Below are 53,031 nucleotides of genomic sequence, written 5' to 3'. Positions count from 1 at the left end.
CTGATTGGTCCCCGCGCGCTGCCAACCTGCGTTACCAGTTCTGCGTCACCCGTTCCCCTTCGTGCCACCGCCCCTCGCGCACGTGCTGTTTTGAAAGCCCCGATGATGACAGCCCTTTTATTCGTGATCGTCACCGCCTGCTGGGGATTTACCTGGTATGCGATCAAACTTCAGATCGGACCGATCCCGGTCGAAATTTCAATCTTTTATCGCTTTGCGCTGGCCGCGGTCGTTTTGTGCGGCTTCCTGTTCCTATCGCGCAAATGGCGCCCTGTGCCATGGCAAGCACATCCGTGGATCGTGCTTTTGGGCTGCGGGCTGTTTGGCATCAACTTTATCCTGATGTATTCGGCAACCGGATATATCGCCAGCGGCATTGTCGCGGTGATCTTCACCACCTCGACCATTTTCAACGCGCTGGGCAACTGGGCCTTTTACGGCAACCGTCCGGGTTTGCGCTTTGTGTTTGGCGCAGCATTCGGGCTTGCTGGCATCGCCTGTCTGTTTGCCAATCAGATCTATGCCCTGTCGCACAACGCCAATGCCATCACCGGCATGCTGCTTGCGCTTGGCGGTACGGCGGTGTTTAGCTGTGGCAACATGGTGTCGGTCAAACTCAATCGTATGGGCATACCCAACCGCGATGCGGTCGCGCGTGGCATGATCTATGGCACGGTGTTGCTGTTCATCTTTGCCATGTTCCGCGGCCAGACGCCGGTCATGCCGACCGACCCGATCTATATCGGTGGCTTGCTGTATCTCGCCATTCCGGGCTCGGTCGTGGCGTTTATCGCCTATCTCGCACTGGTTAACCGTGTCGGTGCCGGACGTGCAGCCTATGTCACCGTGCTGTTCCCGGTCGTGGCGCTGACGGTCTCGACCTTCCTTGAAGGCTATGTCTGGACCCCGATTGGCGCGACCGGCCTTGCGATGGTGTTGCTTGGCAACATCACGATCTTTGCGCGGCTTCCGAAATTCATATAACGTGGCGACATTTTTGGAAACCAACAAAACGGAGTGCCATGCGCACTCTGTTTTTCTTTCTATCGAGTGTTTTCAAACCCTTGACCATCAAATGACGTCAGGTGCCATTCACTCGTTCAGTAGTCTCCGGCTCCTCATTTTCTGCATGATCAAGCTTGTCGAGCACGATGCACGCGACCAAATCTCCGCAAACATTGACGACCGTCCGGCTCATATCCAAAAGGCGATCAACGCCCATGATCAGCGCGATACCTGATGCCGGAACACCAACGGACACGAGAATGGTCGACAGGATCACGATACCAACACCCGGCGTTGCCGGGGACCCAATCGATGCACCAACCGACGTCAGGACAATAAGGATCAGACCGGCTGCGCCGATCTCAACACCGAAAACCTGAGCGATGAAGATCGCCGCAACCCCTTGATAAAGCGCTGTGCCGTTCATGTTGATGGTTGCGCCAAGCGGAATGACAAACTGACTGATGTGTTTTCGCACCCCCAAGGGGCCTTCTGCCGTCTTGATCGACAACGGCATCACGGCAGCAGAACTTGATGTCGAGAAGGCAAGCAACATGACATCCTTTGCTGCGCCAAAGAACACCTTGGGCGACACGCCCGCGTAAACCCGACCGACAACAAGCAACACACCGAGCATCAACAAAAGACCGAGAAGCACAGTGCCGACATAAACAAGCACGCCCAACAATGCTTGCGGCCCCGTTTCCGCGGTTAATCGCGCCATCAGGCCGAACACGGCAAGCGGCGCAAGCCACATGGCCCACTTCACGATCGTCAGACAGACTTCTTGCAAGCTTGCCAGCAAATCAAGCACCGGCCGCGCCTTGTCACGTTGCATAACCACAAGGGCAACGCCGAAAATGCTGGCAAAGATCACCACCTGTAGCATGTTGCTCTCGACCATTGACGACAAGGGGTTGGACGGCAGGAGGGTTAGGACACGATCAGGTAAATCCAGAATGCGCACACCGCCCGCTTCCGGTGCCCCAGTTGACGCGTCAACAACACTGGCAAGGCCAAGATTGGTCGCATCGACATAATCACCGGGACGAATAAGCAGCGCCAACGCAATACCGATGGTCACAGCCACAGCCGTTGTCGCTACGAAGAACAGGATTGCCCGTCCGCCCAACCGGCGCAACTGGTCGATATCATCTGACGAACACAAGCCGCGAATGATAGATGAGAAAACAAGCGGAATGACGATCATTTGAATTAGGGCAAGGAACAGATGCCCGGGAAACGCAAGCCAGTTCCCGACAACCGACGCCGTTTCCCTTGATAGTAACCCGGTGGTCGGCCCCATGATCAGCCCGGTACATACGCCGATTACCATGCCAACCAGCACCTGTAACCACAAGCGACCGCGTACCAGTGACTGTAACGAATAGGCGAAAGGTAATAATGATCGACGACGCGGGTTGTCACTGTGAACTGTCATTTTCCATCCCGTGTTTACCGACCCCGAACCAAAACCACCCTACCTTATTATCCAAACACCGGTCCAGTTGATCGAAATTTCGAAAAATCGCCTGTTAGACCCAATCTTGCATTGAAGTCCGAAAGTGGCGAGCAGCAAAAAACCAATCCGCCTAGTCTTCGTTGGTCACCAACAGATCGACGGAGCCCGCGATGCTGCCCCATGAAAACACCACACGTTTGATATCGCTTGATATGGAACTGTCTTCCCGCCCGAAACATCGCGGCATTGATGGCCCAAGAAACCTCTCTACCGCAGGTGGCTTACAGCCCAAACAACCGCCCACCCAACCAATGGACCGCATCAGCTGGATGATGCTGATCTCGCTATCAGTCCTGTGGGGTGGATCGTTTTTCTTTACCGAGATCGCGCTTGTCGATCTGCCGCCCCTGACGCTTGTGCTATGCCGGGTGTCGATTGCGACCATGGTTCTGTGGTGGGTGGTATTGTTGCGCGATATCGCCATCCCGTGTGATCCGAAATTCTGGGCGGGCGTTGCCGTGATGGGCGGGCTTAACAATCTGATACCCTTTTGCCTGATTGTCTGGAGCCAGACACAAATCACCAGCAGTCTTGCCGCGATCCTGAATGCCACCACCCCGCTTTTCACCCTGCTGATTGCCCATATCGCAACAGACAGCGAAAAGCTCACCTTGCGCAAAACCATCGGTGTCCTGATCGGGTTTGGCGGCGTGATCGTGATTTTCGGCCTTCCGACATCTGCCAACACGATGGGCCTGCTTGCGCCGGGTGCCGTTTTGCTTGCCGCCTTCAGTTATGGCTGCGCCGGCGTATTTGGCAGACGTTTTGCCACCACCCCGCCGATCCTGACCGCAGCCGGCATGACCAGCGCGTCGAGCCTGATGCTCCTGCCCCTTTCGATCCTGATTGATCAGCCCTGGCACCTGCCCGTTCCCACCACCAGCACCATCCTTGCCGTGCTGGGCTTTGCCACACTCAGCACGGCGCTGGCTTATATCCTTTACTTCGCCATCCTCAAACGCGCCGGCGCAAGTAACCTTCTGCTTGTCACCTTCCTGATTCCGGTCAGTGCGATTTTGCTGGGGGTCGGGTTCCTCGGGGAAACGTTGATGATCCAGCACATCATTGGCATGGGCGTGATTGGCATTGGGTTGGCAGTCATTGACGGGCGACTTACCCGGAAACACTAAATATCAGCACGACCAATACTTAGCCATTGACCTAACTTTTCAACGAAACTATAGTTAGCCGCATGGATAAGTATCAAGAACCACTCGACACCATCTTCCATGCGCTCGCCGATCCGACCCGCAGAGCCGTCGTTCAGCGTTTGGTAGAGGGCCCGGCACCGGTTAAGGAGCTGGCCGCGCCATATGACATGGCGTTGCCTTCTTTCATGAAACATATCGGCGTTTTGGAAAGTGCCGGGTTGATTGCTTCTCAAAAGCAGGGCCGCGTGCGCACCTGTACGCTCAATCCCGGTAAATTGGCAGCGGCGGAAAAATGGTTCGAAGAACAGCGTGCCAGCTGGGCAAGCCGCTTTGACAATCTCGACAATCTGCTCACATCTTTGCAGGGAGAAACTGATGAAACCTGATCTGCGTTTTAACTTTATCGCCGACATGCAAAAAAGCATTCTGACCGTCCGGCGCGAGTTTGCCGCCAACCGGCAACTGGTGTGGGATTGCTACACCAAGAGCGAACTTCTTGATCAGTGGTACGCGCCCAAACCACTGACCACTAAAACCAAGTCTTTTGACTTCCGCGAAGGCGGGCATTGGCATTTTGCCATGATCGATCCGAATGGCACCCATTATTGGAGCCGCACAGATTACGAAACCATCACCCCGATTGACGGTTATACCGGCTACGACAGCTTTACCGACGAGACAGGTGTTGTGAATCCCGACCTGCCGCGCTCTCACATCGAAATGACCTTTACCGAGCAGGGGGCGCATACACTCACTGAGACAGTGGTTACCTATAACTCGCCCAAAGACCTGCAAACCGTGATTGATATGGGTATGGAGGAAGGCTTGACCTCGACACTAGAGCGACTGGATGAGTTGCTTTTGAAGCTGACCACGTAAACGCGTAAAAACGTTTTCTACCTTCGGGAGAGCGCAACCTTTCTACGCGTCCTGCTTTTTCTGTTACTGGGCGGAGCGCTCACAAATCGGCTCCGCCCAGCGAAACATTAGAGGCGCCTTTGGGCCGGCATCCGATCAAGATGATTGTTACCGGAGTTGGCTTGCTTGCCATCGACGAGTGGATTTTGTGCCGATTTAACTCCATTCAGACTACGTCCGCGATCAAAGGAAACGCGGGAATTTTCCGGCCTTTCCTTTTAAAATCAACCGCTAAAATATTCGGCAGTCTGCATATCCTCGATCAAGCCGATTTCACGCGGCACCCAACCGAGCGTTTGCTGGGTCCGCCCACTTGAGGCGCAGCAATCAATGGCTGCAAAATGGCTGAACCAGCCGAAATAGTCCTTGGCCTGATCAGTCGTCAGCGACTTGAACGGAACACCAAGCCCGACACTGATGTTATGGGCAATATCGGCAAAGGCAACGCCTTCCTCGGCCACAGCATGATAGGCTGGTTGGTTGGCGTGGTCTTCGATGGCAAGGCGATAGGCACGTGCAGCATCAAAGCGATGCACCGCAGGCCACAGGTTCTCGCCATCCTCGATACAGGCGGCAAATCCCTTTTCGCGCGCCAGATTGATCAGAAGCGGTACAAAGCCATGATCGCCCGCCCCGTGCACTGACGGCGGCAACCGCATAACCGAGACATTCACGCCATCTGCTGCTATTTCGGCTGCTGCCTCTTCTGAGGCCTTACGCGGGATATCTCCGCTGACCGTATCGCTTTCAACCAAAGGCCGATCAGCACGCAGAAGCGCGATACCCGATGTCACAATCATCGGACGATCCGATCCGGCCAGAACCGATCCCATTGCCTTGATCACGCGGCGGTCCTTTTCGCAATTTTCGACATAGCGGGAAAAATCATGATCAAAGGCAGTATGGATCACGGCATCACAGGAGGCCGCCCCGCTTTGAAGTTTGCCCACGTCCTCAAGATCACCGTGAAAGGCGTTCGCCCCGAGTGCGGCAAGCTTTTCGGCCCCCGCTTCAGAACGCGTCAGGCCTAAGACCGAATGCCCGTGATCAATAAGTTCCTGCACCACAGCTGATCCGACAAATCCCGTCGCACCTGTTACAAACACACGCATCGTCACTCCGTCCTTACATCACATCTGGAAAAACTGGAACACATCATGCTCCGGTCCCAAGCACGATATCGCTTGCGATCTGGACGATCTATGCGTATGAGTCCAATATATATTCTCATTCGTCCACAAACAGGCCAACCATGGATCCGCTTTCCGATATCCTCGCCCTGCTCCGCCCGGAAAACTACCTTTCGGCCGGGTTCGATATCGGCGCGCCCTGGGCGATCCAGTTTCCCGATCAGGGGCAAAACATCAAAACCGCCGCAGTGGTAAAAGGGGACTGTTGGATTTCGGTTGAGGGGGTGGCCGACCCGGTGCACCTGCAACCCGGGGATTGCGTCCTGCTGCCACATGGCAAGGCTTTCTTGATGGCAAGCGACCTTGATGTCGCGCCAATGCAAGCTGGCACAACCTTTAAACCTTCCGGATTTGGCACCATCAAAACACTGAATGGCGGCGGGGATTGCGTTGTGGCGAGCAGCCGGTTTGGTCTGCAAGGACCGCAGGCCGACTTGCTGCTGGCGATGTTGCCGCCGCTTGTGGTCATTCGTAATCGCGATGAAAGCGAAGCACTTCGCCATTGCATTGAACGCACCATGACGGAGATGCGCAAAAACGATCCGGGCAGCAAACTGGTATTGCAACATCTGGCCCACATGATGCTGATCCAGGTGTTGCGCATGTACATGAATGACGACGCCAAGGGGGTTGGCTGGTTCTTTGCCCTTGCCGACCCGCAAGTCAGCAAGGCCATATCGGCCATCCATGCCGATCCGGCGCAGAACTGGACTGTGGAAAGCCTTGCAAAATGCTCCGGCATGTCCCGGTCCGCCTTCGCCGCCAAGTTCAAGGAACGCGTTGGCGAAAGCCCGATGGGCTATTTGACCCGTTGGCGGATGATGCTGGCCGGCGAAAGACTGACCTCATCGCGCGAACCGATATCCCAAATCTCGCTCAGTCTGGGATATGAGTCCGAGAGTGCCTTTAGCACAGCGTTTAAGCGCGTGATGGGCTGCCCACCAAGAAGCTATTGCAAGCAAGGCTTGCCCCGGCCAGACGTCAAAATGACTTGAACACCCCAAGCACAAAGCACTGAGACCAAACGAGCCCCGCATCGCAGAATTTTGTTAGTGGGAGAAATATGCGTCACGCCCTAATGACAGGAGCAGCACGGATCGTACAGCGTTCAACATCACTGGCAGTCGCTATTTTCTGGCAGTTGAATGATAAAATACACTTCACCTGAGCGCAAAAAACACCATCTAAACAAATGCCGTAATATTCCGAGCAACCTTTAGCCGACTGCACGATTTCAGGTAAGTTATTGAGATCATTTAATAAGAAAAGGGGCAAAGTTGGATATTCATCAAGAGTTTTTCGGAACAGAAAGCAGCATTGCTCTGATGAAGAGGAGTGCGGCTCTTTGGTCACTGATAAATGACAATCCGAGATTTGCCTATTACGGCCGGACGGTCGCCCTGTCCGATATACAGACCGACACCGCCGACATACTTGCATCTGTCACCTCTTTGCTTGGCGCATCGGTTGCCTATTATTTCCCCAAATTCAAGGCAGATAAACTGTTCGCAGAACTGAAGGCTCGCGGATTTTCGTGCGACCGCCATGAACATTATTGGGGTGGTGAAGCCGCCTACGAGGCCAGCCGTCAAGCCCTTGATAAGTATGACCTGCCAAGCGACCTGTCGATTATAGCACTCGACAAAATGTCGCCGAATGAACTGGTCGCTGATGTTGCTGCACTTTGCCAATCCTGTGACGTCATGCCTGTGCCGGGCGCCATCATGCGGGGTCAAGGCAGGCGCGGCATAAACTTGGTTGCCATTGACGCTTCTGGCGCACCGGTTGCGAGTGCATCTTCATTCGTGATGCATCATGCGTCCGGAGCGCGACCAAACGATGTCTTTTGGGGCATGCTTGCCACGCGTGAGGACAGACGCGGCGAGAAGATCGGCTTGATTCTTGGTGCCAAGGCAATCATTCATATGTGGGAAAAAGAGGCTGCACGAGGTTTCATGACCGGCGTTCGCCTTGATAACCCGTCCTCGCAGGCGCTGTGCACCAAGCTGGGCGTAACGGACTCTGATTGGATCTATGCCTCTTGCATCAACAATGAAGTTCTCGGCCGAGCCAGTGTAACCAAGTAACCCATTTCGGTTGTCGCTGATCCAGGTTCACGCTTAAAAAGGGGACTGTCCCCTTTTTCCCGCAAACTAAATAGCGACTTGGAGCTTACCGTTGAGCAAAGTGAAACGGCAACACTACGTCCCTCAATTTCTACTCAAGAAGTTCTCAAATCAAGATGAGAAAATTCATGTTTTTGAGCGAAACAAAGGTTTTTCTCATATTGCTTCTTCCCAAAATGTTGCGTGTCAACGTTATTACAACGCAGAAACATTAGAATCTGGCGATATAGACACACAGAGCATTGAAAAAAGACTAAGTGAGATTGAAGGTGCAGGCTCCGTCGTCATGGAACTGCTTCTATCTGGCTCCCCCCTAACATCTGAGCAACGTGAGGATTTCGCAATTTTCTTAACCTCTCAGGACTTCCGATCTCCAAGGAAGAGGCAAGATTATGCTGATCTATTACTAGCAATAGCGCACAAGAAATTTCCAAAACATACCATTAGTTCGGTGGAAAATTATATCGAAGAAGTAAAAAAGGCTTCTTCAGAAAGAGGTCAGCTCGACCTAAAAAATATAGCTGAGAGCAAGCTAGAAATAGACGACGACGGAGCCATACTTGTCGATTTTAAAGAGACCGTTAGCACGTTGTCGGCGGCGCAACATTTCGCTCCAATAGTTTCTAAGATGAACTGGGAAATAATCTTTGCACCAGCAGAGTTGCAGTACGTAATTTCAGATTCGCCAGTACAACTTTTTGAAGACCGAGGTACATTGGGAGAGTTCACAGGCCCCGGATATTGGCGACCAGAAAGCTGTATTTCATTTCCTCTAAGTCCGAACGCCTGTTTCTTGGCTTATCACCCAAAAGAAACATCTGGAATTGGTTGGCCACCTAAACTTACGTCTAGAGATGCGAAGGGTTGCGAAGTACGTTTCTTGAATCAACTCCAGTTGGTTGGTTGCTTAAAGCAAGTTTATGCATCATCAAACCAATCTTGGCTCGGTAAGAAATGCGCATTACTTCCAGAGGCAAAGCCACGGTTAAGTTTCTTGCCTGTAGATCAGGAAGGAGAAATCGTATCCGTTAAAACCACGCGCTAGCTAGTAGCCAACGTTCCAATTTCTCGCGAACCAGGGGGCTCAAGCCCTCTCCTGCCGCGTAAAAATGAAATAAGCCCTGCATCAGGGATGCAGGGCTTATTTAATTGGTAGCCGAGGAGGGACTAGCAGAGTTCCGAAAAACCCTTTGTTTTCAATGCACAGGTGCCCCACGAAACACCATAATGCGCCCATTATATATCAATGGGTTACAAACAGGGTGCCCCACGAATTGCAGTGCATATTGATTGAATTCTGGCCCGATGATAAAAGAACATACCGGGAACAATTCAGGCAAAAAATATATGGGTCATGATTGGGATGGCTACATCAGCATCCTTGAGGCCGCACGGATGAATGATCATTGCCGGATCTATTGCGCGAACCATCGTTGCGACCATGACGGGCGGCTTGAATTTGCTCCGCTGATCGATCGGCATGGACCGCATATCGGGCTGGGCACGATCCTGCGCAAGCTGCGCTGCGCCAGGTGCGGGTCGCTGGGCGCGTTCCCGATCATGGAACCGGGCACCAAAGTCACGCCGGCCAATCCGATCTATTGTGCCATCCACACCGACCAGCCCCACCCTTGCGACCGCGAAGGGGCCTGCAAGGATGGGTGCCGGTTGATGGGCTAGGAACGAGGCCGCGATATAGCGGCGTGCATCGCAGCGTCTTTGCTTTTACTGCCGGAGCTTGAACCGAAATAGTATGCAATCACCCCGGCAAAGGCAGTGCCGAGTGACCCAAGCATCACCAGCAATGCATCACGCCCGGTTTCCGGCAAAGCATGGGTCACCATGAAAGACAGGATACCAAAGAACCCGACAGTGATGGCGATGGCAAGCAGCCGCGGCGTCCAGGTATCACCGGTTTTGACTTCACGGTTTCGCGCGCTGTCACGGTCCTGTTGGTGAATGCGCTCGATATCGATATCAAGCTTTCTCATCTGGACCTTGAAGTCCTGTTCCGCCTTTTTCAGGGCAAGCAACTGATCAGGCGATGCCGACTGCACAGCAGCGGCGATCTGATCTTCGGTGGCGTCTTCATCACCCAGCAGGGCACCGGCAATCGTGCGGGTGGCAAGACCGCCAAGCGGCCCACCGATGGCGGTGCCCAGCACCGGCGCAACCGTCTTGACGATCGATTTCCAATCGAAGTCCATCACGCACCCCCGATATAGCGTTCATAGTTCTCGACAAATTCCTGCCGCGTGCCTTTGCCATGAACGGTGTTGTAGTACCGCTTCCAATAGGCCGCCATGCCATGCACGTCATCGGCCTTGGGCAGTGGTTCGGCGCGGCGCAGGTAATGCACCCGGCACATCAGCGCCGCATAGGCGAGATTGACGGTCAGGTTTTCGGCCTTGTCGATTGCCCCGATCAACCAGGCATCAATCGAGCCGCGCAGGTCATCACGATATGACAGGTAATTGTCATAGATATCGTCAAGCGTGTCCGGCTCCATCTGAAAGATGCCGCGCGCCGGGCCGCCCTTGAGCTGGACAACAAACTTGCCGCAGGCACTTTCCTGCGCGGCAGTACCAAGCACAAGGTTTTCCGCCGCCTGCGACCAGAGGCCGGTGGCGGTCAGCACGGGCCGTATGACATCAAGGCGCAACTGTGATGCATCAATCATCGGATCCACCCCATAACCAGCGCCACCCAAACCATGACATAGCCAACGATGGCCCCGATGATGGTCAGCGCGATGACAAGCCACATGGCCGGACCGGCCAGCATGGCGATGCCGCCAAACAGCGCCCCGCCGATCGCCATGGCGATGATGTGAAGGATGATCATCATTTCACCGTCTCCCTCACCACATCTGTGATGCGCTTTTCCATTTGCGTCGCGTCATCTTTGGTGAACATTTTCTCAAGCATCCGGCGCTCAAGCCCATGGTGGTCCCGGCGCAATTCGTTATGCGCATCCCACTGCTTGGCCCGGCTTTGCGTTGAATCGGCCCGATCATCCGCCTGTCGCTTAAGCACCCAACCGACAATCAAAAGAAAGGTTCCGCCCATTCCGCCGATCACCCAGTAAAACGTCGCTGCGTCCATCTGATCACCCCTATCGGCTGGACATTTCGGAAATTTATGGTCAGGCCGCCGGCCCCTTGAGTTTATCTTCAAGGTCTTCCCAAGCCTCGCCAGAGGCAACAAGGCAACTTGGCCCGCCCGGATAGGTAAACAGGATGGTCCATGTTTGCCCGTCGGGCGCTTTAAGCACCTCGATCACGCCGCCATTGCGGGTCACCCCGACCGCAACCGGTTCCTCGGCATATTTGGCCGACAGGCTATCGATCACCTTGGACCGGTCGCCGCACACCGGGCTTGCGCGCGCGGAGATGAGGGGCGACAGCGATAAAAAAAAGGACCGCTGCCAGTGCGATCCCGTAACAAAGCTTGATTTTGCGCATGACCCTATTCCCCCTCCGGTTCCGGTGGCGGTGACCAGTATTGATCGTCCTGATAATCCGCCGGAATCGGGTCCATCGCGATCAGGGCAAAGTAATATTGCCAGATCGCCTGACGACTGGCGGCACCCGTGTTGAAGATGTCCATCCATTCAGTGGGCGACACCGACACCGGCCCGGTGTTGGTGACGATGTTGATCGCCGTGGCATCGGAAAGCGCAAGCCGCGCCTGCGCGATCGGCATCACTTCCATCATCCAGGCCGCCATGTCCTTTTCATCGGTGCCGATGGTATGGACACCGCGACCATCCCCGAAATCATAATCGAATGATGCGGCGGCAAGACGGCGGTCGCGCTCGGTTTCGACTTCCGAAACAGTGACCGTCGCACCGCCCGCAACAACCTCCCAACCTTCACCGCGCCAGAAGCAACCTTGTGTATCGCGGTTATATCCCGGCGCAGCAACGCCCGCGCTCAACATCCAAGGCGCAGGATCGTCAGAGATAATGTGCTCTCCCGTATGCGGACTATAAAGATCATTCATTTTAGCGCGCCTCTTGCCCAAGGTTCACGTGGTCACCCGCGGCCCGAACCGAAATAGACCAGATCGAGAGAGACAACGCATTGCTAAAGTCCACACAGCGGGACCCGGAAAACGAGCCACTGCCACGGTTTCCGCCGAGAAGGATTTCACCAGAACCTGCGAAGATACTACCACGCCCGACGCCGGACCAAGCTGAACCTCCGACGCTGTCGATCGGCCCGCCAATGACGTATTGATGCCCGGTTGCCTGCTCAAGCCCGATCCGACTTGTATATCCCGCTTGCCGCGCTGTCGCGGTGATTGTAGATGATGCGCCTCCAAGGCTTTGGCCTTCTGTCACACCAAAAGCGAACGACATGAATTCCTCATATCTCGGCAAACGCAGTCCGAAGGACGACACAAGCTCGTTTGCCTCAAATGTTGCAAGCCGCGAATATTTTGTTGATCCGTTACCGCCCCACGCAGACGGGATATATGGCAGAACAGTGCCGCTGGCGACATTGGTGTTGTACCCAGACGGTCCGTTGGCATCAGGATCGTCTGACATAAAATAGATCGCCACCCACATCTTCATGGTCGGGTCGAAGACCATGCCACGCTGTTCACCTGCGCACTTGAATGTGGCATCCCAGATCGAAAATGCGTTGATTCCCTTGACTTTATCGACATCTGCCTGTGTCCACCCGAACGACCCGCCCGCTGATGTCACAGCAGATGTGTTAAACCCACCACCCGCAACGGTTTCTGTTGGCCCGACAAGACCATAATGATACCCACCGACCTTCACCGCACCAGCCTGCGGCGCAGCAAGATCCCCCGTCGCCGCAGGACTTGCGAAGGAATCGGCAACAGCTTCGAGCGATCCGTCAGTTTTCAGCCAAATAGAATAGTCGGCGCCAGAAGAATGCGTCGGCATTGTAACGGCAGTATCAGTCGACCATTCATGAACCGTTCCGCCCGCCGCGATGCGCGTCCCTGCCTTGATCGAAATCGTTTGCGCAGCAGTCTTTGTGAAAGCGGGGGTGGTAATGTCCGCTTTCTGGAAAATGCTGTAACGGGCCAACCCGCCAATACCAGTCAAACCGGAACCATCACCATCAGCCCGAAGCAATCCAGCCGAACCACCTGCGGCCACATCCTCAAGTCGCAAAAGGCGGCTTGCCACCGAACCATGATCGACCCACCCGGTATTCGCCGCATTGCGCTGATAAAGGCGGCCGTCACTGGTATTGACATAGGCCATATACGCATAGGTGGTTGATGGGGCAGTTGCGCCAGAATTCATCGTTGCAACGGCAAGCAGCGCGTCATTGAAATCACCCCGGACAACCGCGCCTGATCCATTGCCCACGACATAATCATGCTGTGCCATTTATGCCCCCACCCGCGCTTTGCGCTTGTCATATTCCGCGATCCAGCTTTCCGTCGCTGCTGGCAACGTCATGCCCTCAACATCACGCAGATGGCGGAACCCTTCGATGATCGCTGTTTCGGCTTCCACCTTTTCGGACTTGACCGGCTCAAACCGGCCAGCCTGCGGGTTCCAGCGGTAACGACCCGGTTTAAGGTCGCAATCACCGCCATCGACCCATTCCGGAATGCCATCAGTGACGGTCGCAACGCTGCCATCGGCAATGTCTTCGTAGCCCATAAGCACACCGGATCGATCCAGCCGCGCAACACGGATGGTTGATGCGGCCTGCGCCGCACCTTTGGTTTTCTTTGCCATGTTGGAAATCCTGTTTAAGCCAGTTGTTCTGCGGTCACCCGCATGTCACTGACCCGGATGTTGTAGGATTGGTTTGACACCGTCAAAACCGCCTTCAAATCAGCGCCGCGACAAAACACCTCGGCACTGTCAAGACGCTGCCACTCCGACCAGGTCGGCGACACATTCGGGTCATCATCGGTGGTCCGCACCCAGATGGTGCAATCACCTTCGCCGGACGCTTCTCCATCGAAATCCGGCCTATCATCGATCAACCCCGGCCAGTCGTCGATCAGATCGACAACATTGACGACCTCGACCGTGACAGACGCAGTTAGGCGCATGCGGCGCTTGGTGCCGAAATCAAGCCCCGATCCCCAGTCATATTCACCACTGGTCAGAACGCCGCCATAGGCATCGATCGATGACACCGCATCAAAATCAATGATGTCATCGACCAGCCCGGCCCCTTGCAGGGTCAGGTGACCGTCATCATTGACAATCGTGCCATCATGGGTGCCGTCATAGGCCGCACTTTCAACAACCGTGTCATAGGTCGAATATTCAAGAACCGTCGCACCATCGGTGGTAACAACCGCAGGATCGGACACGGTGTTGACCGCATCCACGAATTGCACCAGATACGAACCAGCCTTGAGCGGCAACACAGCCATGGTATCGCCGCCAGGAACATCATCCCCGATCGATGTTGACGTTGCCAGTGTCGCACCCGAAAGCGCCTGGCAATGGCGGAACCGGACAACCCCACCCTGCGTAACATCCAGATCAGGAGACCGGTTCCAGCGAAGGAACACAAATCCACCCGATACCGAAATCGTCACGCCGGTTGGCGTGGCAGGTTTATCGCCAAGGCCCTGAATTTCCTTACGCACGGTGACGTAATCGGACCCAGGACCAACCACGCTGACCGCCTTGACGCGCCAGTCATAAATACCTGTGGCCACATCAAACAGTTCAAGGAACGGGCGACCCTTCACACGCGGATAGACCGTCCATTCGAGTTCACCGAGCAAACGGCTTTCGAACTGGTAATCGGTGACAAAGCCGTCATCGGCCTCGCCCGATTGCAAAACCACCTTGACCTTGATCCCGCCACCATCGCGGGTCGAATATTTGGTTTCGGTAACATCAAGGCCGTCTGGCGGCTCGACATCACTCGGCGATGGCAGCGTGCTTGCCGCGGATACCGCGACAATCTTTTCATCCGCCGTGGTCCAGTCATAACCCTCTGCGCTGGTTTCGCGCAGGGTCATGTCGATGCCAAGCCGGATCACATCGCCATCATCACGCGGCGCGAAACGCCAGGCGACAATTTCAAACGGCTTGTCATCAAAGCCATAAGCCGCACGGGTGAAGCCGACAACGTCACCAACCCGCACCGCCATGGCCTTGAGGTTGCATTGCAGATCAAGTTCAATCTGCTGACGATTTCGGAACAAGGCCTGCTTTTGCAACCGCTGCCCGCAGGACGCCGTTGGCGTGAACAGGTATTCCCGATCATCAACGATTTCCTTGCCCTGATCCTCGGCAATAAAGACCTCGGATTTCAGGACCGGCAGATCAGTCGGCTGAAACAGACTGCTTTCCGCCGCGTAAACACCGCGCAAGGTGTTGAACAGATCACGCTTTGACTGGCGCGTGCGCATGCGGATCGGCCCATCAAGCCAGCTTTCATCAACCGTATATTCCGGCGTGCGATAATATCCGGCATGGACAGCCCATTCCCCGCCCGTGCGCGTGGCAATGCCTGCGCCGGGATTAAGCAACTCTCGCAGGTTGTCACCAACAGGATTGCCGGTATCGACCACACCCGCCACGACATAGCGTTTTTCAGTTCCGCCGGCGGCAAGGTCGACATCCTCGTCACAGACATTGGCCGAGGCAATCAGATCATCCTCATTGATCGCGGCAAAACTCGCTCCGATGCCGTCTTCCATCGCGACATAATCGGCAACCACCAGCGCCCAGTTGTCGGTGTAGCCCGTTGTTTCGGTGCGCGGGTCATAGATATCTTTCTTGCCCTTGACCAGCGCCTTGATCTGCGGAATGCCGGACGGGTAAATATCCTGATCCCATGTCAATTCGCAATAAAGCTTGGCACAGCCTTTCTGTTTGTGATCAACCGTCCACTGGCTGTTACGTGCCCGCATGGCCGCCAAAAGATCGGCGTCCCCATCATCGGTACCATCGCCTTTCCAAAAACGCGCATAACCGGCATATTTGCCGATGGCATCGCCTGTTCCCGGTCCTTCGAACACCTTGGTATCGCCAAACCAGATATCACCGATTTCCTCGACCGGGTGCCCGGTGATGGTGATCAACCATTGCAGCTTTTTCTTGCCATCGGTGACATTCATAAACGTCACCGGGCCGGATGCCGCCGTTTGACCATAGATAATCGGGCGCGTTGCGATCGACTGGCGCACCATCTGCGTGCGATCAGAAAGCCGCGATCCGATACTGAGATCAGGTGTCTTGGGTTTGGTGCTGAAAAACGAAGCACCGGCAAAGCTGATAGCGCCTCCAACGACAGCCCCGGCAATGGACCCAAGAATTCCGCCCAAAACCGAACTTGTCGCGCTGCTGGCCACAGCCGCAACAATCGCAACAGCAGCCTGTGGCATACTTAGACCCTCCAGGCACGCAGGCCCGATTTTATCGACAGGAAGACAAGACCATGCTCGCCCTGCACCGCCCATTTCGGGCCGGTGCAGATGGCAAGCGCCTCGCCAAGTTCTGTATCCACCAGACCAACATCACCGCGCCGCGCTGTCAGGCGCGGCACTTCCAGCCACCCAAGATCACCCGTGATCTTTTCAACCGTCTCGACAAGGCCACCACCGGCAAACCGCTTAAGCGCGGCATAGGCACCGCGTTTGGCTTTGTAGTTGCCGCGAAACGATGCTGCCGGATCGATGCCGGTAATCGCCAAAAGCCCATCACATACGGTCAGGCAACAGTCAGATTCACCCCACGAAAAAGGCCGCCCGAAGGCGGCCTTTTGCCAGTCTGCAAATCTGCTCTCCCACTTCGGCAATCGCGTCATGACATCACCATCAACCGATCTGACCCCAGGTGATTTCGGCTTCCTGCAATCCGTTCACAAACTCGAACCCCTTATCATCAGGGTAGACCGACTTTTGATCTTCGTCGGTCATGCGCCGCACCTTGGCGCGTTCCAGATCGACCATGTCACTTTCAACCGTGACCGATATCGTAACAGTTTCACCGCTATCATCCACCGTTGGAACGTCTGTTCTCCCGGTGAAAACCGGGTACGGATCCCCGATCAGCACACCGTTATCGGCAAGCGCGCCAAGAAACAATTCACCCGGCAAACCTTGGCGCATCTGTGAAATGCTGGTCGCCAACAATTCGGTCGGGATGCCCGACATGGTGAAGACAAGGCCGTTTGCCTGCACATCCTCGGTTTCTTCAACCTCGGAAATGCCGATAAATTCTCCGCCGCCCAGCCATTCGAACCCGCCCCATGTGATCTGACCATAGCCCGTCCACATTCGGACATCGCCCGCCGCAGTGCCGATCCGCCCGAACAAAACCGGGCTGATCTGGCTCCCCATCATGTGATTAAGCAAATCAGGATCAATTGGGCGGCTCATGTCAGGTGTTCCATGCAATTAAGCGTGACTGTCATATGACCAAGACGATCAATGTCATGCTGCGGAATGCCATCGGGCAGCCAGAAAAGCGATGTCGGATTGGCAAGCTCGACCGGCGATCCGTTTGCGGGCGAACTGACCACACGCGGCCAGATGTCCAGCGTGGCATTGCCAGAACCGTCGCTATCGACATCTTTCAGAACCTTGTGCAACCGCATCACCGAACCACTGGTCAGGCCGATGCGATCCCCCGCCTTGAGGATGCCGGTCGTTGATGCCGTCCAACCGCTTGTCACCAGCACCCCGCCGATCTGACTGGCACCGGAAACAACCGGAGAACCGGTCGCCACACCCTGCGGCCCGAAATTGTCCGGATCGCCCATCTTGAAAAACCCCTCCGCACCGTTAAGCGACAGAAGGAACGCTATCCACTCCCCGACAACTGCACGCGACCGGATCGGCGGCAGGGTGATATCAGCCTGCCATACCTGACCCTGGTTGCGTTGCGTTTGCCGTTGCTGCGTGAACGGCGAGACAGCGACCGCAACACTCGACATCGGACGCCACCGGATCGCCTGCACGCCCGGACTGGCAGGCAATGTCAGCGGATAAGTAATCGTCATATCCGTGCATTCCCCTTGCGACGTTGCAGGCTGCGCACCTCGGCAACCGACCCATCAACCGCCGTCTTGACGATTGCCCGGAACTCCGCAGGCGACATTGTCGAATTGCGCGCATCAATGGTGATATTCGGCGCATAGGTGAACGATTCCCCGCCGCCAGCCGAAAGGCTTGAATTCGGCAGGATCGTTCCCGACACCGACGGGATGAATGGCTCTGGGCCCTTTTCCCCGACGAGGTATGCTTTGCCCGCCGTAACCGGCCCGCCATTTGCACGCGCACCCGAAAGGTTCAGAATACCGGCCCCCGACGCGCTGCTCGCATATTGCCCATATCCGGCACTGGCAGAAACACCGCCACCGAACAGCGAACCGAAAATACCGCCGAAGTCGATACCACCGAAAAGACCACCAACCGCATTCTCAAGCGGCTTGGTCACAGCCATGCGCATGATGATCCGCGCGATATCCTTTTCGAGTGATTTCAGGACATCGCCCAGCTTTTCACCCGAAAGGATCGCATCCTCAAACCCGGTCGAAATCACATTGCCAAAGTCCCGTGCAAACTGACGGGCATCGCGCGCGGCCTCTGCTGCTTGATCCTCTGCCGTTTTCAGCCGTTCGTTGGCGTCGATCAGGTCTTCGATCTGCTGGCGCTGCTGCTCTGAAAGCTCGATCCCGCCTTCGCGGGCGGTTGCCTCGGCCTCCAGGATCGCCCGCAGTTTTTCACGCTCTACCCCTTGAACCTGCAGCAACCGGTTTTCAAGCTTAAGTGCCTCGATACTCTGATCAATATCGGCACGCGCCTCTATCTGCGCGTCAGCCGCCGAAGTCATATCCTTGATCGCTTTTTTCGTATCGTAGTACGATCCGGCCAACTCACGGATAACCGCAGCCTGACTGTGATTGCCGTCAATGCCCGCTTGCTGCAATGCGTTGTAGATTGCTTGTTCGCGGGCAGTTCTGCCAAGCTGATCTTCTTGGAACTTCAGATTTTCGATGACTCGTTTGATCTGGTCCGCAGCCTTGTCGGAACCACCGCCGCCACCAGTCCCGCCAGAACCGGAACCACCGGAAACCGGAACATCACCGTTAAGCTGGGCAAGCACATCTCGCAGCTCTTCAAGGCGCTTTTTCTGCGCTTCGATTTTCCTGTCAAGGTCACTGGTCAGATCAAGTTTCGGGTCGAATGGCGACTGGATCGGCGCTTCTGCCGCCATCTGCTCAGCAACTTCATTAACCTTGCGCTGGGCCTCCAGTTGCTCAAGTGTTGCCTGTGCCGCCGAAATACGCGCCTGCGCTTCCTGCCTTGCAGCACCTGCCGCCTCTGATGACAGCTTTGTCCCATCACCAAGCGCGACGTTAAGACGCTCCATAGCAAGTTTGTGATCTTCGGCGGCTTGCTCTGCCTGACTCTGGCGTGTCGAAAGAAGGTAAACCGCACCCGACAGAACAGTGATCGCAGCACCTACCGGGCCGCCAAGGAACGCCATGGCGACACCAGCCCCGCGGGCTGCAACACCAAGTGAAAGCATACCCGCAGCCGCTACGCGTGACGCGTTTGCCACTTGCGGCAAAGCCGCCTGCATTCGCAGGAACGATATTGTCGCCATCGCAGCAGATGCACCGGCAGCACCCATGCTGGTTACAAGCGGCGCCAAGAAACGGCCAGCAGCAGCGGCACCGACCAAAGCCAGCACATCCGCCACGCCCTCAAGGTTATCCGTCAAACCAACAACAGCGCCACTTGCAATCTCAAGCGCGCCTGCCATCACATCAATGCCGCCGCTTTCGCCGATGGTCACATACAGATCATCAACCGCATCCTTGAGGTTCGAGAACCGGCCAGACAGGTTGTCCATCTTTTCGGACATCGCCCCGCCAAAGTTATTGCGGGCAAGGTCTTGCAGATAGCGTTCGATCTCTGCGGCATTCTTGCCGATGGTCGTGGTCAGGCCACGGAACGTGAACGCAACGTTTTCACCTTCGGAGCTGGCCTTGATGCCAAATTCCTTAAGGCGTTCAAACTCGCCCGTGGTCGCATCGGCAACCGCCTGGATAAAGTCATCTAGCGACTTGCCATTGAACGAACTGGCGATATCGCCATAGGCCCGAAGCGCCTCCATCGACGGGTCAAGGCCAAGGTTTTTCAGGCTGATGAATGCCTGCGTGACCTCGGATAGCTGAAACGGCGTTTCCTTGGCAAACACACGCAACCCGGCAAAAGCCTGATCGGCTGCCGTAGCAGACCCCGTCGCCACCTTGAGCGATGTCTGCAAGTCCTGAAACTGCGCATTGACCTGGGCAATCCCGGTGGCGATTTCCGCCACACCAAGGCTGACACCAAGCCCCGCCAGAATGCCGATGGTTGCCTGTGCACTGCGCCCGATGCGCGAAAGCGCACTGGAGGACGACAGCGCCGCACGGTTTACCCGTTTGTCAAAGTTGTTAACGATCCCTTCGCCCTTGCGCAGCTCATTGCGCATTTGCTGGGTGTTGGCTTCGATCCGTACCAGAAGATCCGCAACAGTCGCCATCGAAGCACCCCAACAAAAAAGGGTGCCCGAACCGACACCCTATTTACCCATTTTTCTGACCACGGCATCCTGAAACGCCTTGAACCCGTTGCGCTGGCGTTTGGCTGCTGCGGCCTCTGGATGGGCGGACTCAAACCAGCCATCAAAGGCAATCATCATTTCATGCGGGGTTGATCGCCAGAACCGGTCTTCTGACCACCCCATGCGCCCGCAAGCCAACGCCGCCATCCGCCGGAACGGGTAGCCCGTTCCGGCATCGGCTCCCCCGCGTCATCATCCTTGGCCCGGTCTTCCTCGTCGGAATCCCGCCCCCCGGTAAGGCCAAAGACAACGAACTTGCCAACCGCTTGATAATATTCAACCGCCCCGCCAGCATCGAGGATCCACTGCCCGACCTGATCACGGTCAACATCCTCACCCGCCGCCCGAAGGCCGCAGGTCAGAATGATCGCCATATCGGTCAGGCTGACAGTCAGCGACACCGCATTGGCCGTAAGCTGCTGCAACGCCTTGCCGGTTTCGGTTTCGATTTCCGAAAGCGCGGTAAAGCTGGGGCGCAACACACGCTGCGCCCCACCAATATCAATCGCGATTTCGCCGCGATATTCGTTGGCCGTCATCATGCATACCCGGTGACATATACCGGGCGGGCAGACGGCGACAGGGTGAAGTCATACGGGTTCGGATCGTCCTTGCCGCCACCACCGGACTGACCGGAAATCGAGAACGGCGCGTAGTAGCTGTCAAGGTACGAGTTGATCACCAGGCGGCAATTGACATCCGTGCCGTTGTCGATGGCATCCGAAAGCTTTTTCCAGTTGCCATGCTCACCATCGGTGGTGAATTCGATCTTGCCACCTGCCGTGACCGACATGGTGACCGTACCGGCACCCTGCGGCGACCAGTTGCCACTGTTCTTGTCTCCAAAGTCAATCTGACTGGCGGACTTCTCATAGGTCGTGTTGTCCTGCCCAAGCAGCAGGGAGTAATTCTCGACCGTGATGGTGACACTTTCGCCCGCTGCCTCGGTGACAAGGGTCACGTCCTGGCGGGTATCGGGATCAACCGGGGCCTTAAGCGTAAGCGAACCCGCCGCCGCCGTGGTGACGATTGCGGTGAAATCCGGGTTGTCGGCAAAGCCGGTCACGGTGATCTGCGACCCCTGCTTGATGCCGCCATCAATGAAACCGTCACCGGAATCCGACATGGTAATCGTGCTGCCGGAAACCGACAGGCCATAGGTGATCGCCGCCGACAGGGCCGCACCGCCGCCACCAACATAAAGCAAACAATGCTTTGCTGTTTCTTTCGTCATCACTTGGTTCCTTGTTAATGCCGCCACCAAAAAAGGCCGCTTATGCGGCCTTGTCTGCGCCTATCCGATACCGCGCAACCCCATGGGTCAGGCGGTCATCGACATCCGGTAATGTTTCCGAAAATTCAAACCGGCATGAAATCGCATCCATGCCATCAATGGTCAGATCGGCGTCATGCAAAACGCCATAAATCTCGCCAAGCAGTTGCTTGGCCTCGCGCCGCCCGTCCGATGCATCCGACCAGACATGCAAGTTAACCGTCACACCAAAGCCAAGACTGGTCTTGGTATCTTCTGGCACCTGCGTATCATCGCCGATCACCACATAGGGCATCTGTGCTTTGCTGGGCACATTGTCATGCACCTCGCATTCCAATGCCGCATCCAGCACAGAAAACAGCGCCTTTTGCACCGGCCACGAAGCATCCATAACGCCTACCTGCTTTTATAAAATGCCAACCGATCCAGCGTGTTGTTGATCGCCTTGGCGATCCGCTTGGTGATATCCGCCCGGTTCATTTCCCATGCCGGGAACAGGAACGGATGGGCGCGTTGCCGCGACGTGCCAAGTTCTTCGAACGCCGCACGCCAACCAGCTTGCCGCCAAAGCCGCTTCCATTTTGAACTGAAACCGATCTGGGCTGACATCTTGTCACGTCCCAACTTGTGACTGATCGATGCCGCCAAATCGCCGCTATCCTTATGCACCAACCGCTTGGCGTCATATTCGATCAACTCGGCAGCTTCGCGCACTTCGTCGCGAACCTCTTGCGAAACTTCATCGGGCAACCGCCGCAACAGCCGGCGGAAATTGTTCACCCCGCGCAGCCCAGATCCCCGACGGCTCATACCCAACCCCCAAAACAAAAGGGCCGCCAGAAGGCAGCCCTTTAATCCATTTAAATATGCCTGTGTGGCCTATTTATTTTTGCTTGCCACCTTGGACCAGATCAAAAACCGACTGTCCCTCTACCTGCCGGTCAAGACGGTCTTTTAGCGGGCCCCACCCGCCCTTGGCCAGCCATGCGTTGATGGCTTCGCGCGGGAACAGTTTGCGTCCATAGACATCGCGATGGATGGTGAAATGCGGGCTGCTTTCACAGAACCGCGTCAACGCGTTGCTGACCGCCTGAATGAAGCCGCGCGGACGTTTTTTCACACCATTCTCGATCGCGACTTGCAAAGCCGGAACAGAAGTAACCGCCCCGACCTGTGGATTGCGCGACAGATGATGTTCGATCATCTGCGGCATCATCTGCTTGGTGAATTCCGTCATGGCTTCTACGACCATTTCTTTCACCATATCGCGGATGGCATCCATCTGAACGCCATCCTTGCGAACCGCCGCCCCGTGCGTCCAGTAATCATGCAGCGCAATCGCTGATTCTTCCTGATACAGAACAATGCGCTGGCGCTTTTCCGAATCATTGATCTTGTTCGGATTGATAGACGCCAACCACAAGGGCAACTTTCGAACCGGCATGGCAAGCATTTGATAACACTTACCATCTCGACCAGTTGTGGCGATATGACCACAACTGAATTTCGCGGACTGATCCGCCAGCTTCTTACGCTGGCTCGACCAATCAAGGCCCATTCCCTCAACAACCGACCGCATAGCAACATACGGCTGGCCATTGTGTTCGAAGGTAACAAGACGACTTCCATGAAAATCCAGAACGACAAGATCATTGCCGCCCGGATTGTCATTGATCGGATTGAACTTACGTGCTGCTGACATAGCAAACACTCCATTGATGTTGAAACAACCCCCGTTGTGTCACATCCCCAAATCCCGAAGCGCCAGCAGATCGGCCCTCAGGCTGTTGACCTGCGTGACAAGCAGGTCAGTCCCCTTCTCGCTCATGCCGCTGATACCGGGGTTAACCCAATCCAGCAGCACATCCATTTTCGCCTTGAACTCGCCCACATCACGCGGACGCACGGTCAAAAGCTGATCCTCCAGCCATTCGATCAAATGACTGTTGTGGTCGGCGTCACCCGCCTGACTTAATTTTTGGTAAGTCCCGATATAGTCCGTGACCGTCACCGGTACTGAAATCGTGCTGTCCGACATGATTAAATTGCCTCACTACGCATCAGGTGGTATTTTAAGTATCACTTGATACGTAAATGGTCAATTAAAAATCATATGGTACAAAAATGATCACTGGATCGCAGATACGAGCAGCCCGCGCCATCATCAAAATCACCGCACAACAACTTGCCGAACTCGCAGAAGTAGGACTTATGACTGTTCGACGGGCAGAATCCTTTGACGACACCGTGCCTAACATCAACAAACCCAATCTCTCTGCCATCCAAACAGCGCTGGAAAGCAAAGGCGTAATATTCATTTCCGAGAACGGCGAAGGCGCTGGCGTCCGTCTGCGAAAATCCTGAAATATTTGACTCCCATCATATGACAGACGTAGCATTCCACCCCTGATTGCAACGGGGTGAGAAATGCCAGTAAACAAAATCTTCCACGCCAAGAACGCGCCGCCCATTCCGGGCACATGGCCGCCAATTCATGATGAACCGGAAGAAGCCATTACCTTCGCGCCCGCCAGCAACCCGGATGCCGAACTTGATATCGGCGACATCTCCTTTGCCATCGAATATTGCGACAGCCGAAACCGCATCACCATGCGCCGTATTACGGTTCACCGATGCGATACAGAGCCAACGGCCTATCGCATTCATGCTCATTGTCACGAGCGCAAGAAGTACCGATCATTCCTTAGCACCGGCATTCTGTCGGTCATTGATGTTGACGGCGTGACCTATCACCCGGTCGCGTTCTTTCGCAACGAACTCTCGACCGATGTAGACCCGAACCGCTTTCCGCCCAGCGACTTCACACCGGGCGCTGAAAAACGCGCCCCGGCTGGCCAGTTCGCCAAGCAGAAATTCCGCCATCAAATGCGGCTGCTTTCAACGCTATCGCGCAGCGACGGATTCATGCATCCAGCCGAACTTGATTTCATGCTCGATCACGTCGCCAAAGGCTGTATTGACCTTGGACGCCCGATGATGGACGCGGACACCGCAGCGATTACCGCCTACCTGAAACGCCTCCACCCTACTGAAAGCCAGATCAACGACGCCTTTGACGCCATTTGGGACCTTGACCTGCAACAGCGGCGGCAATTCCTTGATGCCTGCCACGAACTGATCAAAGCTGATGGCGTCCTGAAACCCGAAGAACTCGAACTGTTCCAAAGCTTCGAAGACGAATTCGGTTAAGGCGTCACCTTCTCGGCCATGATGGTCATGAAGGCGGCGTTTGTTTCACTCGGTGCGGATCGGATCCGCAACACATCCCCGTTGCTGCGCACGATCCGATCGGCTTCATTGACATCGGTCCGGCGATACAGCCCGATTTCATACATGGTGCTGCTGCCAACCTGTGCGGCGCGCACCTGTTCATTGCCCGACATCGGCTTGACCTTGGCCCAGCTTTTCGCACCAAGCTGCGCCCAAGCCTCCACCGACCCGCCCCCGGCATTCTGGGTATAACTGCCCCGCTCAAACGTGATCAGCTCATTCATTTCACCGGGCTGCATCAGAACCGCCAGATTTCAACTCGATATTCGCACCGGACACCCACGCACCAAGGCGAAGGATAACCAGACCGACCTTGAACCGCCAAAGACCGGTAACGCGAATCTCAAGCGTAATGTTTTCGCGTGCGACCTTGCAGACATTGATATCTGAAATCGTAGCCATCAAAACCTCCACACCCTCGAAGACCCGACCAAGGCGTCAAATGTCTTTGGGATATCATTGACGATGTTGCCGACATTAACCGGCGTGCGCGAGATATACCAATGTGACACAAGGAACAATACCGCCTGCTTGATCCGTTCTGGCACTGCCTCTGGCGCGCCATAGCCTGCGACAAAGACGACCTCGACAGCTTGGCGTTGATTACGCACCGACGGCCAGCATTTGCCGAACGCCGGGACAATAAGGCCGGGTTCCTTGTTCGAAATCACCTGATATTCACTGCTGGCAAGCGTCTGCTGATCGCCAGCGGTATCAATGTATTTAACCGAACTGACAGACTGCAAAGGCGGCAATGGGATTTCAATCTGATCTGGAAACCGCCAATCAATCGTTCCTGTCCATGTCTGCGTCACAACTGCGCGCCCAAGGATGCCCTCGCGCCCGTCCAGGTAGCTGGTCGCAGCGGAAACCAGCCCTTCGATATAATCGTCGTCATCGGTGAAGCCGTCGACAACCCGCAACTGTTTCTTGGCTTCGCCCAGCGTTACCACCGGCGATTCCGGTGCGGTCGTTAGAACGACATCCATCATGACACCCGATTATTTGTTGGTGGCGGCTTTCACAGGCTTTGCCTTGGCCGCCTTGGAACGGATGAACTCTTTCGCAAGGTCATCGCTTACGGTGTATTCCTTGCCTTTTTCGTAATCGCGTACCGTATGTCCGCGATCTGCACCCGTCGCATCTTTCAGCATGACGATGGTTTTCATCGGTCTCTCCAGACAAAGAAGCCAGGGCGCTAAGCACCCTGGCCTATTAATCAGATCAATCCAGTTTTATCAGGCGACCGGGCGCTGATGCGCGCGGGTCTTGACCACCGGAATTGACATCGGGGTCGCAGTACCGTGGGTGCCGCTAAAGTCCGGAAGCACTTTGACATAGCGCTTGCCGCCGATGTAACCGACCTTTGTGGAAGTTGCCGCCGCATGGGCAGCGGTCAGCGAGTGGACAATACCGCCACTGGCAACCGTGACACCGACAACATCGTCATCGGTTACCGCGGTATAAGTTGCGTCATCGTCCGAATGGGTCATGACGAATTCGATCTTGTTGGTGCCAGAGAAGGTGATGCCACCGACGCCAACATTGATCAGGAAGGAAGCAGAATCAAAACCGATCAGATCAACCGCAGGCGGGGTCGGGTCGGCATCAAGTGCAGCAGGCGCAATGGCAAAGTCGACGCCCATGTTGCTGATATCGTCGCGTTTCATCGCATAGAATCCTTTTGCTTATGCGGATGGGAAAACGGGCTGGCGCACCAGCCCGTCAACTGGATCAGGAACCGAAGCGAAGGAACTTGAGCGCCTCGAAATCAGAAGCCCCACCACCGACACGACGGGTCGAGTAGAACTTCACAAAACCTTTCTGCGTGAACGGATCGCGCAGTACGGTGATGCCTTTGCGATCAACGATCGTGTAGGCCTCGCGGAAATCACCAAAGGCCATCGACAGCGAATTCGCCGCAAGCACCGGCATGTCTTCGCCTTCAACAACCGGGTAGCCCAGCAGAAGACCACCCTGGCGCAGGGTAAAATCAGGCTGCCAAAGGTAATTGCCGTCGCCATCCTTGAGCTTGCGAACGTCGGCGACAGTTTTGCGGCACATCAGCCAGTTCGCGTTGTTCCGGTAGGATGCCTTGAGCGCAAACACCAGTTCGACAAGCTTGTCGCCTGGATCAGACGCCGCGAACGCACCGGACTGACCGGTATTGATATGCTCGAACTTTTCCCATGCGCGGGTAGCGTCTGCCGTGGCAACGGTATCGTAGTCAAGAATGCCGCGCGGCTTTTCCGCACCATCACCGGTGATGAAGGCCGCGTTTTCGACGCGTGCGAACTTGTCAGCAACCTTCTCGGCAAGCCAAGCCTCGATGTCGAACATACTGTCATCAAGGATTTTCTGAGTTGCCTTCGGCTCGGCATACATTTCGTTGGTCGGGATCGACCACTTGCCAAAGCCCGGCGTATCAGTTTCGGTACGAGCGCCCTTTTCAGACACCCAGCCCGCGCTTGCTTCGTCGCGGTCGGTGAAGCCTTCAAGGCTATCGGTGCCGATCGTCACGACATTGGCAAGCTGGCGCATCGGGGTCGTTTCATAGACCTTCTTGATGATGCGTCCAGACATATCAGGCGTCACGGTGTAACCGCCATCCGGATCAGACCCGACAGACAGTGCCGCCTTGACATCATTCGGCGTGCTCGAACCACGGCGCATATAGGTGTTCAAGCCGTCCTTGTAGGCGCGATAATCCTCAACCGGGATATCCTGCCCACGTTCGCGCGAGAACGCCTTGACCGCGGCGGCCTCTTCATCGGCTGCAGCAGAACCAGACATCTGCATTGCCGCCTGCGACGTTGCGATTTCATTGAGCTTCGCCTGCAGGTCGGTGATCGATGCGTTGATTTTGTCGACCTTTTCATTGGTCACGACATCGGCAGACCCTTTGGCCTCGATCTGCGCAAGGCGATCATCGTTGGCCTTTTTGAAGTCTTCGAACGCCGCTTTGATTTCGCCGACCAGTTTGGACGGGTCGGTTGCATCTGCGCGCACGGCTACAATCCCGCGCGACGGCTGGGCAATCATACGATTCATCGCTGTGATCCTTTTTCAGCGTGGTGAAATGGTATTTTTGAGATCCGCCAATGCGGCGGCCAGATCGCCAGCGCGCGGCGTGGCGGGTGGGGCAGCGTCCTGCGTACCCCGAATTTTGCTAAGAACAGAACGGCGCTTGGAGCGCGGCATGCCCTGTTTTGCCAAGGCAATGTCGGCACTGCGAATGGCTGCGCGCGCGTTGCCTTCATCAGCATCCGGATCGTTGGTCACGTCATCTGCTGCAATGAAACCGTCGGCAAATCCATGCTCAATCGCGTTTTCGCCGGAAAGCCATGTTTCATCGTCCATGAACTTTGCGGCCTCTGCCGGATCGATTTCAGCGCGGGCGGCGTAAAGCTCTGCCATTTGCGCATCGAATTTTTCAAGCGTCTCTGACACCGACAAAAAGTCATGCCGGTTGCCAACGGCGATCGACCACGCATTGTGGATCATCATGAACCCGGCGCGGGCGATATTGACCTCGTCACCGGCCATCGCAATCACCGAAGCGGCGGATGCAGCAAGACCGACAACATTGACTGTGACCTTGTGCGGATGCGCGCGCAGCAGGTTATAGATCGCGATCCCTTCGAAGAAATCACCGCCAGGCGAGTTGATCGATACCGTCACATCACCAGCAGACCGCAAAGCCTCGGCGACAGAGGCCGCCGTGATGCCACCACCCGACCAGATATCTTCGCCGATGATGTCATACATTTCGATCTGACCATCACCAGCAGCGGCAGAGACGGAACGAACCGCAGCGTTCCAACGCTCCAGAGCATCGGACGGCGCGTCAAACTCGACGCCGTCAATCTTGAATGCGTTGATCTTCGGAAGCTTGCGAATTGTCATCGCCTGTGTCCTCGTTCTGATTTCCGGCTGTGTTCGGCGGGTCGTAGTAGATGTCACCGCCATCACGCGGGTTCATGTCCTCTTTCTCGCGAACCTCGTTCGGGCTCATCCAGCCCCACTGCAAGGCGGACTGGTAGAATTCCTTGCGCGCCTTGGTATCGCCGCGCAGAAGACCTTGCGGGAAGAACTTGAAATCAACCGTTTCCCATTCTTCGGGCGGCAACAGATCGCGCTTGATCGCTTGCTCCCAGATTGAGAACCAGTCCGACAGGGTATAAGTCACAAAGCCAATGCCTTGTGCCTCGATCCCGGATCCCCAAGATGTCTGCTTGTCCGTTGCCCCGATCATGTGAGGCGGAACACCAAAGAACATCGCGATGTCGTATCGCTGAAAGTCCCGTGTTTCGAGGAACTGTGCATCTTGTGCAGACAGAACCACCGACGCGATGTCCATTCCTTCCTCAAGGATCAGCCATTCGCCTGTTTTCTTTGCGCCTGACTTTTCATCAAGGCTTGATTTCAGACGGTCATACGCCTTGTCACTGAGCTGGCCAGGGTGCTTGTAAGCGCCACCTGCCAGAACACCGTTCTTGAACATCGAAGCCCCGGCGGTTTCTGTCTGGATAGACAGCCCCAATGCCTCGCGCATGTTGGACAGGACAGACATGCCGTGAACGCCATCAAGTGACATTCCGCGCAGATGAAACACGTCCTTCTGTTGCAACGTGATGAATGAGCCATCCGGTCGCGTGTACCGATAGCGCATCGTCATATCGTCGTTTTGCTCTGCCCGCGTGCGGTCAGGATGCATCGGCAGAAGCGCGATGACATCCTTGCCTGATCGGACAATGCGCGAATAGGCATTGCCGCGCATCAGGACATGCCCTTGCATCAAACGCTTGTATTCTGCCGGGGTCTGCCATTGGTTCGGCTTGACTGTCAGCACACGGCGCAACGGATGACCAACCGCCGGTCGGCGCACCGTTTCGCTTTCGCGTCTGATGATGTCGGTTGGCATGCTGGCAATCGTGCCCGCGATGATGTTGACACACCGCCACGCCGCAGCAACACGCATGGCACGCGCATCGGTGATAGCAACACCCGACGCGGTATCCATCCCGCCACCAATGCGGATGAACTCCTTAAGGTCTTCACCAGACATATTTGACAGGTCAAAGGTCTGTGATCGCGCCCCGGACGCACCACCACGCCCCAGACCGCGCACAAATTTCATCAACCCCATGCCTGCCACCCTCAAAGTGTTCGCACACCGCGCTCTTCGTAGACGCTCGGCCCGTCTTCCTCAGCCAAAATCATCCGGCCAATCGCCATCAACATTGCGACCACACCATCGATCTTGCGCATATCCTTGCGCGTGTCGGGTTTGATCGGCTTTTTGTTTTCGGCGTCATCCTGTTTGACCGACGTGTTGCTGATCATCCAGTCCATGACAGAATTGCCGTCATGGGCGATGCCCTGATCAAGCACCAGGCGCTCAAGCTCGCGGCACGGGGCCGCCATGCCATAGAACCCCTGACCGCAGGAAACGCAGGTCAACCCGGCATCCTCAAGATGCTGGATGATCTGGCCCGCGAACATGCGGTCATAGCAGACCTCGGCAATCTCGAATTCGTCACTGAGCCCCGAAAGACCAAGTTCCTCTTTGCCGATCAGGAAAGCCTCAATCGCGTCATAGTCCGTTGCCGAACCATCCGTTTCACGAATAAGGCCTTGGGCAAGCCACACATCGTATGGCACAGCCTTGTCATCGGCCCGCTTTTCAATCGTGCCCTTTGGCACCCAGAAGAACGGCAAAATCTTGACCGGCTCCCCGACCTCAACCGGTGGGAAGACCAGCACGGCGGCGGTGATGTCGCTAACCGATGAAAGGTCAAGCCCGACATAGCACTTGCGAGCGCGCATGCTTTCGCGATCGATCACAACCTCGCAGCCGCGCCATTTCTCGATATCAAGCCAGATTTCCGCCGTCTGGCTCCACACATTCAGGCGAAGGCGCTTGAACCCCGAAAGAGATGACGGGTTGTTCTTGGCCTCGATCGATACCTTGCGCATCGCCTCGGGCAGGACCGAAACCCCATAGTTCGGGTTGGCCTTTTCCCAGGACACCTCGGAAAACGGATCATCACCATCATCGATCGAACAGATGAAACCGAACCAGGTATCATCTTCAAACACGCCATTAAGCACGTTGACGGTGTAATCATGATGCTGCCGGCAGATCGAATAAGGGTTGGTCCCTGCCGTCGTGATTTCCACATGCAACGGCTGGCGACGTGCGCCCATGCCGGTTTTAAGCACCTCGATCAACTGCCCGTCCGGGTGGGCGTGAACTTCATCAACCAGATTGCAATGGCTGTTCAGGCCATCAAGTTTCTTGGCATCCGCCGAAATGTATTTCAGTTCCGAAAAGCTTTTCGGATGTTCCATGTGCCGCGCCATCCGCTTGACGCGGCGGCGCAGCGCCGGGCTGGTCGCGACCATGCGATCAGCTTCCTGAAAGATGATCTTGGCCTGATCGGCCTTGGTCGCAGCGGTGTAAACCTCCGCACCCGGTTCATCATCGGCCATCAGCATGTAAAGCCCGATCGGGGCCAGCCATGTTGACTTGCCGTTCTTGCGCGGCACCTCGACATAGACGTATGTAAACCGGCGGGTCAGCGTTTCTGCTGTCAGCCAGCCAAAGATGACCGATGTGCAAAACGCCTGCCAATCGGCAAGCACAAAAGGTTGGCCGCCCCACTGCCCCTTTGAATGGCGCAGGTAGCCAAAGAACTGCATCGCGTGATCCGCACGCGGGATCGAAAACACCAAGCCGCGTTCCGCGCCATGCACCAGATCATCAAGCTGGCGCTGGCATGCGGCGATGCGTTTCTTGCAGGCTGGCTTTTTGCCTTCGACAATGTCCAGCGCATAGATCGTGCTGACATGCCCAAGGATCGCCTCGGGCACTTTCTTTGCCAGATCCTTTCGGGTGACCGGGCGATGCTTCTTAGGTGCCCCTGCCTTGTGCGAAGTCGTCGAAGTCATCGAACAAATCACCCTGACCTGCCGCCGACGCCAGGGACCGCGAAGCAGATGGCGTCATGCCAAATTCAGCAGTCAGGCGCAGAAAGGTCCGGCGGGTTTCATTGAACTGTGCAACCTCCGGGCGGGTCTTCATCTGATTACCGTTACGGCCTTCAACCTCATAGGTTTCGCCGTAAACCTCTGTGCGCTGCCGTCCGTTGGCATCGGTGATTTTCACCTTGCTGCGAAACAGCGCACGGTATTCATTCATCTTCGCGACACAGTGGCAAAGCTCCACCACCGGCAGAACAAACAACGGATCAAGCCGATGCTTTTCAGCCAGTACCGGCGCGACCGCATCCCACACCGCTGCGACATCTTTTGGCAGGCCGCGCGGCTTAAGATCGCGCGCCATTTCCTTTGCGTCCTGCGTCTGCGTTCCGGGTTGCTTCCCGTCCTGCGTCAGCCGAACGACATTGCTTGGCAGATCAGGTTTACGTCCCCGTGCCATGGCTTCACTCCATCAATTCGGGAAACGCCTTCTGCCCTTGTCCTTCTGGACCAAGGGTTTCCCCAGATGGGTTTTTCCTTTTCAATTTCCCGTGCGTAAAAACGTGACCACCCAAGCGGTCTTGGGCGGTTGGGGTGCAGGGATTTGACCCTCCCCCACCCATGCATCAGCGATGACCAAAGCCTCCGTCTTCTTTGGCTGTCTTCTGGTCGTGATGCGTTTTGCATAGCGGCTGCCAGTTCGAGCGGGACCAGAACAACTTCTGATCGCCCTTGTGCGGCGTGATGTGGTCAACCACCGTGGCGGCAACCACATAGCCTTGCGCCTGGCATTGGCAACATAACGGATGTTCCCGAAGGAACACGGCGCGGGCCTTCTGCCACTTGGAACCATAGCCACGCTTGGCCGCGGTTCCGCGCCGTTCGTCCTGTCGCTTGCGGTGTTCGGCCTGATGCTTCTCGCAGTATCGCTCCCTGGTCAGCGTGCCGCACCGGGCGACAGCGCATGGCTTTGTCGGCAGGTTCGGCATCACATCACCACCAAAAGACTGCGGCGGCACCCGTGAGGGTAACCGCCGCGAGTGCAGCTCGAAAGCTGAGGGAGGAAACGTCCAAGAAACTCAGCAAGCATCATCAACCGCTGGGAGACAAGAACAACCATGAAACGAAAAACGCCCGCCGCTGGTGAGCGGCAGGCGCAGTTCTGTTTATGAGCCTGTTTAGGTATCCAGAAACCGCAAAACAAGTCAACAAGCTTTTTGAACTTTTTTGCGCGCATTCCATGGAGAGCGCGGAATTCTGGGCATTTCGATGGTAATGCCCATGCTGTCGGATGCCTGCAACCTCTTGCACAAAGCAGCCAGAAGATCCCAGACCAGCAGATAAACCAGCCTCGACTCTTCCACCTGACGACGGGTAAGCGATGCGTCATTGGTCCAGCCACCGGGCATCCAGTCTGGCATGTCACCTGACCGTGCCGCCATGATCATCTCGACAACGGGATGACCAGGCAATCTGGCAAGGCAGCGCTGCATTTGCACCGGCACATTGGCGCCGACCTCTGCGGCCAGCTCACCCTTGCGCCACTGGGCAAACAACAGCTCGACCCCTTGCCAGATCAGTTCAGCATCCGGGTCAAGGTCTGCACCAGAACCGCGCGATACATCCACCGTGACACCAAGCTGGGCCATCTCGATGCCTTTGCCCGTAATGCTGCCCTTGAATGCACCAGCCTTGCAAAAATGGCTGGCGTTAAAAACTTGATCCGCCTTCTGGTCACGCACAGCCCATTGCAACGCGGACCAGATATCCATCACATCCTGCTTAACCATCGCCTCACCCTTTCCTGATCAGGACCACCAGCCCGCCACGCCGTTCCAGCAGTTATCCAGCCATGCCTCGGCATTCGGAGACAACTCACCAACCGCATCGCAAAGCACCTGCATTCGGTTGAAACTGCCAACCGCTTTCATCTGGTAAGCGATGGCGATCACCGAAACCTTCGCCGCCGTCTCAACCGGTGCCCTTCCCGCGTCCTCAGCAAGCCGGTCCGCAGCCCCAGCGTGACGGCCCGACAACGTCAAACCGTCAGAAAGCGAGGCAGCATCACCAGAGCGCAGCTTGGCACGTTCCTCAGCAACCAGATCAAATAGCCGCGCAACGTCTTTGGCGATCTCTGCCGTACTCATTCCAGAAACATCAAGGTACATCACGCACTTCCTTTCGCTGACTTGTGAACACACGGAACCAATGAAAATCGATCAACCATCAGACAACCAAACCTCTCACCCCGAATGCCCTCTTTTGATCACAGGGGGCGGCTCTCAATAGAGCCCCTTGTATAGATAGAATATCTATAGGGACTTCCCGCCCGCAGACTGCCCGCAATAAAATCAATGACTTAGCAAGGTACTTACCGCACTTTTGGGGCCACTGAAAATAAACACGCCGAAAGCTCCAATTCCTCCTTTATTATCAGTGCGTTAAGTGCGGGATGTGTTATTTTTGCAACCGCACTTTGACAAAATGCAATTATTGAATGATTTCAACATGTTGCGACAACACTTCCCGCACAATCAAACCCCACTTTTCCCTGAAAACACGGGTGACAATCGTTTACTTTCAATATGTTACGATAGCACTTCCCGCACTTCCCGCACTTTTCACCAAATCGCCCAGAATGCACTATCGTTTAATATCAATGACTTACGATAGCACTTCCCGCAACCTTAATCGCCGGGTATCAGGGCATTTTCAGACCGCACAATCGCCTTCTGCGCGTGCCTGTCCTCGCCCTTTACCGTGCGCACAACGATGGTGCCTTCGGCAAAAAGATCCTCCATGGCGCGGGCCAATTTCTGGAACGATATGCCCTCACCCGCTGGCATTGCCTTGAACATTTTCGGGGCATATCTGGGGCTGTTTTTCCCGTCTGTCGGGTACCGGCCTTGTTCATTTGCCGCATCAAGACAGACCATAAAGATATCCTTGACCACCTGGCGCTGGCGCGCCTTGCCCGCTTCATCAAGGAAGCCGCCACCATGCTCGCCATCGGGCAGCAAAACACCATTGCCAAACCGCAGACGGTATTCGACATTGTTGGGCCCATAGTTGGACTTAACAATTTTGAGCAACCTGACATCAGGGTCAACTTCGCCCTCGGTTTCCTTGGGCATCTGCATATAAAGCATCTGACGCGCACGGTTGCGAAACGCGGTCGAACCAGATGTTCCGGTGCCGCTATCAAGTCCAGACGCCGACGGGTGCCACAGCACAACGATCGCGCATTCCGCCTCAAGCGCCAACCTCTGCAAACAGTCCATAAACGCCGTTGAATCTGTACGGCTAAGCTCGTTACCACCAAAGAAGTTATACATGCTGTCGATCACAACCAACCGCACGCCAAGATCGATGACCGCCTGATTTAAAAGACAGTAAAACGGACTTTCCTGCCAACCTTCCTGATCCCGAAACAGAAACGGCTGCGCGTTCATGGTCTTGTCCCACAGGATCAATTCAGATTCATAATCCGCCGGCTCAAGGCCGTAATGTGTGTTCACCCGTTCCAATCGGCGATGCATTTCATCCCGATCATCCTCAGCACTCAGATAAAGCGCACGACACCGCTCAACATCCGCATCAAGCCACTTTTGCCCAGCAGCCGCAGCGGTGACAAGCTGCATTGACAGGATCGATTTGCCGATCGCACCATTGCCCGAAAACAGCGTCACAGCACTATCAGGGATAAGATCGGGGACAATCCATTTACGCGGTTTTGGCGTCTTCCCCTGCAACGAACTGGCATAGAACATGCCGTCTTGCCGGGCACGAGTTTCCACGTCCTGAGCAACGCGCCCCTTGGGGATCGCAGGCGTTCGGCCAGCTTCATCGTTGGCCGCACGCATCTTTCGCACCTGATTAAGCGGAACACTATTGTTGCTCACGCTGCCCCCAGTTTTTCTTGTGTTATGTGAATTTCAGGAACGCGAGAAGACCGAAAAAGGCGGTCAACACGTTCCCCGATTTCAAGCGTATCGCAGATGATTTTGCGCGGGCCGATCAACGGAAACGATGTCATTTCCGACCAATCGACGATCACACACCCAACCTGCTTGCCAACAAGATAGGCAATCGGATCGGCATAGATGCGCAGATCAACCTCAAAATGCCGGGCATATTCCGGGGCCTCCGGGTTGATCATTCGGCACCCGTTTCGGGCCCACATCTCCGACGGATTGCGTGGGTTGCATGCAATCAAATCGCCGATATCAAACACCTGAACATCCCACGGATCCGGCAACGGCAGCTCTGGCAGAACGATCATGGCTTGCCCACCAGTTTCAGCAGCATCCCAGCCATCATTGTCATTAGCGGCCACCCGCAAAGCCCCATAGCGCGAAGCACCGCCATAGAGCCATTCAGGGTCCACACCCTGACCGATCAGCCAGCCATCCTGCGCTGCCGTCGTCCGGGCGACAGCCTCAGAAAACAGATCAAAGCTCGACATGATGCCACCCGCTTAGCTGGATTGTGAACCATCACCAAGGATCGCAGCCTTGATCGCCGCAGCATCGACAGCGGGCGGGCAGACGGGCCCATCATGGCCCTTGCAGCTTTCCGCATCTAACCAACTGTATTCATTGCCAGATGACAGCCTGATGATCAGGGTTCTGCCCCGCAAACGGCACGACAGAACACCAGTCGCCTTGCGCGTTTTCCGGGTCGTAACTCGACCAGCCTTCCTGCGACTTGTAGAAATTGGCGACATCTGCATTCCAGTATCCCTCGACCCACCCGAAATCGGATGTTTCTATCAGGATCCGGCTGCCATCACGGGGTGCATCTTTCATCGATCGGCCAACCGTCAGGCCATCGATCACCGAACATGCCCGCAAAAAGACCTTTGTGTAGCGCACAGAGCCTTTGAGATAGCCGGTCTGATCGGCGATATAGGCCGCAAGCGCGTCGTTGCTTTGCATCACTCCGACCCTCCGCTATCCGTTCCCGGCCCGTCCTTTAGAAAGCCGGACAGCTCGATATTGAAGTCACAGAATGGGTCGGGCGCTGGACTGTTGCGCATCGCCAGGTGCTTGAGGATTACGCAGCACGCGTCGCTGACATCCGGGTCGGAGGCATCGACCATCAGATCCGCAATCTGGCGGTGCAACGGCGGCGTGTCCTGAATGGCTTTGGTTTGGCGTCTTGCCACGGGCCGTCTCGACATCACGCACCGCCTTTCACAGCATTATCAAGATCGATCCAGACGCTTGCGCCGACGGCAACGGTGCCATCCGGATCCGCGCGGTCGCGCAGATCCTTGTGGACGGCTTCGAGAACGGCGCGCAGGCTGTCGGTTTCCGCCCTTGCTTTGACGCACATTTCGATCAGTTCTTCGTTCTCGTGATGAATCGATCTGACCCGCTGGTCCGACTGATGTAGCGCCTCCTGCATCGCCTCAAGCTCTGCGACAAGGGCCAGAACATCCCGCCAGTAAAGATCAACGCGCGTAACACCATCTACTTCGCCAGTCGACCCAAGCCAGACGTTGTTGAGCAAGCCATCCAGATCACGGAACTGGGCTATTTTCTCGAAAGCTTTCATCGTACATCACCCTCCCAAACAACACGGCCAAGCACGGCCCCGACGGGGATGTGCCAATGCACCCCCGAGTCAAAAATCATGCACCGGTCGAACCACGATTTGAGCGGCGGTTCATCCAGCACGGTGACAACTTTCGGAAATTCACCATCTTCGACCTGCAGCACCACGGCCCGGTCGCCACGGCTCAGGCGATAATCGCACGTATCGACAATCACCATCCGGTTGCCGATGCGAAACACCGCATGCCCGTCCATCAGGCGCGGCATCGGATCGTCGGGCTTGGTCAATGGCGGCATCCTGCGCGGGCTTTGCGCCGCGATCATCGGGCCGATCTTGTCCATGATCAGCGTGACCACATCGCCCACCACCTGCTGGCGCAAGGCGGTCAGATCCGGCAGCGCCTCACCATCCGGGGAAGACTGGGCCGCCGGGGCCGCTTGTGCCTCAAGCACATCAAGCACCCAGCGCCGGAACGCCTTGGCCCGGTCCGTCTTCGCCAGCATGGCGATCAACTGCGCCCCGCGTGGGCTAAAGACGCGAACCGCGGCTGGTTGGATTTGACCCCTCAAGCCCAATTTGGTCTTAAGGGCCATTCCATCGGTGAATTCGTCTTTATACCGGTTGAACAGCTTGGAAATCTTGCTGGCATCGGAATACCCCAAAGCCCGCGCAATGTCCGGCCCGGTCAGCCACGGCACCCCGTCGCGGTCGATGATCGATAGTTCGGTATCTTGGAAAGTGAGCTTTTCGGGCAGATTCCGCCCATGGTCATGATTAGGCATGACAGCCTCCGTTTGAACTGGGTTAACCAACCACCGGAGACGCCAATCCCTGGTGGCCGGACGCGCAGGATTGGCGTTACCACCAAACGGAGTGGCGGGCCGCAAGGCCCTCCCACGCGCCCGACCATAGGAAAACCGCGCAAAAGGACTTTTGGCGCGGTTCGGACGCCGTTTGACAGACAGGACGCCAATCCCGGCCACGGATTTTGCCGTGACTGCCCGCACCTGTGGCGCGGATGAAGGGACTATACGCCCGCCTGTCGTTCGCGTCAATATTGCAGATACTGGACGCCCGGATTGAGCGTACAGGGTCGCCACCACATCAGATTGACGATCCGGGCAACTACGAACGCAGTTATACGTGCTGCGCTCCACACCCGGACGGTCAATTTGACCGTCTCGAAACCCGCAGAAAACCGCACCCGCCGCCCACACCCCAATTTTGGGCGTACGGGCAACTACGCAGGCCGCGCCAGCACCCTCAAAATGGGGGTGCTGGCCGATATTGGAGGACGCAAAGGCCATCATTTCGCACCCTTGTCGACAAGGCGTAGCACGTTCTGACCACCGGTCTGTCGGTCAAGGCGGTCCTTGAGCGGCCCCCAGCCGCCCTTGGCCAGCCATTCGTTGATCGCCTCTCGCGGGAACAGCTTGCGGCCATAGACATCACGATGGACGGTAAAGCGCGTGCTGCACTCGCAATAACGGGTCAGGGCATTGCTGACAGCCTGCACAAAGCCGCGCGGACGTTTGGCAACCCCGCGCTCGACGGCGACCTGCAAGGCCGGAATGGCGGTGACAGCCCCCATGCGGGGATCACGCGCAAGGCGATCCTCGATCATGCCGTCAAGCCGGTCGTCAAGCGCCTTGATGATGACTTTCTTAAAGATGCCGCCAATCACCCGTTCGACATCCGGCGAAAGGCCGGTGACCAGCCCGTCAAGATCATCCCGCAGGATGGCTGGTTGTGCTGCGACACCATGCGACCAATAGGCCGACAAGGCTCGGTAGCATTCGCGCTGGAACATGATGACGCGTGTGCGCAAGCTCGACCGGACCCGTGACGCATCGATCTTGAACAGCCAGCCTTGCAGCATATCAAGCGGCAGAGCGGACATTTCACGCAACCGGCCATCCTCGGCAACCGTTCGTGTCACACGAACGGTTGATGACAGAACGGGATCACGCTTGACCTTTTCGAACTGACCATTCCAGGCAATCCCGATCGCTTCGCACACACTGCGCAGGGCGACATAAGGCGTACCATCGACCTCAAAAGTCGCGATCTGAGAACCATGGAAGTCCAGCGAAATCACTTCGTTGCTGGACAGATTGTCGTTCATTGCGGTATTCTGAGCACTCATTGCAAACGTCCTTTCATCTGTTGCAATACCGCCCCGGCCCGCATAGCCGGGGCATTCCTTTTCAAGGCAGCGTTATCGCCGCCAAATCATCATCCAGAAGATAAAAAGCGCCATCGGAACTGGCATCACCGCCCCACCACAAGACCGGTTTTGACACCATCAATGGTGTGCGACGTGGTTTTGATGCGGATCGGCTCGATCGGCACCGGGCCGGAGCCATAGGGGTCGATGATGTTGTCATCGTCGCCAGGGATATCGACCGACACCGTCAAATTGAGAATCCCGAAGTCGGCAGCCTTGACCCGCACATCATCGACCGGGGCAAACAACTGGCGTGAGCCGCCGGTTTTCTTGCACCGAATGGTGGCGACATGCCGCACACCGCCCGTAACAACAAGATGATCGACGGCCTTCCAGAAGTTTTCCATGTCGGCCTTATCGTCATCAGATACCTGTTCGAAAACATCCCAATTCATGCCGCACCCCGCTGTGGTTCGGTATCGTTGGCGGCCAGGCGGGTGACGTGGTCGGTATCGTCTGACATATCCATGACCGTAATACCGCGCTTGCGGGCATAGGCCAGTTCGGCCTGCGCGCCGTCTGATTGCTGCCAGCCCTTGAGCAGGCACAGCGCATTGGCATGGCGGACCATGGCAAGGCAGATATCCATATAGGCTTCCTCATTCATGCCCGCTGGCACGGCATGCGGATTGAGCACGATGTAGCCCTTGGCGGTCAGGTATTTCGCCATGGCATCAAAGGCCGGTTTGTTGCCCGCCGGCATGCCGGTGATCGGACCTGCGATATAGATGATGGTCATTGGGCTTCCTCCGCCTCTTTGGCCTTGGCAGCCTTACGGTCAAGGCGTTCGATCTCGGCAACGATCAGGGCACCGGCCTTGACCAGATCACGGCGGCGGTCGGTGGGCTTTAGCCAATCGACGTGCCACGGCCAATTTGCACGGTCCGTGTAAGGGACACCGCTGGACCCAAACGAGTCCATTACCGACCTTTCCGGCCCATCAGGCCAACCACCAAGCAACGCATAAACACTGGCAGCACGAGCCATCTCACCATCGTCATGCGTGTCATCATGCTCTGGCGTCCAGCCCTCCACCAATTGCTGGCGGGCGCGTTCGAGTTCGATATCAAGCAGGGCCTGATTTGGGCAAAGCGGGGTTGATTTGGTCATCACGCAGCCTTTCCGATTGCAGCACGCGCGGCTTTGGCACCGGCGCACGGGGTTTTGGGGTTGATCACGCGGTAGTCGGGCAGCTTGCGCGCGGTGCCTTCGCCGTCGAACCAGGCGCATTTGGTGCGGCCATGTTCGACCCAGGACACCAGCCAGCCGGTTTCACCATTGAGGTCCGCCGCACTCGGCGATTTCATCACCGGGTTGCCGCCAAAGCTTTCGCCCGATCCGCGCACCGGCTGATGGAGCACCAGCACCGGCAAATCATAATTGACGACCTCGTAACTGCGGCGAATGGCAAAGCCGCCAAGATCAAGATCATTGATGATCTGGCGCGCGGTATCGTCGCAGCCGAGATTGTCATTTGCCGCATCGCGCAGCGTGGTCAGGATGGTTTTGAAGGATGCCTCGCTCATGCCACACCGCCTTGCATGCTGCTGCGGCTGGCGTTGTCGTTGGCACCGGTGATATAGGCCGACTGGAACTTGGCACCCGGGTAATCGATGCGATGATCAAGCAGCCCGGCGCGTTCAAGCACCGCATTGGCGATATCGACGGCCTGACAGACCATCACCGGGCGGTCATTGATCACGATGACGTGGCGGCCATTGCCGACATAATGGACACGCCGGTCGATCGCCACCCGGATCACCGCAATCGCCCGCCCGCGCGGACCATCAATGGTGTTGGTATTGGCTGCCGCAATCAGCGCATCACGCAGTTCTGCAGAGATTTCAGGCTTGGTCATGTCACTCACCCTTCATGGCATGATGGAATCGGATCAAGCAATTTGCAGATTTTGCAATTTGCCATAAGGCGGAAGAACCGGGCGCTGCAGAGTGCGGACAACACGGTTAAAGGAGCAAACCGCCCGGCCTTCCTGTTGCCTTAAGCCCGCCCCGGTCTTCAAACCGGGGTCGGGCTTCTCTGGCATATCAAGGCGTTTTGCCGTGCCACCAAACAGGCCCCTTAGGTCTGCGGTGAAGGCTTGAGGAACCCGCTGGCGGGTCAGATCCGGCGGCTTGTTCACCGTCCGGGGCGAAGGCGATCACCGACCGTTGCATCAGGCGGGCGATCACCATCAGAATCAGGGCAATTACAATCACATCGTTCCGCCCTTTCGTTTGCTCGTATCGGCTTCAAACTCAGCCGGTGCCGCCCAGTGCGGCTTTTTCACCCGAAAACCCCGACCCTGCCTTCAAGCGGGGTAACGGGGTTTAAAGGTCTGGTCGCGGCCCCCGAAGGCTTAGGGAGGAGAGGCCCACCGGATGACGGGGTTTTGCGAAACTCAGGGCACTCGCCGTCTGATCCCTGTCTGCCCTATCGGTTCACACCGCCCCGGCAGCCGGGGTATCGAACAAATCCGCATCAATCGGGTTGTCGTTCTGGTAATTGATGACCCGCGCACCGGGGGCCGGTTGAAACAAATCAAGGTTGTCCATCTGCGGTTTGGGCAGCAGGTCGTGCAGGGTTTCATCCCGCGACCAGTCGCGATGCCAGCCAAACCAGGCGCATTCCATTGTCGGGCGATCAAGGCCAAGGAAATCAGGCCGCCAAAGCAGCTCGCACTTCCATTTCGGACGATGGCGGCGATACAGCCCTTGGCGCGATGCCGCATGCCAATAGGTCGATTTCAGCAACAGCCAAAGCTCCTCGACCTGCATCCGCATCGCATGTTCGATAAAGCAGGCAGGCAGGTCTTTGTCATAGGGCGGGTTGGTGATCAGGACCGATGCCTTGGGCCGCATCACCGACAGGAAATCCACCCCGCCAGCGCCATAGCCGCGATCGATCAGATCAGTACCGATCACCTTGCAGCCATGGGCCTCCATCACACGGGCCGGAACGCCATCACCACACGACATATCCCAGATGCGCTTGCCTGCCAGATGCGGAAAGCGACGGAACAGGGCTTCGAACACTTCGGGCGGGGTCGGGTAGAAATCATCGGCCTGTCGGGTGCGGTCGCCCTCGGCAACCTCGCGCCGACCGCCCGACATCATGGCCCCAAGACCGGTCTGGACTTTGGCAAGGGCGGTCATTCCTCTACCCCCCGATAATCCGGCAGCCACAGAAACAGGCCGCAGGCCTTGAGCCGCGCGATGACCTTGGGCAGCATCTTGTGCGCCGAGGGTTCGATGGCGGCGAACTGATCGCCATGCAGGGCGCGGATATGGTCAAAGACCTCTGCCGCCGCGCGTTCGAAATCGGTGGTGAACATCGCCTGGGCGGCATATCGATCCACCCAGAGCATCAAAAGGAAGATCACGGCAAACACCTTGAGGCTGTGCCAGCCGCCATCATCGCCAACCTGCCGGTCAAGCAGCACGGCCAGAACGCTATCGGCCCCGTGGTCCATCTCGCGGCGGAAATCATGGAACTGCGACGGGGTCATCAACCCGGCATAACAATCCATATCGGCGCGAAAGGCGCGCGCCAGCCGATCGTTATCGCCATCCCCGGCAAAATCGGGCGAGACATAAACCGCCCAGAACAGGCGCGGGAAAATCGCGGCCTCGGCCACATCGATTTCATGGACCTTGCGCGGGCGGATGACCTCGACCGCGACAGGCCGCGACCGGCCATGCGATAAACGCTGGCGCACATCAGCCATGGTCAGCGTGCCACGCGGCAGGAAATCATTGGCCGGGGTCGGAACTTCGCGCGGGGCCGGATCAGCCAAGGGGATGAAGTGCTTGGCGGTGCTCATAGCGATTCCCCCGCCGCCCGCAGGGCCTTGGCAAAATCCATGGTTTCCTTGGCAGCCGGATTGATCTTCACAACGTCGTCCATCGCCTGGTCATCCATCACCATGATCGATTGATAGATTTCCTCGCCACTGACATTGACGTTCGGATCAAACCTTGCCGCCTCGATCAGCGACTTGCGCAGGAAATCATTGCCTGCCTTGATCAGGTCTTTAAGCGCCGGGTTGCTCATTGCGCACCTGCCCGTTTGGGAAGTGCGGCCACATTGCCCTTGCCGGTGCTGCCCGATTTGCCGGGCGCATCATGGCCATGCAGAACCTTGTCGAGGCGGTCGCGCATCTGGCGGGCCCAGCGCATCTGCTCTGCCTTTTCCATATGGTCGACCCGGCCATCTTCCATGTGGCGGATGAACATCTCGGTACAGCTTGCCGCCGCGTGGGCGACTTCCTGAAAACTGATTTCCTCTGGCGACATTTCCTTGGCACCGCCGATCCCGATCAGCGAAAGCAACCGGTTGGAAAAGCTGACCGGCAGGACCGCCATGACCGCAAACAAATCAGCACCGCGCGGAACCGTTTCTCCATCGCGCCAGGCTTCGACCGTGCGAACTTTGTTTTCCTTGCCGATGGCGCGTGCCACCTCGGCCAAGGTCATTGCCTTGCCTTCGCTTTGATAGGTGCCGACATGGTCGTGAAAGGCCGATGTAAACACCGCCTGAAACAACTCGGCACCCGGCGCATCAAAACGATGGGCATTTCTGGTCGCATTCGACATAAACTTTTACCTCGATCCATGAGATGGTGTGAAAGTCAGGGATGCGGAAACACCCGCCGCACCCGGCATTTGGTCAAAGCCCGAACCTGTCAGGCCGCCTCGGTCTGGTCTTCACCCCGATCAACCGGGGTGGCCTGCGGTTCCGATGACGTTTCAGTGTCATCATTGGCGTTGGCCATGAATTCCGGGGGGATGACCTGCTCGAACTTGCGGATGGTATTCGCGGTCGGGTTCCAGTCGGTCGTGTCAATATTGCGGATTGCTGCTTCATTGACCCCGGCCAGACAGGCGAACCGGTAACGCGCCAGATTGTACTGGCGGCGATAAGCCCGAATGCGGTTCAGATTTGCATCAATGGACATTTGTAAGTGCCTTTTTCTCTGATGATGCTCGAAGCATATTCGGCATTTATTACTACTGTCAACGATAATTCGTACTATTTGCCGATAAACTTCTGAACAACCAAAGAGCACAATGCCGAAAAACAACAACAGGACATTGGAGCAGGATGAAATGACAGACCCGATAGAGGACCAACGCCAGAGCTTTAACCAGTGGCTTGATCAGACAGGGCAAAGCGTTCTTGCCGTTGCCAAAAAGGCCGGCATCAATGAATCTGCCCTGCGACATTACAAAAACGGCAAGACCCGTGATCTGCGGATGGAGAACAAACTCAAGATTGCGGAAACGCAACGCGTCCGCCTGACCGAAATCTTTGGCGAATCAGCAAAGCAGTTTACAAGCCCGCCCCCGGCAAGCCTTGCGGCATCAACAGGCGTACCATCGGCTGAACCACCCTTGTTTCGGGACACGGTCCCGGTCGTGGGACGAGCCCAGAATGGGCGCATCATTGCGACCATGTACCCGATTGCCCATGTCGAGGCCCCGCAGAACCTTACGCTTTCAGGGAACGTTTATGCCGTCCGGGTCGCCAACACCCTGAACATGCCCCGGCTTCGGATGCGCGAAACTGTGATCTGTTCGCCTGATGACCCCGTGGCACCGGGCGAAGACGCCGCCATTCACGACATAGAAGGCGAGATCCATCTGATGCGATGCCTTGAGAACGATCAGAACCACGGGTTCACCGGCACGATGTATGGTGACGAGTCCAAAAAAATCACCATCCAGCCCGACCGGATCGTCAATGTCGCCCGCATCGTCGCGATCTATCCGGCGTAAAAGGTGGGAAACACCCACTATTTACAGCACCGAGTCTCAAAGAGCATTCCCCCACTGAAGGATAGGAAGACGCAATAAACTACGATTGCAACGTCACCGGTTCGGCATTTGATCCGAATTAATCGTTGACAAGTACGAACATTAACGACACCCTTGCGGCATCCTCAACCGCAAAAGGGTGTTTTGCGATGAATGCACATCTGAATTCCGTGAACGACAATGCTGTGACCACGCTTGATTATAACGGCGCGGTCATCCGTATTGATGATGACAAGCTGAACCTGACCGATATGTGGCGGGCGGCTGGCAGCCCAGAGAACCGGGAGCCTTACAATTGGGCACGCAAGGAAGGCACCGCCTTTATTGACGCATTCGCCATGAATCTAAACCTGCCTGACAGTCAGGTTTTAACTTCAACACGTGGCAAGAATGGCGGCACGACCGCCCACTGGCAGATCGGCTTGGCCTATGCCAAGTACCTGTCGCCTGAATTTCATATCTGGTGCAACACGGTTGTCCGTGAACGCATGGAAGGCGGACCCGTGCCGACCGACATGCACCGTCACCTGAATGATCCGGGTGCGCTGCGCGGATTGCTTCTGACCTATACCGAAAAGGTGCTGGCACTCGAAAGCCAGCTTGAGGAAGCACAGCCCAAGCTTGATGGCTTTGACCGCATCGCACAGGCCGATGGCACCATGTGCATCACCAATGCAGCCAAGGTCTTGCAGATGCGGCCCAAGGATTTGTTTGCATGGCTGGCGCAGAACGGCTGGACATACAAGCGCACCGGCTCCGCCACGTGGCTCGGCTATCAGTCGAAAACCGCGCAGGGGCTGCTTGAACACAAGACAACCACCGTCTGGCGCGCCGATGGCTCCGAAAAGGTTACAGAGCAGGTGCGCGTTACCGCCAAGGGCCTGACCCGCCTTGCCACCCTGATCAAACCCGCATTGAAAGCAGTGTCATGACCACGGACACCCGCAAGGAAATCATGGCCCGAATGCTCGACATTGCCGAGAAGGCCATAGAAGCCGGTGGCAGTTACGAAACCGCCATTCGCGAACACTTCCCTGACGTTCCGGACGAAGTCCTGACAGAGGTCTGGATAGAGATCGAGGACAACAAGACGGAACGCTGGTGGCAGAAAATGGAACGACGGGTCGCCAGCAACCTGATTGAGTTTCCACACCCCAAGGAAGATGGAACGAAACGATGACCACTCCACAGAAACAAGCCGACTTCATTCCGGCCAACCGCCGCATCAGCGTATGCGCAAAGCGGTTCTATGCTGCACTGCAATTCATCAGCCACGAGGAAACCCGCTATTACCTCAATGGTGTATTCATCGAACCGCACAAGGATGGCGGGGTTATCATGGCCGCGAGCGACGGGCACACGCTCGCCGCAGTACGCGACAACTCTGCACACATCGCAGGCGAAAGCGGTTGGATATGTTCCGTGCCGAAAGGCCCGTTCATCGCTGCATTAAAGCGCAAATCTGCAGGAACTTTGCATTTCGTCGGCAACAGCGTCTATCTGACCGACGCCGTTCTTGGGCAGGATGCAACCGATCCGGCATTCGATCCGACACTAATTACCGCGCAACACAACGCCATCGCTTACGCAAAACCGGTTGATGGCACGTTCCCTGATTGGCGGCGGCTTATTCCCAGCCCGCAAGCCGAGGCCAGCACCCGGATTGTGTTGGATGGCAAACACTTCAACAAGTTCAATAAAGCAATCTCTGCCTTGGCGGATGACGGAACGCCAGAACTCAGCATCGCAATGCCCCGCGACATGCTATCACCCATCGTAATTCAGTCAGGTCGCGCCAAGGACTTTTTTGGCCTTGTGATGCCAATGCGGGAACATACCAAAGCGGAGGCAGATCCGGCATGGCTCAAACTGCCCGCCAAGCAGGAACGCAAACCGGCACCGGCCAACGATGCCAAACCCGCCAAGGCAGGGAAGAACCGCCCGGCACTCGGGCTGAAAACAAAGCCCGTCGAGAAACCGGACGCCGCCTGATGCCGCGCCCGTCATCCATTTTACTGTTTGGCTGCGCTGCCCTGATGGCCCTTGTGCTCGGGCAGCAGGCCGCCATCAGCCTGCAAGGAAAAGACCCATGGAACCGACCAACATCAAGCATATCCGGATCGGCAGTCGTCCTGTCATCGAGATCAAGGCAACCCGCCCCGCCAACGATATCCACGGCGGCCCGATCAAACTCCACATCCCCAAGGATGTACTGGATGATCACGCCAAGCGCCACGCCGCAGGACTAGCCACCGAATGCATTGCCCTGCCCGCCGCCAATGAGGCCATCAATGTCTTGATCGGCCCCAATTGCGGGCAGCGCGAAGACCTTCTGGGCACCATCAAACCGGCCCGCTGCACCTTGGCCCTTGATGCCAAGCGCATCCTGGTCAAGTTCGCCTATGGCGAGGGTGAGCCAGGCACCAGCGCCGCATGGGTCACCCTCTCCCAACTCACCTTCCCCAACCGCAACGCCGATTGCGAGGTGATGTGATGGACTTCCCAACCAAAGCAATCAGCATCCGCCAGCCGTGGTGCCATCACATCCTTTTTGATGGCAAGGATATCGAAAACCGCGACTGGCAAACAACCTATCGCGGCCCGGTCCTGATCCATGCATCAGCATCCTTCGACGGTTATGCAGATGAACGCCGGGCATTTACCGCCAAGCATCCGGAAAGCCATCTCGGCGGCATCGTCGGGATGGTCGAAATCACCGACTGTGTCAGCAGCAGCGACAGCGAATGGTTCTATGGCCGGTTCGGGTTCGTGCTGCGCAACCCCGTCCCGCTTGATTTCATCCCCTGCAAGGGCGCACTCGGCTTCTTTACGCCGGTCTTTAATCGTTCCCTTTTGAAAGCGCGGAAGGAAGCAGCATGACCCAGCCAACCTTTGACAGCCCGGTTGCCGCAAACCTCGACGTCGGTGCCTACGCGAAACCGCCGGAATGGATCAAGGGCGGCAGCTATTGCCACAGCGAAGACTCAAAGATGGCGGGCCGCACGTCCATAACGATTGAGATTGGCGGGGCAGTTTACCAATGCGCCGATCCGAACTGGTTTCGTCACCTGATTGATCAGGCCAACGCCGCCCTGACCAGCGCCGGATACCCGCCCCACGTCACCGCCGCCAACGACACCGAAGGCGACGAAAGCAAACAGGAAGGATCAGCGGCATGAACGAGAAAATTCTTTACAGCAGCCCCGAAGCTGCCGAACGCAAAGAGGTCACCGGCTGGGTTAGTGCTGATGGCCGTTTCTATGGCGATAACGAGCATTTGGCCCGCTGGGCTGGATGCACGCACATTCTTTGCCGGGAATGCGGCAAACACGAACACGAAAAAAGCTGGACGTGCTGCGAAACATGCCGCGACAAACACGTGATAGAGCGATACAACGCCAAGCCTTTTAAGGCATGGGATGGCGAACGGCTCTTTAGCTACAGCCACGAACGGTATTTCTTCGATGAACAGGAACTTATCGATTTCGCGCTTGAGCATAATGTGTTGCCCGGTGAAATGCGTCTGGCGATCTGCGAACCCGACATCCTGAAGATGGTTGACTTTGACGATATCTTGGTCGATCGACTGCCCGAGGATCTATATCTGAGCGACATAGCCCCAGAACTGGCAGAAGCCGTCGCAAAGGTGAATGATATCATCCAACAAACCAAGCCCGTCTTGGCATGGAATCCCGGCAAATACCGGACCACCGTCACCGCCGCTGCCCTGATTGCAGCCAAGACCGCCAACCGAAAGGACACGGCGGCATGACACACTTGACCGCGCAGAAAGATGGGCGTAGAATCCCGGCTGTCATGGACGCATCCATGACCGGGATTGGCCTCCCGTCCTACACGAAGGCGCTCGAACCGCGCCCAACCTGTTGCTGCGCGGTTTTCTTATGGTCGGGCGTATGGGGGCACCTTCGGGTGCGCCGTTACCTTCGTGGCGGTAAGGCCAACCCTGTACGTCCGATCACCAGAGATTGGCCTCTCAGTGATCGGGTTAACCGATACACGAAGGGGACCGCAATGAGCGTACCAACCAACAGCCGGACTCTGTCCGCAGCCGACCTTGATTCCACCGATACCAAAGACCCCCGCATTCAGGACATTCGCATTGGCGAACGGCTTGGCATGCGCCGACCGCGTGATATCAGACAACTGATTGATCGCAATCGGGCCGAACTGGAAAGCTATGGATCACTCGCGGTGCGGCACCGCAAACCGCAGAATGCAAGGGGTGGCGGTCGGCCTGCCGACGAATATTGGCTGAATGAAGCACAGGCATTATTGATCTGCACCTTTGCCCGCACCGATCGGGCGGCAGAGGTCCGGCGCGAATTGATCATGGTGTTTCTGGCATGGCGGCGCGGCAGCTTGCCAACCCGCCTGCCACGCTGGCACCCCAGCCGGGCGGACATGCGCGACATCAATTCGCGCGCCAGTCAAATCTTGCAAACCCGGTTTTCTGCGGTGCGCGATGCGCTGCTGGCCCAGATCAAGCAGGACCGCGCCGCCGGGCATGTGCGCCCGCTGTCGGATTACAGCGTCGAACCAACCGCACTGATCGCCGCCAATGATCCGGGGATGCCCGACCTTGACGATGGTCAGGCGCTTTTCATGATTGATGGCAGGCCCGTGCGGGTTGATTTCACCGCGCCCTATGCCGTGCCAAATGCCGATGTCATCGCGATCCCGGTGGCCGATGGCACCGGCCCGGAACGCTTCACCATCGAAGGCGACGTGCCCGCCCCAAGCTGGTTTGATCGCTGCCACCTTGCAAAGCCGCGCAATTCACGCGACCTTATACGACCGGTCGTTGTTGTGATCGGCACTATTGTCAAGGAAGGTTGCGATGAAAAAACGCAGATGGATGACGGGGATGGCGTTGATCATCGGGGGTTTGACCATGACGGGATGTGAAAGCCAGGACCGCTATGCGCACACGCGCTTCACCCCGATCAGCGACACAGAATTCGTCTATGACGCGCTTGTGATCGCGGGGTATTCCGATGCCGACCGGGAACGGTGGCTGAATGAAGAAGTCGCAAAATACGGGATGTGCCCGAACGGCTTTGAAGTGATCGACAAACGCGAAGTCAAGGTATCCGGATTTCTGGACGCCAGCAAACGCGAGGTCACCCGAGGCCGATGTTTAACGGAGGGATAGAATGCCGAAAAAGGCCACTGTCACCCAGGCAGAGGTCACCCGCATCATCAAGGCCGCCAATGCGTGCGGCCTTGATGTCTGCGAAATCGTTGTGACTGCTGATGGTGTGCGCCTGATTTACAACAAAGTTGACCGGCCTGTGGTCAACGATAACATTGTCGGCCCGAAACAATGGGACTGACAGGCGACAGCATGAAGATCAATTATCCGGGGCTCTGGAAGGAAACCCTGCCCAGCGGTCAGGTGCGCTATCGCGTGCGCGTGCAAGGCAACAAGTCGCGCAAGATCCGCCTGCATGTCACCCCGGACAATCCCCGCTTTGACGAACATTACCGCGCGGCCCGCGCCGGCATTCAGCTTGAACCGGAATCAGATCCGATTGACGCCACCGTGCGCGGGTCACTCGATTGGCTGGTGATCAGTTTTCTGAATGCGCTTGAACAGGATGTTGCCAGCGGTCAGGCATCGATCCTGACACTGAAACAAAAGCGCGGGCTTTTGATGCAACTGTGTGACTTGCGCGATGATGATGGCGACCGGTACGGCCAGTATGACATGGCAATCCCGCAAGGCCGCCTGATCCTGATCCGCGATCAGATGCGCACCACCCCGGCCAAGGCCAACAACATGATGAAAGCCGTGCGGGTGATGTACAAATGGGCCGCAGATCGCGGCATTTTGTCGATCAACCCCGGCACCGGGCTTGCCCCATTGCGCGAAAAGGCGATTGGCGCTGTGCCCTGGACAGTGGAAGACCTGCGCAAATACCGCGCGGCCCACCCGCCAGGCACCGAGGCGCATCTATGCCTGACCCTGTTTATGTTTACCGCGTGCCGCATCAGTGATGCCGTGCGCCTTGGCCGTGGCAATGAATTTGAACGCGGCGGGATTACCGGCATCGGCTGGCAACCACAAAAGAAAAACGCGCGATATGTCGAAATACCGATGCTGCCGCCGTTGCTTAAGGCCACCCGCGCAAGCACGGTACAGGGCGCGACCTATCTTCTGACCGAACATGGCAAACCGTATCGATCGCCGGAAGGATTGCGCAACCGCCTGCGCAAATGGTGCGAATCTGCCGGACTTGAAAACCGTTCAAGCCACGGCATCAGGAAGGCCGCCGGCTCATTGCTGGCAGAGGAAGGATGTACGGTATACGAGGTCATGAGCATCCACGGCCACGCCAGCCCGAAGACCAGCGAAATCTATACACGCGGCGCAGAACGCTGGAAACTCGCCCAGACAGCAACTGCCCGCCTTGCGGCCATGGAATGGTAAAAGTGCCCCACGCCGGTTTCAGACGTGGGGCACTTTTATCATAAGCCATTGATTTAACAGCTTATTATAAGAAGGGTGGTAGCCGAGGAGGGACTTGAACCCCCGACACGCGGATTATGATTCCGCTGCTCTAACCAGCTGAGCTACTCGGCCACAAGGAATTTTGTGGTGTTCCGGTGCGCTTGGAACGAGGCGGTTTTTAAGTCAGGGAGCCGTCCCCGTCAAGCGCCTTTTTGACGATTTTGTCAAAAAACCTTCCCGCAAAACTTCTGGCAAAACTTCTGGCAAAACCAACGGGCGAGGAACATGCGCCCTCGCCCGTCCTGTTCGATAATCGGGCAATCCCGATCAGGCGGCACTTGCGGTGTTGCCAATCAGCTCTTCACGCGTGATCCAGCCACCGCCAAGCACGCGTTCGCCCTGATAGAACACACCGGCCTGCCCCGGTGCAATACCGAACTGGGCATCGTGCAGTTCAATGCGGGCCTCGCCGGATGCCTCGGGGTACACGGTTGCCGTGGTCGGCTGCATGGCCGAGCGCAGTTTGACTTCGACCTCGACCCCGTTTTCATCAATCTGATCGCCGTCAAGCCAGTTAAGTTCGCGGACATAGACCAGTTTCTTGGCTAGGGCCGCCTTCGGCCCGACAATGACCTGACGCTTTTCGGGCGAGAGTTTGACGACATAAAGCGGCTCTGCCGTGCCGCCGATATTAAGGCCACGCCGCTGCCCGACCGTGTAATGGATCAGGCCGCGATGATCGCCGAGCACATTGCCATCAAGATCAACGATCTCGCCCGGCTCGCCTGCCTCGGGACGCAGCTTTTCGACCAGACGGGCATATTTGCCATCCGGGACAAAGCATATGTCCTGACTATCGGGCTTGTCAGCCACTTCAAGGCCGAACTTGGCGGCAAGCGCACGGGTTTC

74 protein-coding genes and 1 tRNA gene are annotated in these 53,031 nt (G+C 56.6%); 22 read left to right on the top strand and 53 right to left on the bottom strand.

Going from position 1 to position 53,031, the window contains the following annotated elements; genetic code table 11:
* Window positions 1–102: 102 nt before the first annotated feature.
* On the top strand, window positions 103–984 hold the full coding sequence (locus B3Z49_RS03350; RefSeq protein ID WP_296988232.1) for a DMT family transporter: 882 nt from the start codon (window positions 103–105) through the stop codon (window positions 982–984).
* A gap of 97 nt (window positions 985–1,081) precedes the next feature.
* On the opposite strand, the gene B3Z49_RS03345 is transcribed toward B3Z49_RS03350, so the two are convergent.
* Window positions 1,082–2,446, bottom strand: coding sequence for a dicarboxylate/amino acid:cation symporter (locus B3Z49_RS03345; protein WP_296988230.1), 1,365 nt, complete (start codon window positions 2,444–2,446; stop codon window positions 1,082–1,084).
* Between the two features lie 191 nt (window positions 2,447–2,637).
* Between B3Z49_RS03345 and B3Z49_RS03340 the strand changes: the two genes are divergently transcribed.
* From B3Z49_RS03340 to B3Z49_RS03330, 3 genes are all read left to right on the top strand, one after another.
* A complete protein-coding gene (locus tag B3Z49_RS03340) occupies window positions 2,638–3,657 on the top strand; it encodes a DMT family transporter (RefSeq protein ID WP_296988229.1) in 1,020 nt (339 codons plus the stop codon).
* 62 nt (window positions 3,658–3,719) lie between these two features.
* Complete coding sequence (locus tag B3Z49_RS03335; RefSeq protein ID WP_296988227.1) at window positions 3,720–4,064, top strand: ArsR/SmtB family transcription factor; 345 nt, start codon at window positions 3,720–3,722, stop codon at window positions 4,062–4,064.
* Complete coding sequence (locus B3Z49_RS03330) at window positions 4,054–4,557, top strand: SRPBCC family protein (RefSeq protein ID WP_296988225.1); 504 nt, start codon at window positions 4,054–4,056, stop codon at window positions 4,555–4,557. Before B3Z49_RS03335 ends, B3Z49_RS03330 begins: the two co-directional genes overlap by 11 nt.
* A gap of 263 nt (window positions 4,558–4,820) precedes the next feature.
* Here B3Z49_RS03330 and B3Z49_RS03325 read toward each other — a convergent pair whose 3' ends face one another.
* Window positions 4,821–5,708: an SDR family oxidoreductase gene (locus B3Z49_RS03325; RefSeq protein WP_296988224.1), complete on the bottom strand. Its 888-nt coding sequence runs from the start codon at window positions 5,706–5,708 to the stop codon at window positions 4,821–4,823.
* A 140-nt stretch (window positions 5,709–5,848) separates the two neighbouring features.
* Between B3Z49_RS03325 and B3Z49_RS03320 the strand changes: the two genes are divergently transcribed.
* The 4 genes from B3Z49_RS03320 to B3Z49_RS03305 all read left to right on the top strand — a co-directional run bounded on the left by B3Z49_RS03320 (window position 5,849) and on the right by B3Z49_RS03305 (window position 9,592).
* The gene (locus tag B3Z49_RS03320; protein WP_296988223.1) at window positions 5,849–6,781 is read left to right on the top strand and encodes an AraC family transcriptional regulator; all 933 of its coding nucleotides are present in this window, start codon (window positions 5,849–5,851) and stop codon (window positions 6,779–6,781) included.
* Between the two features lie 282 nt (window positions 6,782–7,063).
* A complete protein-coding gene (locus B3Z49_RS03315) occupies window positions 7,064–7,873 on the top strand; it encodes a hypothetical protein (protein WP_296988221.1) in 810 nt (269 codons plus the stop codon).
* Between the two features lie 100 nt (window positions 7,874–7,973).
* A complete protein-coding gene (locus tag B3Z49_RS03310; protein WP_296988235.1) occupies window positions 7,974–8,957 on the top strand; it encodes a DUF4238 domain-containing protein in 984 nt (327 codons plus the stop codon).
* A 302-nt stretch (window positions 8,958–9,259) separates the two neighbouring features.
* The gene (locus B3Z49_RS03305) at window positions 9,260–9,592 is read left to right on the top strand and encodes a hypothetical protein (RefSeq protein WP_296988220.1); all 333 of its coding nucleotides are present in this window, start codon (window positions 9,260–9,262) and stop codon (window positions 9,590–9,592) included.
* Here the strand turns inward: B3Z49_RS03305 and B3Z49_RS03300 are convergent.
* The 19 genes from B3Z49_RS03300 to B3Z49_RS03210 form a co-directional block, all read right to left on the bottom strand.
* On the bottom strand, window positions 9,589–10,119 hold the full coding sequence (locus tag B3Z49_RS03300; RefSeq protein WP_296988219.1) for a hypothetical protein: 531 nt from the start codon (window positions 10,117–10,119) through the stop codon (window positions 9,589–9,591). The two genes, B3Z49_RS03305 and B3Z49_RS03300, sit on opposite strands and share 4 nt — an antisense overlap.
* A complete protein-coding gene (locus B3Z49_RS03295) occupies window positions 10,119–10,592 on the bottom strand; it encodes a hypothetical protein (protein ID WP_296988218.1) in 474 nt (157 codons plus the stop codon). The genes B3Z49_RS03300 and B3Z49_RS03295 overlap by 1 nt, the downstream gene beginning before the upstream one ends.
* Entirely contained in the window at window positions 10,589–10,759 is a 171-nt protein-coding gene (locus tag B3Z49_RS03290; RefSeq protein ID WP_296988217.1) for a hypothetical protein, read from the bottom strand. Before B3Z49_RS03290 ends, B3Z49_RS03295 begins: the two co-directional genes overlap by 4 nt.
* Entirely contained in the window at window positions 10,756–11,016 is a 261-nt protein-coding gene (locus tag B3Z49_RS03285) for a hypothetical protein (protein ID WP_296988216.1), read from the bottom strand. The genes B3Z49_RS03290 and B3Z49_RS03285 overlap by 4 nt, the downstream gene beginning before the upstream one ends.
* A gap of 40 nt (window positions 11,017–11,056) precedes the next feature.
* Window positions 11,057–11,263 (bottom strand): hypothetical protein, encoded by a 207-nt coding sequence (locus B3Z49_RS03280; RefSeq protein ID WP_296988214.1) that lies wholly within the window; start codon window positions 11,261–11,263, stop codon window positions 11,057–11,059.
* 116 nt (window positions 11,264–11,379) lie between these two features.
* A complete protein-coding gene (locus B3Z49_RS03275) occupies window positions 11,380–11,916 on the bottom strand; it encodes a hypothetical protein (protein WP_296988213.1) in 537 nt (178 codons plus the stop codon).
* Window position 11,917: 1 nt separating this feature from the next.
* A complete protein-coding gene (locus B3Z49_RS03270) occupies window positions 11,918–13,288 on the bottom strand; it encodes a hypothetical protein (protein WP_296988211.1) in 1,371 nt (456 codons plus the stop codon).
* Window positions 13,289–13,645 carry a hypothetical protein gene (locus B3Z49_RS03265; protein ID WP_296988209.1) on the bottom strand — a complete coding sequence of 119 codons (357 nt, stop codon included), beginning with the start codon at window positions 13,643–13,645 and terminating at the stop codon, window positions 13,289–13,291.
* A gap of 14 nt (window positions 13,646–13,659) precedes the next feature.
* The gene (locus B3Z49_RS03260) at window positions 13,660–16,269 is read right to left on the bottom strand and encodes a hypothetical protein (protein ID WP_296988208.1); all 2,610 of its coding nucleotides are present in this window, start codon (window positions 16,267–16,269) and stop codon (window positions 13,660–13,662) included.
* Window positions 16,270–16,271: 2 nt separating this feature from the next.
* The gene (locus tag B3Z49_RS03255; RefSeq protein ID WP_296988207.1) at window positions 16,272–16,691 is read right to left on the bottom strand and encodes a DUF6950 family protein; all 420 of its coding nucleotides are present in this window, start codon (window positions 16,689–16,691) and stop codon (window positions 16,272–16,274) included.
* Window positions 16,692–16,701: 10 nt separating this feature from the next.
* Window positions 16,702–17,265, bottom strand: coding sequence for a hypothetical protein (locus B3Z49_RS03250; protein WP_296988205.1), 564 nt, complete (start codon window positions 17,263–17,265; stop codon window positions 16,702–16,704).
* Complete coding sequence (locus tag B3Z49_RS03245) at window positions 17,262–17,888, bottom strand: hypothetical protein (protein ID WP_296988204.1); 627 nt, start codon at window positions 17,886–17,888, stop codon at window positions 17,262–17,264. The genes B3Z49_RS03250 and B3Z49_RS03245 overlap by 4 nt, the downstream gene beginning before the upstream one ends.
* Window positions 17,885–20,422 carry a tape measure protein gene (locus B3Z49_RS03240; RefSeq protein ID WP_296988202.1) on the bottom strand — a complete coding sequence of 846 codons (2,538 nt, stop codon included), beginning with the start codon at window positions 20,420–20,422 and terminating at the stop codon, window positions 17,885–17,887. The genes B3Z49_RS03245 and B3Z49_RS03240 overlap by 4 nt, the downstream gene beginning before the upstream one ends.
* Window positions 20,423–20,577: 155 nt before the next feature.
* Window positions 20,578–21,045: a gene transfer agent family protein gene (locus B3Z49_RS03235; protein WP_296988201.1), complete on the bottom strand. Its 468-nt coding sequence runs from the start codon at window positions 21,043–21,045 to the stop codon at window positions 20,578–20,580.
* Entirely contained in the window at window positions 21,042–21,737 is a 696-nt protein-coding gene (locus B3Z49_RS03230; RefSeq protein ID WP_296988200.1) for a hypothetical protein, read from the bottom strand. Before B3Z49_RS03230 ends, B3Z49_RS03235 begins: the two co-directional genes overlap by 4 nt.
* Window positions 21,738–21,777: 40 nt before the next feature.
* Complete coding sequence (locus B3Z49_RS03225) at window positions 21,778–22,167, bottom strand: DUF3168 domain-containing protein (protein WP_296988198.1); 390 nt, start codon at window positions 22,165–22,167, stop codon at window positions 21,778–21,780.
* A 5-nt stretch (window positions 22,168–22,172) separates the two neighbouring features.
* Complete coding sequence (locus tag B3Z49_RS03220) at window positions 22,173–22,586, bottom strand: HK97-gp10 family putative phage morphogenesis protein (RefSeq protein ID WP_296988196.1); 414 nt, start codon at window positions 22,584–22,586, stop codon at window positions 22,173–22,175.
* A 73-nt stretch (window positions 22,587–22,659) separates the two neighbouring features.
* On the bottom strand, window positions 22,660–23,478 hold the full coding sequence (locus tag B3Z49_RS03215) for a phage antirepressor N-terminal domain-containing protein (protein ID WP_296988195.1): 819 nt from the start codon (window positions 23,476–23,478) through the stop codon (window positions 22,660–22,662).
* Between the two features lie 39 nt (window positions 23,479–23,517).
* Complete coding sequence (locus B3Z49_RS03210; protein ID WP_296988193.1) at window positions 23,518–23,814, bottom strand: hypothetical protein; 297 nt, start codon at window positions 23,812–23,814, stop codon at window positions 23,518–23,520.
* A gap of 86 nt (window positions 23,815–23,900) precedes the next feature.
* On the opposite strand from B3Z49_RS03210, the gene B3Z49_RS03205 reads away from it, so the two are divergent.
* Window positions 23,901–24,140 (top strand): XRE family transcriptional regulator, encoded by a 240-nt coding sequence (locus tag B3Z49_RS03205; protein WP_296988191.1) that lies wholly within the window; start codon window positions 23,901–23,903, stop codon window positions 24,138–24,140.
* A gap of 63 nt (window positions 24,141–24,203) precedes the next feature.
* A complete protein-coding gene (locus B3Z49_RS03200; protein WP_296988189.1) occupies window positions 24,204–24,986 on the top strand; it encodes a hypothetical protein in 783 nt (260 codons plus the stop codon).
* Here the strand turns inward: B3Z49_RS03200 and B3Z49_RS03195 are convergent.
* The 30 genes from B3Z49_RS03195 to B3Z49_RS03050 all read right to left on the bottom strand — a co-directional run bounded on the left by B3Z49_RS03195 (window position 24,983) and on the right by B3Z49_RS03050 (window position 44,791).
* Complete coding sequence (locus B3Z49_RS03195; protein WP_296988188.1) at window positions 24,983–25,306, bottom strand: phage head closure protein; 324 nt, start codon at window positions 25,304–25,306, stop codon at window positions 24,983–24,985. The genes B3Z49_RS03200 and B3Z49_RS03195 overlap by 4 nt on opposite strands.
* Window positions 25,293–25,469, bottom strand: a complete 177-nt coding sequence (locus B3Z49_RS03190; RefSeq protein ID WP_296988187.1) for a hypothetical protein — start codon at window positions 25,467–25,469, stop codon at window positions 25,293–25,295. The genes B3Z49_RS03195 and B3Z49_RS03190 overlap by 14 nt, the downstream gene beginning before the upstream one ends.
* Window positions 25,469–26,059, bottom strand: a complete 591-nt coding sequence (locus tag B3Z49_RS03185; protein ID WP_296988186.1) for a head-tail connector protein — start codon at window positions 26,057–26,059, stop codon at window positions 25,469–25,471. Before B3Z49_RS03185 ends, B3Z49_RS03190 begins: the two co-directional genes overlap by 1 nt.
* Before the next feature lie 9 nt (window positions 26,060–26,068).
* The gene (locus B3Z49_RS03180) at window positions 26,069–26,236 is read right to left on the bottom strand and encodes a hypothetical protein (protein ID WP_296988185.1); all 168 of its coding nucleotides are present in this window, start codon (window positions 26,234–26,236) and stop codon (window positions 26,069–26,071) included.
* Between the two features lie 69 nt (window positions 26,237–26,305).
* Window positions 26,306–26,737 (bottom strand): hypothetical protein, encoded by a 432-nt coding sequence (locus B3Z49_RS03175; protein WP_296988184.1) that lies wholly within the window; start codon window positions 26,735–26,737, stop codon window positions 26,306–26,308.
* Between the two features lie 64 nt (window positions 26,738–26,801).
* Complete coding sequence (locus tag B3Z49_RS03170; RefSeq protein WP_296988183.1) at window positions 26,802–28,118, bottom strand: phage major capsid protein; 1,317 nt, start codon at window positions 28,116–28,118, stop codon at window positions 26,802–26,804.
* 15 nt (window positions 28,119–28,133) lie between these two features.
* Complete coding sequence (locus tag B3Z49_RS03165) at window positions 28,134–28,973, bottom strand: head maturation protease, ClpP-related (RefSeq protein WP_296988182.1); 840 nt, start codon at window positions 28,971–28,973, stop codon at window positions 28,134–28,136.
* Window positions 28,930–30,216, bottom strand: coding sequence for a phage portal protein (locus B3Z49_RS03160; protein ID WP_296988181.1), 1,287 nt, complete (start codon window positions 30,214–30,216; stop codon window positions 28,930–28,932). The genes B3Z49_RS03165 and B3Z49_RS03160 overlap by 44 nt, the downstream gene beginning before the upstream one ends.
* Before the next feature lie 11 nt (window positions 30,217–30,227).
* Entirely contained in the window at window positions 30,228–32,021 is a 1,794-nt protein-coding gene (locus B3Z49_RS03155) for a terminase large subunit (RefSeq protein WP_296988180.1), read from the bottom strand.
* Complete coding sequence (locus B3Z49_RS03150; RefSeq protein WP_296988179.1) at window positions 31,984–32,511, bottom strand: P27 family phage terminase small subunit; 528 nt, start codon at window positions 32,509–32,511, stop codon at window positions 31,984–31,986. Before B3Z49_RS03150 ends, B3Z49_RS03155 begins: the two co-directional genes overlap by 38 nt.
* 166 nt (window positions 32,512–32,677) lie before the next feature.
* On the bottom strand, window positions 32,678–33,040 hold the full coding sequence (locus B3Z49_RS03145) for an HNH endonuclease signature motif containing protein (protein WP_296988177.1): 363 nt from the start codon (window positions 33,038–33,040) through the stop codon (window positions 32,678–32,680).
* Between the two features lie 216 nt (window positions 33,041–33,256).
* The gene (locus tag B3Z49_RS03140; protein WP_296988176.1) at window positions 33,257–33,841 is read right to left on the bottom strand and encodes a hypothetical protein; all 585 of its coding nucleotides are present in this window, start codon (window positions 33,839–33,841) and stop codon (window positions 33,257–33,259) included.
* 18 nt (window positions 33,842–33,859) lie between these two features.
* Window positions 33,860–34,219 (bottom strand): hypothetical protein, encoded by a 360-nt coding sequence (locus tag B3Z49_RS03135; protein WP_296988175.1) that lies wholly within the window; start codon window positions 34,217–34,219, stop codon window positions 33,860–33,862.
* Window positions 34,220–34,738: 519 nt separating this feature from the next.
* A complete protein-coding gene (locus B3Z49_RS03130; RefSeq protein WP_296988174.1) occupies window positions 34,739–35,953 on the bottom strand; it encodes an AAA family ATPase in 1,215 nt (404 codons plus the stop codon).
* Window positions 35,950–36,516: a hypothetical protein gene (locus tag B3Z49_RS03125; protein WP_296988173.1), complete on the bottom strand. Its 567-nt coding sequence runs from the start codon at window positions 36,514–36,516 to the stop codon at window positions 35,950–35,952. The genes B3Z49_RS03130 and B3Z49_RS03125 overlap by 4 nt, the downstream gene beginning before the upstream one ends.
* A gap of 130 nt (window positions 36,517–36,646) precedes the next feature.
* Entirely contained in the window at window positions 36,647–36,988 is a 342-nt protein-coding gene (locus B3Z49_RS03120) for a hypothetical protein (RefSeq protein ID WP_296988172.1), read from the bottom strand.
* A complete protein-coding gene (locus B3Z49_RS03115; protein ID WP_296988171.1) occupies window positions 36,988–37,233 on the bottom strand; it encodes a hypothetical protein in 246 nt (81 codons plus the stop codon). The genes B3Z49_RS03120 and B3Z49_RS03115 overlap by 1 nt, the downstream gene beginning before the upstream one ends.
* Window positions 37,233–37,610 carry a hypothetical protein gene (locus B3Z49_RS03110; RefSeq protein ID WP_296988170.1) on the bottom strand — a complete coding sequence of 126 codons (378 nt, stop codon included), beginning with the start codon at window positions 37,608–37,610 and terminating at the stop codon, window positions 37,233–37,235. Before B3Z49_RS03110 ends, B3Z49_RS03115 begins: the two co-directional genes overlap by 1 nt.
* Window positions 37,607–38,920, bottom strand: coding sequence for a BRO-N domain-containing protein (locus tag B3Z49_RS03105; protein ID WP_296988169.1), 1,314 nt, complete (start codon window positions 38,918–38,920; stop codon window positions 37,607–37,609). Before B3Z49_RS03105 ends, B3Z49_RS03110 begins: the two co-directional genes overlap by 4 nt.
* Entirely contained in the window at window positions 38,917–39,756 is an 840-nt protein-coding gene (locus B3Z49_RS03100) for a phage antirepressor N-terminal domain-containing protein (RefSeq protein ID WP_296988168.1), read from the bottom strand. Before B3Z49_RS03100 ends, B3Z49_RS03105 begins: the two co-directional genes overlap by 4 nt.
* Window positions 39,757–39,881: 125 nt before the next feature.
* Window positions 39,882–40,232: a hypothetical protein gene (locus B3Z49_RS03095; protein WP_296988167.1), complete on the bottom strand. Its 351-nt coding sequence runs from the start codon at window positions 40,230–40,232 to the stop codon at window positions 39,882–39,884.
* On the bottom strand, window positions 40,229–40,576 hold the full coding sequence (locus B3Z49_RS03090) for a DUF4406 domain-containing protein (protein ID WP_296988166.1): 348 nt from the start codon (window positions 40,574–40,576) through the stop codon (window positions 40,229–40,231). Before B3Z49_RS03090 ends, B3Z49_RS03095 begins: the two co-directional genes overlap by 4 nt.
* The gene (locus B3Z49_RS03085) at window positions 40,573–40,947 is read right to left on the bottom strand and encodes a hypothetical protein (protein WP_296988165.1); all 375 of its coding nucleotides are present in this window, start codon (window positions 40,945–40,947) and stop codon (window positions 40,573–40,575) included. The genes B3Z49_RS03090 and B3Z49_RS03085 overlap by 4 nt, the downstream gene beginning before the upstream one ends.
* Window positions 40,947–41,363 (bottom strand): hypothetical protein, encoded by a 417-nt coding sequence (locus tag B3Z49_RS03080; RefSeq protein ID WP_296988164.1) that lies wholly within the window; start codon window positions 41,361–41,363, stop codon window positions 40,947–40,949. The genes B3Z49_RS03085 and B3Z49_RS03080 overlap by 1 nt, the downstream gene beginning before the upstream one ends.
* A complete protein-coding gene (locus B3Z49_RS03075; RefSeq protein ID WP_296988162.1) occupies window positions 41,360–41,695 on the bottom strand; it encodes a hypothetical protein in 336 nt (111 codons plus the stop codon). The genes B3Z49_RS03080 and B3Z49_RS03075 overlap by 4 nt, the downstream gene beginning before the upstream one ends.
* A 580-nt stretch (window positions 41,696–42,275) precedes the next feature.
* On the bottom strand, window positions 42,276–42,989 hold the full coding sequence (locus B3Z49_RS03070) for a hypothetical protein (protein WP_296988161.1): 714 nt from the start codon (window positions 42,987–42,989) through the stop codon (window positions 42,276–42,278).
* A complete protein-coding gene (locus B3Z49_RS03065) occupies window positions 42,986–43,657 on the bottom strand; it encodes a hypothetical protein (RefSeq protein WP_296988160.1) in 672 nt (223 codons plus the stop codon). The genes B3Z49_RS03070 and B3Z49_RS03065 overlap by 4 nt, the downstream gene beginning before the upstream one ends.
* Window positions 43,654–43,887, bottom strand: coding sequence for a hypothetical protein (locus B3Z49_RS03060; RefSeq protein WP_296988159.1), 234 nt, complete (start codon window positions 43,885–43,887; stop codon window positions 43,654–43,656). The genes B3Z49_RS03065 and B3Z49_RS03060 overlap by 4 nt, the downstream gene beginning before the upstream one ends.
* Entirely contained in the window at window positions 43,884–44,429 is a 546-nt protein-coding gene (locus tag B3Z49_RS03055; protein ID WP_296988156.1) for a hypothetical protein, read from the bottom strand. Before B3Z49_RS03055 ends, B3Z49_RS03060 begins: the two co-directional genes overlap by 4 nt.
* 89 nt (window positions 44,430–44,518) lie before the next feature.
* Entirely contained in the window at window positions 44,519–44,791 is a 273-nt protein-coding gene (locus B3Z49_RS03050) for a helix-turn-helix domain-containing protein (protein ID WP_296988154.1), read from the bottom strand.
* 151 nt (window positions 44,792–44,942) lie between these two features.
* On the opposite strand from B3Z49_RS03050, the gene B3Z49_RS03045 reads away from it, so the two are divergent.
* From B3Z49_RS03045 to B3Z49_RS02990, 12 genes are all read left to right on the top strand, one after another.
* Window positions 44,943–45,611 carry a helix-turn-helix domain-containing protein gene (locus B3Z49_RS03045; protein WP_296988152.1) on the top strand — a complete coding sequence of 223 codons (669 nt, stop codon included), beginning with the start codon at window positions 44,943–44,945 and terminating at the stop codon, window positions 45,609–45,611.
* 188 nt (window positions 45,612–45,799) lie between these two features.
* Window positions 45,800–46,582: a phage antirepressor KilAC domain-containing protein gene (locus tag B3Z49_RS03040; RefSeq protein WP_296988151.1), complete on the top strand. Its 783-nt coding sequence runs from the start codon at window positions 45,800–45,802 to the stop codon at window positions 46,580–46,582.
* Window positions 46,579–46,830: a hypothetical protein gene (locus B3Z49_RS03035; protein ID WP_296988150.1), complete on the top strand. Its 252-nt coding sequence runs from the start codon at window positions 46,579–46,581 to the stop codon at window positions 46,828–46,830. Before B3Z49_RS03040 ends, B3Z49_RS03035 begins: the two co-directional genes overlap by 4 nt.
* The gene (locus tag B3Z49_RS03030; protein WP_296988149.1) at window positions 46,827–47,642 is read left to right on the top strand and encodes a hypothetical protein; all 816 of its coding nucleotides are present in this window, start codon (window positions 46,827–46,829) and stop codon (window positions 47,640–47,642) included. The genes B3Z49_RS03035 and B3Z49_RS03030 overlap by 4 nt, the downstream gene beginning before the upstream one ends.
* Window positions 47,643–47,739: 97 nt before the next feature.
* A complete protein-coding gene (locus B3Z49_RS03025; RefSeq protein ID WP_296988148.1) occupies window positions 47,740–48,144 on the top strand; it encodes a hypothetical protein in 405 nt (134 codons plus the stop codon).
* Window positions 48,144–48,530: an ASCH domain-containing protein gene (locus B3Z49_RS03020; RefSeq protein ID WP_296988146.1), complete on the top strand. Its 387-nt coding sequence runs from the start codon at window positions 48,144–48,146 to the stop codon at window positions 48,528–48,530. Before B3Z49_RS03025 ends, B3Z49_RS03020 begins: the two co-directional genes overlap by 1 nt.
* The gene (locus B3Z49_RS03015) at window positions 48,527–48,829 is read left to right on the top strand and encodes a hypothetical protein (protein ID WP_296988145.1); all 303 of its coding nucleotides are present in this window, start codon (window positions 48,527–48,529) and stop codon (window positions 48,827–48,829) included. The genes B3Z49_RS03020 and B3Z49_RS03015 overlap by 4 nt, the downstream gene beginning before the upstream one ends.
* The gene (locus tag B3Z49_RS03010; RefSeq protein WP_296988143.1) at window positions 48,826–49,422 is read left to right on the top strand and encodes a hypothetical protein; all 597 of its coding nucleotides are present in this window, start codon (window positions 48,826–48,828) and stop codon (window positions 49,420–49,422) included. The genes B3Z49_RS03015 and B3Z49_RS03010 overlap by 4 nt, the downstream gene beginning before the upstream one ends.
* Window positions 49,423–49,682: 260 nt before the next feature.
* Window positions 49,683–50,576 (top strand): hypothetical protein, encoded by an 894-nt coding sequence (locus B3Z49_RS03005; RefSeq protein WP_296988141.1) that lies wholly within the window; start codon window positions 49,683–49,685, stop codon window positions 50,574–50,576.
* The gene (locus tag B3Z49_RS03000) at window positions 50,563–50,823 is read left to right on the top strand and encodes a hypothetical protein (RefSeq protein ID WP_296988140.1); all 261 of its coding nucleotides are present in this window, start codon (window positions 50,563–50,565) and stop codon (window positions 50,821–50,823) included. Before B3Z49_RS03005 ends, B3Z49_RS03000 begins: the two co-directional genes overlap by 14 nt.
* 1 nt (window position 50,824) lies before the next feature.
* On the top strand, window positions 50,825–51,004 hold the full coding sequence (locus B3Z49_RS02995; protein WP_296988139.1) for a hypothetical protein: 180 nt from the start codon (window positions 50,825–50,827) through the stop codon (window positions 51,002–51,004).
* An 11-nt stretch (window positions 51,005–51,015) separates the two neighbouring features.
* A complete protein-coding gene (locus tag B3Z49_RS02990) occupies window positions 51,016–52,101 on the top strand; it encodes a tyrosine-type recombinase/integrase (protein ID WP_296988138.1) in 1,086 nt (361 codons plus the stop codon).
* Window positions 52,102–52,177: 76 nt separating this feature from the next.
* Here B3Z49_RS02990 and B3Z49_RS02985 read toward each other — a convergent pair.
* Window positions 52,178–52,254: transfer RNA gene (locus B3Z49_RS02985), tRNA-Met, on the bottom strand.
* Between the two features lie 195 nt (window positions 52,255–52,449).
* Window positions 52,450–53,031 (bottom strand): tRNA methyl transferase PRC-barrel domain-containing protein (locus B3Z49_RS02980; RefSeq protein WP_349676360.1); only part of this gene is annotated, 582 nt, incomplete at its 5' end.

This window comes from Thalassospira sp. UBA1131, assembly GCF_002311515.1.
Classification (GTDB): domain Bacteria; phylum Pseudomonadota; class Alphaproteobacteria; order Rhodospirillales; family Thalassospiraceae; genus Thalassospira.
Note: the sequence above shows the minus strand (reverse complement) of the source record. Positions and strands in the feature narration are given on the sequence as shown.

Excerpts from the sequence above, each read along its gene's own strand:
- B3Z49_RS03020 (WP_296988146.1), top strand. The coding sequence starts at position 48,144 with ATGGACTTCCCAACCAAAGCAATCAGCATCCGCCAGCCGTGGTGCCAT.
- B3Z49_RS03210 (WP_296988193.1), bottom strand. The coding sequence starts at position 23,814 with ATGTCGGACAGCACGATTTCAGTACCGGTGACGGTCACGGACTATATC.
- B3Z49_RS03345 (WP_296988230.1), bottom strand. The coding sequence starts at position 2,446 with ATGACAGTTCACAGTGACAACCCGCGTCGTCGATCATTATTACCTTTC.
- B3Z49_RS03305 (WP_296988220.1), top strand. The coding sequence starts at position 9,260 with ATGGGTCATGATTGGGATGGCTACATCAGCATCCTTGAGGCCGCACGG.
- B3Z49_RS03300 (WP_296988219.1), bottom strand. The coding sequence starts at position 10,119 with ATGGACTTCGATTGGAAATCGATCGTCAAGACGGTTGCGCCGGTGCTG.
- B3Z49_RS03110 (WP_296988170.1), bottom strand. The coding sequence starts at position 37,610 with ATGAAAGCTTTCGAGAAAATAGCCCAGTTCCGTGATCTGGATGGCTTG.
- B3Z49_RS03255 (WP_296988207.1), bottom strand. The coding sequence starts at position 16,691 with ATGACGCGATTGCCGAAGTGGGAGAGCAGATTTGCAGACTGGCAAAAG.
- B3Z49_RS03060 (WP_296988159.1), bottom strand. The coding sequence starts at position 43,887 with ATGAGCAACCCGGCGCTTAAAGACCTGATCAAGGCAGGCAATGATTTC.
- B3Z49_RS03090 (WP_296988166.1), bottom strand. The coding sequence starts at position 40,576 with ATGACCATCATCTATATCGCAGGTCCGATCACCGGCATGCCGGCGGGC.
- B3Z49_RS03035 (WP_296988150.1), top strand. The coding sequence starts at position 46,579 with ATGACCACGGACACCCGCAAGGAAATCATGGCCCGAATGCTCGACATT.
- B3Z49_RS03015 (WP_296988145.1), top strand. The coding sequence starts at position 48,527 with ATGACCCAGCCAACCTTTGACAGCCCGGTTGCCGCAAACCTCGACGTC.
- B3Z49_RS03330 (WP_296988225.1), top strand. The coding sequence starts at position 4,054 with ATGAAACCTGATCTGCGTTTTAACTTTATCGCCGACATGCAAAAAAGC.
- B3Z49_RS03240 (WP_296988202.1), bottom strand. The coding sequence starts at position 20,422 with ATGGCGACTGTTGCGGATCTTCTGGTACGGATCGAAGCCAACACCCAG.
- B3Z49_RS03025 (WP_296988148.1), top strand. The coding sequence starts at position 47,740 with ATGGAACCGACCAACATCAAGCATATCCGGATCGGCAGTCGTCCTGTC.
- B3Z49_RS03265 (WP_296988209.1), bottom strand. The coding sequence starts at position 13,645 with ATGGCAAAGAAAACCAAAGGTGCGGCGCAGGCCGCATCAACCATCCGT.
- B3Z49_RS03080 (WP_296988164.1), bottom strand. The coding sequence starts at position 41,363 with ATGAGCGAGGCATCCTTCAAAACCATCCTGACCACGCTGCGCGATGCG.
- B3Z49_RS03170 (WP_296988183.1), bottom strand. The coding sequence starts at position 28,118 with ATGAATCGTATGATTGCCCAGCCGTCGCGCGGGATTGTAGCCGTGCGC.
- B3Z49_RS03010 (WP_296988143.1), top strand. The coding sequence starts at position 48,826 with ATGAACGAGAAAATTCTTTACAGCAGCCCCGAAGCTGCCGAACGCAAA.
- B3Z49_RS03250 (WP_296988205.1), bottom strand. The coding sequence starts at position 17,265 with ATGAGCCGCCCAATTGATCCTGATTTGCTTAATCACATGATGGGGAGC.
- B3Z49_RS03190 (WP_296988187.1), bottom strand. The coding sequence starts at position 25,469 with ATGGCTACGATTTCAGATATCAATGTCTGCAAGGTCGCACGCGAAAAC.
- B3Z49_RS03030 (WP_296988149.1), top strand. The coding sequence starts at position 46,827 with ATGACCACTCCACAGAAACAAGCCGACTTCATTCCGGCCAACCGCCGC.
- B3Z49_RS03000 (WP_296988140.1), top strand. The coding sequence starts at position 50,563 with ATGACGGGATGTGAAAGCCAGGACCGCTATGCGCACACGCGCTTCACC.
- B3Z49_RS03295 (WP_296988218.1), bottom strand. The coding sequence starts at position 10,592 with ATGATTGATGCATCACAGTTGCGCCTTGATGTCATACGGCCCGTGCTG.
- B3Z49_RS02990 (WP_296988138.1), top strand. The coding sequence starts at position 51,016 with ATGAAGATCAATTATCCGGGGCTCTGGAAGGAAACCCTGCCCAGCGGT.
- B3Z49_RS03155 (WP_296988180.1), bottom strand. The coding sequence starts at position 32,021 with ATGACTTCGACGACTTCGCACAAGGCAGGGGCACCTAAGAAGCATCGC.
- B3Z49_RS03285 (WP_296988216.1), bottom strand. The coding sequence starts at position 11,016 with ATGGACGCAGCGACGTTTTACTGGGTGATCGGCGGAATGGGCGGAACC.
- B3Z49_RS03150 (WP_296988179.1), bottom strand. The coding sequence starts at position 32,511 with ATGGCACGGGGACGTAAACCTGATCTGCCAAGCAATGTCGTTCGGCTG.
- B3Z49_RS03245 (WP_296988204.1), bottom strand. The coding sequence starts at position 17,888 with ATGACGATTACTTATCCGCTGACATTGCCTGCCAGTCCGGGCGTGCAG.
- B3Z49_RS03145 (WP_296988177.1), bottom strand. The coding sequence starts at position 33,040 with ATGCCGAACCTGCCGACAAAGCCATGCGCTGTCGCCCGGTGCGGCACG.
- B3Z49_RS03005 (WP_296988141.1), top strand. The coding sequence starts at position 49,683 with ATGAGCGTACCAACCAACAGCCGGACTCTGTCCGCAGCCGACCTTGAT.
- B3Z49_RS03135 (WP_296988175.1), bottom strand. The coding sequence starts at position 34,219 with ATGTACCTTGATGTTTCTGGAATGAGTACGGCAGAGATCGCCAAAGAC.
- B3Z49_RS03185 (WP_296988186.1), bottom strand. The coding sequence starts at position 26,059 with ATGATGGATGTCGTTCTAACGACCGCACCGGAATCGCCGGTGGTAACG.
- B3Z49_RS03335 (WP_296988227.1), top strand. The coding sequence starts at position 3,720 with ATGGATAAGTATCAAGAACCACTCGACACCATCTTCCATGCGCTCGCC.
- B3Z49_RS03085 (WP_296988165.1), bottom strand. The coding sequence starts at position 40,947 with ATGACCAAATCAACCCCGCTTTGCCCAAATCAGGCCCTGCTTGATATC.
- B3Z49_RS03050 (WP_296988154.1), bottom strand. The coding sequence starts at position 44,791 with ATGTCCATTGATGCAAATCTGAACCGCATTCGGGCTTATCGCCGCCAG.
- B3Z49_RS03175 (WP_296988184.1), bottom strand. The coding sequence starts at position 26,737 with ATGAAACGCGACGATATCAGCAACATGGGCGTCGACTTTGCCATTGCG.
- B3Z49_RS03095 (WP_296988167.1), bottom strand. The coding sequence starts at position 40,232 with ATGAATTGGGATGTTTTCGAACAGGTATCTGATGACGATAAGGCCGAC.
- B3Z49_RS03105 (WP_296988169.1), bottom strand. The coding sequence starts at position 38,920 with ATGATGGCCTTTGCGTCCTCCAATATCGGCCAGCACCCCCATTTTGAG.
- B3Z49_RS03230 (WP_296988200.1), bottom strand. The coding sequence starts at position 21,737 with ATGACGAAAGAAACAGCAAAGCATTGTTTGCTTTATGTTGGTGGCGGC.
- B3Z49_RS03070 (WP_296988161.1), bottom strand. The coding sequence starts at position 42,989 with ATGACCGCCCTTGCCAAAGTCCAGACCGGTCTTGGGGCCATGATGTCG.
- B3Z49_RS03165 (WP_296988182.1), bottom strand. The coding sequence starts at position 28,973 with ATGACAATTCGCAAGCTTCCGAAGATCAACGCATTCAAGATTGACGGC.
- B3Z49_RS03275 (WP_296988213.1), bottom strand. The coding sequence starts at position 11,916 with ATGAATGATCTTTATAGTCCGCATACGGGAGAGCACATTATCTCTGAC.
- B3Z49_RS03065 (WP_296988160.1), bottom strand. The coding sequence starts at position 43,657 with ATGAGCACCGCCAAGCACTTCATCCCCTTGGCTGATCCGGCCCCGCGC.
- B3Z49_RS03160 (WP_296988181.1), bottom strand. The coding sequence starts at position 30,216 with ATGGGGTTGATGAAATTTGTGCGCGGTCTGGGGCGTGGTGGTGCGTCC.
- B3Z49_RS03350 (WP_296988232.1), top strand. The coding sequence starts at position 103 with ATGATGACAGCCCTTTTATTCGTGATCGTCACCGCCTGCTGGGGATTT.
- B3Z49_RS03320 (WP_296988223.1), top strand. The coding sequence starts at position 5,849 with ATGGATCCGCTTTCCGATATCCTCGCCCTGCTCCGCCCGGAAAACTAC.
- B3Z49_RS03205 (WP_296988191.1), top strand. The coding sequence starts at position 23,901 with ATGATCACTGGATCGCAGATACGAGCAGCCCGCGCCATCATCAAAATC.
- B3Z49_RS03340 (WP_296988229.1), top strand. The coding sequence starts at position 2,638 with ATGCTGCCCCATGAAAACACCACACGTTTGATATCGCTTGATATGGAA.
- B3Z49_RS03220 (WP_296988196.1), bottom strand. The coding sequence starts at position 22,586 with ATGAGCCGTCGGGGATCTGGGCTGCGCGGGGTGAACAATTTCCGCCGG.
- B3Z49_RS03215 (WP_296988195.1), bottom strand. The coding sequence starts at position 23,478 with ATGTCAGCAGCACGTAAGTTCAATCCGATCAATGACAATCCGGGCGGC.
- B3Z49_RS03125 (WP_296988173.1), bottom strand. The coding sequence starts at position 36,516 with ATGTCGAGCTTTGATCTGTTTTCTGAGGCTGTCGCCCGGACGACGGCA.
- B3Z49_RS03055 (WP_296988156.1), bottom strand. The coding sequence starts at position 44,429 with ATGTCGAATGCGACCAGAAATGCCCATCGTTTTGATGCGCCGGGTGCC.
- B3Z49_RS03045 (WP_296988152.1), top strand. The coding sequence starts at position 44,943 with ATGACAGACCCGATAGAGGACCAACGCCAGAGCTTTAACCAGTGGCTT.
- B3Z49_RS03115 (WP_296988171.1), bottom strand. The coding sequence starts at position 37,233 with ATGTCGAGACGGCCCGTGGCAAGACGCCAAACCAAAGCCATTCAGGAC.
- B3Z49_RS03195 (WP_296988188.1), bottom strand. The coding sequence starts at position 25,306 with ATGCAGCCCGGTGAAATGAATGAGCTGATCACGTTTGAGCGGGGCAGT.
- B3Z49_RS03075 (WP_296988162.1), bottom strand. The coding sequence starts at position 41,695 with ATGACCAAGCCTGAAATCTCTGCAGAACTGCGTGATGCGCTGATTGCG.
- B3Z49_RS02995 (WP_296988139.1), top strand. The coding sequence starts at position 50,825 with ATGCCGAAAAAGGCCACTGTCACCCAGGCAGAGGTCACCCGCATCATC.
- B3Z49_RS03225 (WP_296988198.1), bottom strand. The coding sequence starts at position 22,167 with ATGGATGCTTCGTGGCCGGTGCAAAAGGCGCTGTTTTCTGTGCTGGAT.
- B3Z49_RS03100 (WP_296988168.1), bottom strand. The coding sequence starts at position 39,756 with ATGAGTGCTCAGAATACCGCAATGAACGACAATCTGTCCAGCAACGAA.
- B3Z49_RS03140 (WP_296988176.1), bottom strand. The coding sequence starts at position 33,841 with ATGGTTAAGCAGGATGTGATGGATATCTGGTCCGCGTTGCAATGGGCT.
- B3Z49_RS03260 (WP_296988208.1), bottom strand. The coding sequence starts at position 16,269 with ATGCCACAGGCTGCTGTTGCGATTGTTGCGGCTGTGGCCAGCAGCGCG.
- B3Z49_RS03290 (WP_296988217.1), bottom strand. The coding sequence starts at position 10,759 with ATGATGATCATCCTTCACATCATCGCCATGGCGATCGGCGGGGCGCTG.
- B3Z49_RS03120 (WP_296988172.1), bottom strand. The coding sequence starts at position 36,988 with ATGCAAAGCAACGACGCGCTTGCGGCCTATATCGCCGATCAGACCGGC.
- B3Z49_RS03270 (WP_296988211.1), bottom strand. The coding sequence starts at position 13,288 with ATGGCACAGCATGATTATGTCGTGGGCAATGGATCAGGCGCGGTTGTC.
- B3Z49_RS03325 (WP_296988224.1), bottom strand. The coding sequence starts at position 5,708 with ATGCGTGTGTTTGTAACAGGTGCGACGGGATTTGTCGGATCAGCTGTG.
- B3Z49_RS03180 (WP_296988185.1), bottom strand. The coding sequence starts at position 26,236 with ATGAAAACCATCGTCATGCTGAAAGATGCGACGGGTGCAGATCGCGGA.
- B3Z49_RS03235 (WP_296988201.1), bottom strand. The coding sequence starts at position 21,045 with ATGATGACGGCCAACGAATATCGCGGCGAAATCGCGATTGATATTGGT.
- B3Z49_RS03200 (WP_296988189.1), top strand. The coding sequence starts at position 24,204 with ATGCCAGTAAACAAAATCTTCCACGCCAAGAACGCGCCGCCCATTCCG.
- B3Z49_RS03040 (WP_296988151.1), top strand. The coding sequence starts at position 45,800 with ATGAATGCACATCTGAATTCCGTGAACGACAATGCTGTGACCACGCTT.